52 protein-coding genes, 1 tRNA gene and 2 pseudogenes (2 of these 55 running past the window's edge) are annotated in these 56,764 nt (G+C 60.4%); 32 read left to right on the forward strand and 23 right to left on the reverse strand.

What is annotated here, in order from left to right:
• From ACOQFT_RS18835 to ACOQFT_RS18925, 19 genes are all read left to right on the forward strand, one after another.
• Nucleotides 1-25 carry the 3' end of a DUF5337 domain-containing protein gene (locus tag ACOQFT_RS18835; RefSeq protein WP_421599400.1) on the forward strand. It extends 197 nt beyond the left edge of the window, so only the last 25 of its 222 coding nucleotides appear in the window; its start codon lies off the left edge, out of view; it ends in the stop codon at nt 23-25.
• 9 nt (nt 26-34) lie between these two features.
• Nucleotides 35-1,333 carry an NADH-quinone oxidoreductase subunit NuoF gene (nuoF, locus tag ACOQFT_RS18840; RefSeq protein ID WP_421599401.1) on the forward strand — a complete coding sequence of 433 codons (1,299 nt, stop codon included), beginning with the start codon at nt 35-37 and terminating at the stop codon, nt 1,331-1,333.
• 2 nt (nt 1,334-1,335) lie between these two features.
• The gene (locus tag ACOQFT_RS18845) at nt 1,336-1,755 is read left to right on the forward strand and encodes an MAPEG family protein (RefSeq protein WP_421599402.1); all 420 of its coding nucleotides are present in this window, start codon (nt 1,336-1,338) and stop codon (nt 1,753-1,755) included.
• A gap of 23 nt (nt 1,756-1,778) precedes the next feature.
• Nucleotides 1,779-2,150, forward strand: a complete 372-nt coding sequence (locus tag ACOQFT_RS18850; RefSeq protein ID WP_421599403.1) for a hypothetical protein — start codon at nt 1,779-1,781, stop codon at nt 2,148-2,150.
• A 98-nt stretch (nt 2,151-2,248) separates the two neighbouring features.
• A complete protein-coding gene (locus ACOQFT_RS18855) occupies nt 2,249-2,653 on the forward strand; it encodes a DUF5333 domain-containing protein (RefSeq protein ID WP_421599404.1) in 405 nt (134 codons plus the stop codon).
• Nucleotides 2,654-2,656: 3 nt separating this feature from the next.
• Nucleotides 2,657-3,109 (forward strand): DUF5333 family protein, encoded by a 453-nt coding sequence (locus ACOQFT_RS18860; RefSeq protein WP_421599405.1) that lies wholly within the window; start codon nt 2,657-2,659, stop codon nt 3,107-3,109.
• A 7-nt stretch (nt 3,110-3,116) separates the two neighbouring features.
• Nucleotides 3,117-5,138, forward strand: a complete 2,022-nt coding sequence (gene nuoG / locus ACOQFT_RS18865) for an NADH-quinone oxidoreductase subunit NuoG (RefSeq protein ID WP_421599406.1) — start codon at nt 3,117-3,119, stop codon at nt 5,136-5,138.
• A 204-nt stretch (nt 5,139-5,342) separates the two neighbouring features.
• Nucleotides 5,343-6,380 carry an NADH-quinone oxidoreductase subunit NuoH gene (gene nuoH / locus ACOQFT_RS18870; RefSeq protein WP_421599407.1) on the forward strand — a complete coding sequence of 346 codons (1,038 nt, stop codon included), beginning with the start codon at nt 5,343-5,345 and terminating at the stop codon, nt 6,378-6,380.
• Between the two features lie 8 nt (nt 6,381-6,388).
• Nucleotides 6,389-7,039, forward strand: coding sequence for a hypothetical protein (locus ACOQFT_RS18875; protein ID WP_421599408.1), 651 nt, complete (start codon nt 6,389-6,391; stop codon nt 7,037-7,039).
• A gap of 3 nt (nt 7,040-7,042) precedes the next feature.
• The gene (nuoI, locus tag ACOQFT_RS18880) at nt 7,043-7,537 is read left to right on the forward strand and encodes an NADH-quinone oxidoreductase subunit NuoI (protein WP_170400323.1); all 495 of its coding nucleotides are present in this window, start codon (nt 7,043-7,045) and stop codon (nt 7,535-7,537) included.
• Nucleotides 7,534-7,944 carry a carboxymuconolactone decarboxylase family protein gene (locus tag ACOQFT_RS18885; protein ID WP_421599409.1) on the forward strand — a complete coding sequence of 137 codons (411 nt, stop codon included), beginning with the start codon at nt 7,534-7,536 and terminating at the stop codon, nt 7,942-7,944. Before nuoI ends, ACOQFT_RS18885 begins: the two co-directional genes overlap by 4 nt.
• Nucleotides 7,941-8,543: an NADH-quinone oxidoreductase subunit J gene (locus ACOQFT_RS18890; RefSeq protein WP_421599410.1), complete on the forward strand. Its 603-nt coding sequence runs from the start codon at nt 7,941-7,943 to the stop codon at nt 8,541-8,543. The genes ACOQFT_RS18885 and ACOQFT_RS18890 overlap by 4 nt, the downstream gene beginning before the upstream one ends.
• Nucleotides 8,544-9,084: 541 nt before the next feature.
• Complete coding sequence (gene nuoK / locus ACOQFT_RS18895) at nt 9,085-9,390, forward strand: NADH-quinone oxidoreductase subunit NuoK (protein WP_005984024.1); 306 nt, start codon at nt 9,085-9,087, stop codon at nt 9,388-9,390.
• A gap of 6 nt (nt 9,391-9,396) precedes the next feature.
• On the forward strand, nt 9,397-11,592 hold the full coding sequence (gene nuoL, locus ACOQFT_RS18900; protein WP_421599411.1) for an NADH-quinone oxidoreductase subunit L: 2,196 nt from the start codon (nt 9,397-9,399) through the stop codon (nt 11,590-11,592).
• Entirely contained in the window at nt 11,592-13,136 is a 1,545-nt protein-coding gene (locus ACOQFT_RS18905; protein WP_421599412.1) for an NADH-quinone oxidoreductase subunit M, read from the forward strand. Before nuoL ends, ACOQFT_RS18905 begins: the two co-directional genes overlap by 1 nt.
• Nucleotides 13,137-13,151: 15 nt before the next feature.
• Nucleotides 13,152-14,594, forward strand: coding sequence for an NADH-quinone oxidoreductase subunit NuoN (gene nuoN / locus ACOQFT_RS18910; protein WP_170441396.1), 1,443 nt, complete (start codon nt 13,152-13,154; stop codon nt 14,592-14,594).
• 54 nt (nt 14,595-14,648) lie between these two features.
• Nucleotides 14,649-15,398 carry a biotin--[acetyl-CoA-carboxylase] ligase gene (locus ACOQFT_RS18915; protein WP_421599413.1) on the forward strand — a complete coding sequence of 250 codons (750 nt, stop codon included), beginning with the start codon at nt 14,649-14,651 and terminating at the stop codon, nt 15,396-15,398.
• 11 nt (nt 15,399-15,409) lie between these two features.
• On the forward strand, nt 15,410-16,189 hold the full coding sequence (locus tag ACOQFT_RS18920; RefSeq protein WP_421599414.1) for a type III pantothenate kinase: 780 nt from the start codon (nt 15,410-15,412) through the stop codon (nt 16,187-16,189).
• Entirely contained in the window at nt 16,186-17,853 is a 1,668-nt protein-coding gene (locus ACOQFT_RS18925) for a ribonuclease J (RefSeq protein WP_421599415.1), read from the forward strand. Before ACOQFT_RS18920 ends, ACOQFT_RS18925 begins: the two co-directional genes overlap by 4 nt.
• Nucleotides 17,854-17,856: 3 nt before the next feature.
• On the opposite strand, the gene ACOQFT_RS18930 is transcribed toward ACOQFT_RS18925, so the two are convergent.
• Nucleotides 17,857-18,558, reverse strand: coding sequence for an NUDIX hydrolase (locus tag ACOQFT_RS18930; protein ID WP_421599416.1), 702 nt, complete (start codon nt 18,556-18,558; stop codon nt 17,857-17,859).
• 25 nt (nt 18,559-18,583) lie between these two features.
• On the reverse strand, nt 18,584-18,982 hold the full coding sequence (locus ACOQFT_RS18935; protein ID WP_421599417.1) for a DUF983 domain-containing protein: 399 nt from the start codon (nt 18,980-18,982) through the stop codon (nt 18,584-18,586).
• Between the two features lie 199 nt (nt 18,983-19,181).
• Between ACOQFT_RS18935 and ACOQFT_RS18940 the strand changes: the two genes are divergently transcribed.
• The 4 genes from ACOQFT_RS18940 to ACOQFT_RS18955 are packed head-to-tail and all read left to right on the forward strand — an operon-like array spanning nt 19,182 to nt 21,080.
• The gene (locus tag ACOQFT_RS18940) at nt 19,182-19,649 is read left to right on the forward strand and encodes an EF-hand domain-containing protein (RefSeq protein ID WP_421599418.1); all 468 of its coding nucleotides are present in this window, start codon (nt 19,182-19,184) and stop codon (nt 19,647-19,649) included.
• A gap of 6 nt (nt 19,650-19,655) precedes the next feature.
• Complete coding sequence (locus ACOQFT_RS18945; RefSeq protein ID WP_421599419.1) at nt 19,656-20,267, forward strand: RNA polymerase sigma factor; 612 nt, start codon at nt 19,656-19,658, stop codon at nt 20,265-20,267.
• Nucleotides 20,260-20,610, forward strand: a complete 351-nt coding sequence (locus ACOQFT_RS18950; RefSeq protein WP_421599420.1) for a hypothetical protein — start codon at nt 20,260-20,262, stop codon at nt 20,608-20,610. Before ACOQFT_RS18945 ends, ACOQFT_RS18950 begins: the two co-directional genes overlap by 8 nt.
• Entirely contained in the window at nt 20,607-21,080 is a 474-nt protein-coding gene (locus ACOQFT_RS18955) for a periplasmic heavy metal sensor (protein ID WP_421599421.1), read from the forward strand. Before ACOQFT_RS18950 ends, ACOQFT_RS18955 begins: the two co-directional genes overlap by 4 nt.
• A 5-nt stretch (nt 21,081-21,085) precedes the next feature.
• Here the strand turns inward: ACOQFT_RS18955 and ACOQFT_RS18960 are convergent, their stop codons facing one another.
• A complete protein-coding gene (locus ACOQFT_RS18960; protein ID WP_421599422.1) occupies nt 21,086-22,486 on the reverse strand; it encodes a diguanylate cyclase in 1,401 nt (466 codons plus the stop codon).
• A gap of 87 nt (nt 22,487-22,573) precedes the next feature.
• Here ACOQFT_RS18960 and ACOQFT_RS18965 point away from each other — a divergent pair, with 87 nt between their 5' ends.
• The 5 genes from ACOQFT_RS18965 to ACOQFT_RS18985 all read left to right on the forward strand — a co-directional run bounded on the left by ACOQFT_RS18965 (nt 22,574) and on the right by ACOQFT_RS18985 (nt 26,951).
• Nucleotides 22,574-22,858: a DUF3572 domain-containing protein gene (locus ACOQFT_RS18965; RefSeq protein ID WP_421599423.1), complete on the forward strand. Its 285-nt coding sequence runs from the start codon at nt 22,574-22,576 to the stop codon at nt 22,856-22,858.
• Nucleotides 22,859-22,883: 25 nt separating this feature from the next.
• Entirely contained in the window at nt 22,884-23,576 is a 693-nt protein-coding gene (locus ACOQFT_RS18970; protein ID WP_421599424.1) for an HAD family hydrolase, read from the forward strand.
• Nucleotides 23,577-23,696: 120 nt separating this feature from the next.
• Nucleotides 23,697-25,256, forward strand: a complete 1,560-nt coding sequence (locus ACOQFT_RS18975; protein ID WP_421599425.1) for a trimethylamine methyltransferase family protein — start codon at nt 23,697-23,699, stop codon at nt 25,254-25,256.
• 121 nt (nt 25,257-25,377) lie between these two features.
• A complete protein-coding gene (locus ACOQFT_RS18980; protein ID WP_421599426.1) occupies nt 25,378-25,965 on the forward strand; it encodes a heme NO-binding domain-containing protein in 588 nt (195 codons plus the stop codon).
• Nucleotides 25,962-26,951 (forward strand): diguanylate cyclase domain-containing protein, encoded by a 990-nt coding sequence (locus ACOQFT_RS18985; protein ID WP_421599427.1) that lies wholly within the window; start codon nt 25,962-25,964, stop codon nt 26,949-26,951. Before ACOQFT_RS18980 ends, ACOQFT_RS18985 begins: the two co-directional genes overlap by 4 nt.
• A gap of 55 nt (nt 26,952-27,006) precedes the next feature.
• On the opposite strand, the gene ACOQFT_RS18990 is transcribed toward ACOQFT_RS18985, so the two are convergent.
• The 8 genes from ACOQFT_RS18990 to ACOQFT_RS19025 form a co-directional block, all read right to left on the reverse strand.
• Entirely contained in the window at nt 27,007-27,705 is a 699-nt protein-coding gene (locus tag ACOQFT_RS18990; RefSeq protein WP_421599428.1) for a CbiX/SirB N-terminal domain-containing protein, read from the reverse strand.
• Nucleotides 27,706-27,775: 70 nt separating this feature from the next.
• Nucleotides 27,776-28,708 (reverse strand): AEC family transporter, encoded by a 933-nt coding sequence (locus ACOQFT_RS18995; protein WP_421599429.1) that lies wholly within the window; start codon nt 28,706-28,708, stop codon nt 27,776-27,778.
• Between the two features lie 42 nt (nt 28,709-28,750).
• Nucleotides 28,751-29,548, reverse strand: coding sequence for an MBL fold metallo-hydrolase (locus ACOQFT_RS19000; RefSeq protein ID WP_421599430.1), 798 nt, complete (start codon nt 29,546-29,548; stop codon nt 28,751-28,753).
• Nucleotides 29,545-30,351 (reverse strand): TatD family hydrolase, encoded by an 807-nt coding sequence (locus ACOQFT_RS19005; protein ID WP_421599431.1) that lies wholly within the window; start codon nt 30,349-30,351, stop codon nt 29,545-29,547. The genes ACOQFT_RS19000 and ACOQFT_RS19005 overlap by 4 nt, the downstream gene beginning before the upstream one ends.
• A complete protein-coding gene (locus ACOQFT_RS19010) occupies nt 30,348-31,466 on the reverse strand; it encodes a DNA polymerase III subunit delta' (RefSeq protein ID WP_421599432.1) in 1,119 nt (372 codons plus the stop codon). Before ACOQFT_RS19010 ends, ACOQFT_RS19005 begins: the two co-directional genes overlap by 4 nt.
• 10 nt (nt 31,467-31,476) lie before the next feature.
• Complete coding sequence (tmk, locus tag ACOQFT_RS19015; RefSeq protein WP_421599433.1) at nt 31,477-32,100, reverse strand: dTMP kinase; 624 nt, start codon at nt 32,098-32,100, stop codon at nt 31,477-31,479.
• The gene (locus ACOQFT_RS19020; RefSeq protein WP_421599434.1) at nt 32,097-33,263 is read right to left on the reverse strand and encodes a D-alanyl-D-alanine carboxypeptidase family protein; all 1,167 of its coding nucleotides are present in this window, start codon (nt 33,261-33,263) and stop codon (nt 32,097-32,099) included. The genes tmk and ACOQFT_RS19020 overlap by 4 nt, the downstream gene beginning before the upstream one ends.
• Nucleotides 33,264-33,279: 16 nt before the next feature.
• Nucleotides 33,280-34,455 (reverse strand): SPOR domain-containing protein, encoded by a 1,176-nt coding sequence (locus ACOQFT_RS19025; protein ID WP_421599435.1) that lies wholly within the window; start codon nt 34,453-34,455, stop codon nt 33,280-33,282.
• A gap of 201 nt (nt 34,456-34,656) precedes the next feature.
• On the opposite strand from ACOQFT_RS19025, the gene ACOQFT_RS19030 reads away from it, so the two are divergent.
• The 4 genes and pseudogenes from ACOQFT_RS19030 to ACOQFT_RS19045 all read left to right on the forward strand — a co-directional run.
• Nucleotides 34,657-34,746 (forward strand) — tRNA-Ser (locus tag ACOQFT_RS19030).
• A gap of 344 nt (nt 34,747-35,090) precedes the next feature.
• Nucleotides 35,091-36,296, forward strand: a complete 1,206-nt coding sequence (terL, locus tag ACOQFT_RS19035) for a phage terminase large subunit (protein WP_421599436.1) — start codon at nt 35,091-35,093, stop codon at nt 36,294-36,296.
• A gap of 165 nt (nt 36,297-36,461) precedes the next feature.
• A pseudogene (locus ACOQFT_RS19040) lies at nt 36,462-36,947 on the forward strand (IS6 family transposase); the annotation flags it as partial.
• A pseudogene (locus tag ACOQFT_RS19045) lies at nt 36,948-37,080 on the forward strand (IS6 family transposase); the annotation flags it as partial.
• Nucleotides 37,081-37,214: 134 nt separating this feature from the next.
• Here ACOQFT_RS19045 and ACOQFT_RS19050 read toward each other — a convergent pair.
• The 12 genes in view from ACOQFT_RS19050 to ACOQFT_RS19105 are tightly spaced (at most 22 nt apart) and all read right to left on the reverse strand, a layout consistent with a single transcriptional unit that may run on beyond the window.
• Nucleotides 37,215-38,267, reverse strand: coding sequence for a tetratricopeptide repeat protein (locus ACOQFT_RS19050; RefSeq protein ID WP_421599437.1), 1,053 nt, complete (start codon nt 38,265-38,267; stop codon nt 37,215-37,217).
• Nucleotides 38,264-42,901: a DUF4157 domain-containing protein gene (locus tag ACOQFT_RS19055; RefSeq protein ID WP_421599438.1), complete on the reverse strand. Its 4,638-nt coding sequence runs from the start codon at nt 42,899-42,901 to the stop codon at nt 38,264-38,266. Before ACOQFT_RS19055 ends, ACOQFT_RS19050 begins: the two co-directional genes overlap by 4 nt.
• A gap of 16 nt (nt 42,902-42,917) precedes the next feature.
• Nucleotides 42,918-43,769 carry a hypothetical protein gene (locus ACOQFT_RS19060; RefSeq protein ID WP_421599439.1) on the reverse strand — a complete coding sequence of 284 codons (852 nt, stop codon included), beginning with the start codon at nt 43,767-43,769 and terminating at the stop codon, nt 42,918-42,920.
• Entirely contained in the window at nt 43,766-45,088 is a 1,323-nt protein-coding gene (locus ACOQFT_RS19065) for a hypothetical protein (RefSeq protein WP_421599440.1), read from the reverse strand. The genes ACOQFT_RS19060 and ACOQFT_RS19065 overlap by 4 nt, the downstream gene beginning before the upstream one ends.
• Nucleotides 45,089-45,110: 22 nt before the next feature.
• Complete coding sequence (locus ACOQFT_RS19070; protein WP_421599441.1) at nt 45,111-47,180, reverse strand: phage tail protein; 2,070 nt, start codon at nt 47,178-47,180, stop codon at nt 45,111-45,113.
• Nucleotides 47,167-49,086, reverse strand: a complete 1,920-nt coding sequence (locus ACOQFT_RS19075) for a putative baseplate assembly protein (RefSeq protein ID WP_421599442.1) — start codon at nt 49,084-49,086, stop codon at nt 47,167-47,169. The genes ACOQFT_RS19070 and ACOQFT_RS19075 overlap by 14 nt, the downstream gene beginning before the upstream one ends.
• Nucleotides 49,083-53,957: a putative baseplate assembly protein gene (locus tag ACOQFT_RS19080; protein WP_421599443.1), complete on the reverse strand. Its 4,875-nt coding sequence runs from the start codon at nt 53,955-53,957 to the stop codon at nt 49,083-49,085. Before ACOQFT_RS19080 ends, ACOQFT_RS19075 begins: the two co-directional genes overlap by 4 nt.
• Nucleotides 53,958-53,961: 4 nt before the next feature.
• Nucleotides 53,962-54,366, reverse strand: coding sequence for a GPW/gp25 family protein (locus tag ACOQFT_RS19085; RefSeq protein WP_421599444.1), 405 nt, complete (start codon nt 54,364-54,366; stop codon nt 53,962-53,964).
• 4 nt (nt 54,367-54,370) lie between these two features.
• Nucleotides 54,371-54,673: a PAAR domain-containing protein gene (locus tag ACOQFT_RS19090; RefSeq protein WP_421599445.1), complete on the reverse strand. Its 303-nt coding sequence runs from the start codon at nt 54,671-54,673 to the stop codon at nt 54,371-54,373.
• A gap of 1 nt (nt 54,674) precedes the next feature.
• Nucleotides 54,675-55,322, reverse strand: coding sequence for a phage baseplate assembly protein V (locus tag ACOQFT_RS19095; protein ID WP_421599446.1), 648 nt, complete (start codon nt 55,320-55,322; stop codon nt 54,675-54,677).
• The gene (locus tag ACOQFT_RS19100; protein ID WP_421599447.1) at nt 55,319-56,425 is read right to left on the reverse strand and encodes a phage late control D family protein; all 1,107 of its coding nucleotides are present in this window, start codon (nt 56,423-56,425) and stop codon (nt 55,319-55,321) included. The genes ACOQFT_RS19095 and ACOQFT_RS19100 overlap by 4 nt, the downstream gene beginning before the upstream one ends.
• Nucleotides 56,403-56,764 carry the 3' portion of a LysM peptidoglycan-binding domain-containing protein gene (locus ACOQFT_RS19105; protein ID WP_421599448.1) on the reverse strand. It continues 304 nt past the right edge of the window, so only the last 362 of its 666 coding nucleotides appear in the window; the start codon falls outside the window, past its right edge; it ends in the stop codon at nt 56,403-56,405. The genes ACOQFT_RS19100 and ACOQFT_RS19105 overlap by 23 nt, the downstream gene beginning before the upstream one ends.

Here is a 56,764-nt window from a genome sequence, read left to right on the forward strand (position 1 = left end):
CTGGCGTATGCGTCAGGAGAGCTGAGGGTAAGCGATGCTGAAGGATCAGGACCGGATCTTTACCAACATCTACGGGATGCATGAACGCAGCTTGCGGGGGGCGCAGGCTCGCGGGCATTGGGACGGCACTGCTGGCCTGATCGGCAACGGGCGCGACTGGATCATTCAGACGATGAAGGACTCGGGGCTGCGTGGTCGTGGTGGTGCCGGATTCCCGACCGGTCTGAAATGGTCGTTCATGCCCAAGGAAAGCGACGGCCGCCCGGCTTATCTGGTGGTGAACGCGGACGAATCCGAGCCTGGCACCTGCAAGGACCGCGAAATCATGCGCCACGATCCGCATACGCTGATCGAAGGCTGCCTGATCGCGTCTTTCGCGATGAACGCTCACACCTGCTATATCTACCTGCGTGGCGAATATATCCGCGAGCGTGAGGCGTTGCAGGCCGCGATTGATGAGGCGTATGACGCCGGTCTGCTGGGCAAGAACGCTGCCGGTTCGGGTTGGGATTTCGACCTGTTCCTGCATCATGGCGCGGGTGCCTATATCTGCGGTGAGGAAACCGCTCTGATCGAAAGCCTTGAGGGCAAGAAGGGTATGCCGCGGATGAAACCGCCGTTCCCGGCGGGTGCGGGGCTTTACGGTTGCCCGACCACTGTGAACAATGTGGAATCCATCGCAGTTGTGCCGACCATCCTGCGCCGGGGCGCGGATTGGTTCGCGGGCTTTGGCCGTCAGAACAACGCGGGCACCAAGCTGTTTGCGATCTCGGGCCACGTCAACAACCCCTGCGTCGTCGAAGAGGCGATGTCGATTTCCTTTGAAGAGCTGATCGAAACCCATTGCGGCGGCATTCGCGGCGGTTGGGACAATCTGCTGGCGGTGATCCCAGGTGGCTCGTCTGTTCCTTGTGTGCGCGGCGAGAACATGCGCGACGCGATCATGGATTTCGATTACCTGCGCAACGATCTGGGCTCGGGTCTGGGGACGGCGGCGGTGATCGTGATGGATAAATCGACCGATATTATCAAGGCGATCTGGCGGCTGTCGAAGTTCTACAAACACGAAAGCTGCGGCCAGTGTACGCCTTGCCGTGAAGGCACCGGCTGGATGATGCGTGTGATGGACCGTCTGGTGCGCGGCGAGGCCGAACCGGAAGAGATCGACATGCTATTCGATGTGACCAAACAGGTCGAAGGCCACACAATCTGCGCCCTTGGCGACGCGGCGGCCTGGCCGATCCAGGGCCTGATCCGCAATTTCCGCGAGGAAATCGAAGATCGCATCAAGGCGCAGAAGTCGGGCCGCATGGGCGCGATGGCGGCGGAGTGACGATGATGGACATTTTTGCAGAATACGGCCACGCGCTTGCGTCGCTGGTGATTTTCACCCTCGTCGTGCTGTTTTTGGCCCCGTTCTCGGCGCTGGCCAAACAGGGCAAGGGGCTGGCGCCGGGGGCGATCCCCGCGCAGGACTATGCCGACAAGGCGTATCGCCTGAACCGCGCGTACCTGAACGGGACCGAGACGCTGCCTGCCTATCTGACGGTTACAGTTGCAGCGATCCTGATGGGGGTTAGCCCGGTTTGGGTGAACCTGCTTGCCTCGGTCGCACTGTTGGCGCGTCTGGCGATGCTGGTCGTGCATATGCGCGGAATCGGCAAACCTCACAGCGGCTTGCGATCGGTTCTTTATGTCGTCGGTTGGGCCTGCATGTTTGTCATGGGCCTCATGGCGTTGGTGGCAGCGTTCTGATGGTGGGGCTGGGGAAAAATCGGATGTTCGGGCTAAGGCATCTCAAGAACAACGGTTTCATGCTGGGTATGGTTGCCGCGCTGACGTTTGTTTCAGCTTGCGGAATAGTCACGCCTTCTGAAAATCAGGTCCGGTTCGACGGTCACGCGTTCCGGGCCAAAGTAAAACCCGTCAACAAGAAAGCTTCACCGGCTGACTTTACGGTTGTGGTCAACGGCGTCTCGGCCTCGCTTGACGGTGCGCGCGAGGCCGGTCGCTTTGAAGGGACCAAGTTCTGTATCAAGAATTTCGGCTCTTCCAAAATCGCGTGGAAGGTAGGCCCGGATACCGAGCCGCAGAACCTGCGCATCAGCGATGACAAACTGACCTTTGCAGGAACCTGCCAGCGACCATGACGCGTGTTTTTGCATATCAGGCCATGATGCGGCGGGTGTTATTGCATAGCGCCCCGACCGCCTTTCGTCTTGGGTTTCCCAAGTCGAAAGGAATTGTCATGTCTGGTACCAAAACGCTTGCATTGATCTCGGTGCTGACCCTGCCGACCCTTGCCGAAGCAAAACCGCCCTTGCGCGAAGTCAAAGAGATCGACAACGAACTCTACTATATCGCCATTGCAAACGAGATTTCAGAGTATTGCCCGTCGATCAGCGGGCGCCGTCTGAAGGCGATTGGTGTGATGTGGGATCTGCGGTCTAAGGCAAACAAGCTGGGTTACTCGGACAAGGAAATCCGAGCCTATGTGGATTCCGACGCTGAAAAGGACAGGATGCGCGCCAAGGGCGAGGCGTATCTCGCACAGAACGGTGTCACGTATGAAAATCCTAACTCTTTCTGCACGTTGGGGCGGAAGGAAATCGAAAGAAACAGCGCCATTGGCGTGTATTTGAGGTCGAATTGACGGATGGGCGCTGAAACTCTGAAAATTGGCGCAATTGGTGTGGCACTGCTGTTGGCAGGTTGTCAGTCTCCTGTGGAGACTGACACAGCAAATAGAAACTCCGGTTCTCTGGCATTTCAGCAGAATAATATACCGGATTCGGTCTACGAATTTGTGTTGAGCGTAGAGACAGCTCGCGGGCTAGCTCAATACTGCGATGAGGTTCGCATTTTGAATACCAACATAAACCAATACTGGCGAGGTCGTGTTCTAAGCCTCTCGAATAGTGGTTACTACGCGAAGGAAATTCGTGAGATGCCAAGAAGGGTTCGCAGTGAGAAGTTCATTAGCGACTATCAAGAGTATTTCCGCTCGGCTGGGCTTGTACCCGGTGACAATGAGAAATTCTGCGCCGTAGCCCACAGCGAAATGGAAGCCCGGTCTGACATTGGCAGATTTCTGGGCCTAAAAGGATGAACAACTGATGTCTGACCTCCGCAAAGTGAATATCGACGGGCAGGAAATCGAAGTCGATGGTGCGATGACCCTGATCCAGGCCTGCGAAGAGGCCGGGGTCGAAGTGCCGCGTTTTTGCTATCACGAACGTCTGTCGATCGCCGGGAACTGCCGGATGTGTCTGGTTGAGGTCGTGGGCGGCCCGCCGAAACCCGCAGCCTCCTGCGCGATGCAGGTGCGTGACTTGCGCCCGGGGCCGGAAGGTCAACCGCCGGTGGTCAAGACGAACTCGCCCATGGTCAAGAAGGCCCGCGAAGGGGTGATGGAGTTTCTGCTGATCAACCACCCGCTGGATTGCCCGATCTGCGATCAGGGCGGCGAGTGCGACCTGCAGGATCAGGCGATGGCTTACGGTCTGTCTGGCTCGCGCTTCAAGGAGGCCAAGCGGGCGGTGGACGATCTGGATCTGGGGCCGCTGGTCGGCACCGCGATGACCCGCTGCATCAGCTGTACCCGCTGTGTCCGGTTCACCACCGAGGTCGCTGGGATCTCCCAGATGGGTCAGACCGGGCGGGGCGAGGATGCCGAAATCACCTCGTATCTGAACCAGACGCTAGATTCGAACATGCAGGGCAACATCATCGACCTGTGCCCGGTTGGGGCACTGACGTCGAAGCCCTACGCCTTTACCGCGCGACCGTGGGAACTGACCAAGACCGAGAGCATCGACGTGATGGACGCTCTGGGTTCGAACATTCGGGTGGATACCAAGGGCCGTGAAGTGATGCGCTTTTTGCCGCGCAACCATGACGGCGTGAACGAGGAATGGATCAGCGACAAGACCCGCTTTGTCTGGGACGGGCTGCGCCGTCAGCGACTGGACAAACCTTACGTGCGCGAAAACGGCAAACTGCGCCCGGCCTCGTGGCCCGAGGCGCTGACGAAAGCCGCCGAGGCGCTGAAAGGCGCCGAGAAGCCGGCGGGGATCGTCGGTGATCTGGCTCCGGTTGAGGCCGCATTTGCGCTGAAGCAGATGATCGAAGGGCAGGGTGGTGTTGTCGAATGCCGTACCGATGGCGCCAAGCTGCCTGCGGGCAATCGGGGTGCCTATGCCGGGACCGCAGCCATTGAGGACATCGACAGCGCCGAGCGCATTCTGCTGATCGGAACCAACCCGCGTGACGAGGCTCCGGTACTGAACGCCCGTATCCGCAAGGCTTGGGCGCATGGGGCCGAGGTGGCTCTGGTCGGTCCGGCGGTGGACCTGACTTATGAGTATCACCACATGGGTGACGACCGCGCGGCGCTGCAGATAGTCGTCGACATGGGCGGCGATGATGCAATCAAGGGCAAACGCTCTCTGGTCGTCGTCGGGCAGGGCGCATTGCAAGAGGCGGACGGCGCTGCCGTTCTGGCCGCTGCTCAGGCCATCGCGACCAATACAGAAAGTGGTCTGATCGTGCTGCACACCGCCGCATCGCGCGTCGGCGCGATGGATGTGGATGCCACCAACGAAGGCGGCATGGATGCGGTTAGCGCAGCCGATGTGATTTTCAACCTCGGCGCGGATGAGGTCGAAATCAGCGACGGTGCCTTTGTCATCTATCAGGGCAGCCATGGTGACCGGGGCGCACACCGTGCCGACGTGATCCTGCCGGGCGCGGCCTATACTGAGGAAAACGGCCTGTTCGTGAATACCGAAGGCCGCCCTCAGCTGGCGATGCGCGCCGGGTTTGCGCCGGGTGAGGCCAAGGAAAACTGGGCCATTCTGCGTGCCCTGTCAGCCGAGCTGGGCGCAACGCTGCCTTTCGACTCGCTGGCGCAACTGCGCACCGCGCTGATCGAAGCGGTTCCGCAGCTGGCCCGTATCGACGAAGTGGCCGAGAACGAGGTTCAGGCGCTGGATGCAGGCCCTCTGGGCAAGGCGACCTTCCGTTTGGCGGTCAAGGATTTCTACCTGACCAACCCGATCGCACGCGCTTCGCAGCTGATGGCCGAACTTTCGGCGCAGGCACAGGCCCGCAAATCCGGGAAGATCGCAGCGGAATGAACCAAAGCTGTTTCATATCACATGCAAGCGCGACTGCCGGGTGGCAGTACGCCGCGCCTGATTTGTGTGTGAAACCCAAGATTAAGGGTGGCGCAATGGCAGCAGATGCTGTTTACACCAACGCGCCGACCCAGCCGCAGTTTGCGCAGGCACATGGCCTTTGCATCGCTCGCGGAAAACGGAATACCCACGGTGTGAGGACCAATGGCTGATTTCTTTAACACCCCAGGCGGAATAGCCATCATCATTTTGGCGCAAGTGCTTGCTGTTGTTGCGTTCGTGATGATCTCGCTGTTGTTCCTTGTCTATGGCGACCGCAAGATCTGGGCGGCTGTCCAGATGCGTCGCGGACCCAACGTGGTTGGCGTCTATGGCATTTTGCAATCGGTGGCCGACGCGCTGAAATACGTCGTGAAAGAGGTCGTGATCCCCGCCGGGGCCGATCGCGCCGTGTTCATTCTGGCCCCGATGACCAGCTTTGTTCTGTCGCTGATCGCCTGGGCTGTGATCCCGTTCAACGACGGCTGGGTTCTGTCAGACCTGAATGTGGCGATTCTGTATGTTTTTGCCGTGTCCTCGCTTGAGGTTTATGGCGTGATTATGGGCGGTTGGGCGTCGAACTCAAAGTACCCGTTCCTTGGGTCTCTGCGGTCCGCGGCGCAGATGATCTCATACGAAGTGTCAATTGGTTTGATCATCATCGGTGTAATCATCTCGACTGGATCAATGAATTTTGGCTCGATCGTGGGCGCGCAGGATACCGGCTATGGCTTCTTTGGCTGGTACTGGCTGCCGCATTTCCCGATGGTCTTCCTGTTCTTCATCTCGGCGCTGGCCGAAACCAACCGCCCGCCCTTCGACCTGCCCGAGGCGGAATCGGAACTGGTGGCCGGGTATCAGGTGGAATACTCCGCCACGATGTTCCTGCTGTTCATGGCCGGTGAATACATCGCGATCTTCCTGATGTGCGCCCTGATTTCGCTGCTGTTCTTCGGCGGCTGGCTGTCCCCGATTCCCGGTCTGCCGGATGGGGTACTGTGGATGGTCGCCAAGATGGCGTTCTTCTTCTTCATCTTCTCGATGGTCAAGGCGATCACGCCCCGCTACCGCTATGACCAGCTGATGCGGCTGGGTTGGAAAGTGTTCCTGCCGTTCTCGCTGGCCTGGGTGGTGTTCGTGGCCTTTGCAGCGAAATTCGAATGGTTCTGGGGCATCTTCGCCCGGTGGAGTGTTGGGGGATGAAGGCGCGCATGAGATACTCTCTGGCAGCCTGCGGAATTCTTGTGATGAGTGTTTCCGCCCTTCACGCCGCCGAAACGGAATCAACGTGGGAGCCAAACTACTTGGAAACAGCTCGCTCGTATTGCGCTCCGCAGATTGAAATGCTGTTGGAGGCCGAAGAGCAAGGCCCTAAACTGTTAGCTGATGCAAAAATTGAATGGGACCCAGCGCTTCCAGAAAATCAGCATCGGGCTTTTAATAAATTTGGTGCTTGGGCGATAGTTGGTTCCGTTCAGGTGGCCCAACTAACAACATACATGGTGGCCATAAACGAGAGTAAACCAGTTTCGGAACAGTTGGTAAACGCGAACTGGGCTCTTCTGGAGCTTTCTGATTGTCTTTGGTTGTCCCAAGAAGAACGCGATCTGATAGAAGAATTAATGCTTTCCACGCCTATGGATGAAGCCGGTGAAGGCCCTTCATATTCTTCCGAAGATGTAGATGTCGTCTTGGGACCACTTGACCAAGCAGAGTGTTTTCGTTGGCGAGAAGCCAGTGGTCGCATATTGGAAATATCGCCGGAATCCGAAGGTGCAAAAACGCGAATGCATGAGATTTTGGTGGATACCGTCGGGCAGTGCGAGGAGAAATTCGAGATGCCGTTCGAGAGGAATTTCTAGGATATGACCCAAATCGACTATACCCGCGCCGCCAAGTACTTTCTTCTGCAGGACTTCTGGGTCGGCTTTAAACTGGGGATGAAGTACTTTTTCGCCCCCAAAGCCACCATCAACTATCCGCATGAGAAGGGCCCGCTGTCGCCGCGTTTCCGGGGCGAACACGCCCTGCGCCGTTATCCGAACGGTGAGGAACGCTGCATCGCCTGCAAACTGTGCGAGGCGGTCTGCCCTGCGCAGGCCATCACCATCGACGCCGAACCGCGCGAAGACGGGAGCCGCCGCACCACGCGTTATGACATCGACATGACCAAGTGCATCTATTGCGGTTTCTGCCAAGAGGCCTGCCCGGTCGATGCCATCGTCGAAGGCCCGAACTTCGAATTCGCCACGGAAACCCGTGAAGAGCTGTTCTACGACAAGCAGAAGCTGCTCGACAACGGCGAACGCTGGGAAGCTGAGATCGCCCGCAATCTGGAAATGGACGCGCCGTACCGATGAGTGACAGTCCGACAAATCCGTTCGAGCTGATGATGAAGCAGGCTCAGGACATGGCCAAGGCGATGAACCCGGCGATGGAAAGCTTCTCGCCCAAAGGGTTCGAGGCGCTGTGGCCGACCATGCCCAAAGAGGTCATGGAGATGATGTTCGGCAACACCGTCAACAAGGATGGGCTGGATGCCAAGACGCGCCTGTTGCTAACGCTGGCCGGGCTGACCTGTCAGGGTGCTCAGGCGGATGCAGCGGTGCGCCAGACCGTGCGTCATGCGCTGGAAGCTGGCGCCAAGAAACAAGAGATCGTGGAAACGATCGGTCAGATGTCGGTCTTTGCCGGCATCCCGGCCATGACCCGTGCGCTGGATCTGGCGCAAGAGGTCATGGGCGACAACGAGGATGAGGATCAATGACCGTCTTTGCCTTCTATCTGTTTGCCATCAGCGCCATCACCGGCGGGCTGTTCACGGTGATCAGCCGCCAGCCGGTGCACTCGGTCCTGTGGCTGATCCTGTCCTTCCTGTCCGCGGCGGGGCTGTTCGTGCTGCTGGGGGCCGAGTTCGTGGCGATGCTGCTGATCATCGTTTACGTGGGCGCGGTCGCGGTTCTATTCCTGTTCGTGGTGATGATGCTGGATGTGGACTTTGCCGAGCTCAAGGCTGAGATGGCGCGCTATATGCCGCTGGCCCTGCTGATCGGTCTGGTCATCCTGATGCAGTTTGTCATGGCCTTCGGCGCATGGGACAGCGCGCAGGGTGCGGCAGCCAATCTGGCGCAGCCGGTCCCGGCGGACCGCCACAACACCGAGGCGCTCGGCGTCATTCTTTATGATCAATACTTCCTTCTGTTCCAACTGGCGGGCCTGATCCTGCTGGTGGCCATGATCGGCGCCATCGTGCTGACCCTGCGCCATCGCAAGGACATCAAGCGTCAGGACATCGTCGGCCAGATGATGCGCGACCCGGCCAAGGCGATGGAGCTTAAGGATGTGAAACCGGGGCAGGGGTTGTGAGATACAGGCTTCCAAATCTAGCGGCTTTGCTCTCTTGTCTCACATTGACTCCGTTTGCAGCAACGGCGTGCGAAGACAGGATTCAAAATGAAGGCCTAAAGCTGAAACGCGTGTTTTCAGACTGTAGTTTCAACAACGGAGCCCGAGGTCGATGGGACACGTTCAACGGCGAAGCTGTTGTCGACATAGGTAACGGTCGCATCGGACAAAGAATAAATAGCGGTAGCGGTTGTAGCCCCAAAGAGAGCTTGTTTTTCCAGAATTGCTCTACCGGAAAAGGCATTGTTATCGAAGGGGAATACAGCCAATCCAACATTGCTGGTTACCTTCCAAGTTCTATCGATCTGATACAGAAACCAGAAGGCCCGATAGGGCTGGCTTCAGATACTACTGTAGCTGACCTAGAACGGATTTCAGCCGTGCATCGATACTCGTTCACCAAAGAGCTTCGAGAGTTCTTCGGCAGAACCAAAGACCACAAGCGCATCGACTACACCTGTGGCTGCAAACTCTACTACCCCGACTCGCCAGGAGCGAAGCTATGATCGGACTTGAACACTATCTTACGGTCGCGGCGACGCTGTTCGTCATCGGCATCTTCGGTCTCTTCCTGAACCGCAAGAACGTCATCATCCTGCTGATGAGCATTGAATTGATGCTGCTGGCGGTGAATATCAACCTCGTGGCGTTTTCCAGCTTCCTCGGCGATCTGGTCGGGCAGGTATTTACGCTGTTTGTCCTGACCGTTGCGGCGGCCGAGGCGGCGATTGGTCTGGCCATTCTGGTCTGCTTCTTCCGCAACCGCGGCACCATCGCGGTTGAAGACGTCAACATGATGAAGGGGTAAGGGAATATGGAAACCACCATCCTCTTTGCCCCGCTTGTGGGCGCACTGATCTGCGGTTTTGGCTGGCGCTTCATTGGCGAGAAAGCCGCCATGTGGACGGCCACGGGCCTGTTGTTTCTGGCCTGTCTGCTGTCGTGGCTGGTATTCTTCAGCTTTGATCCCTCTGCCTATCCCGGGGGATCCTATTCGGTGCCGGTACTTCGGTTCATTGAAAGCGGTTCGCTATCGACCGAATGGGGCATCCGTCTGGACCGGCTGACGGCGATCATGCTGATCGTCGTGACGACCGTCTCGTCGCTCGTGCATCTCTATTCCTTCGGCTACATGGATCACGACCCGCAATGGCGTGAGGGCGAAAGCTATAAACCGCGCTTCTTTGCCTATCTGTCCTTCTTCACCTTCGCCATGCTGATGCTGGTGACGGCGGATAACCTAGTGCAGATGTTCTTTGGCTGGGAAGGTGTGGGTGTCGCGTCCTACTTGCTGATCGGGTTCTACTATCGCAAACCCTCTGCCAACGCCGCTGCGATCAAGGCCTTCGTGGTGAACCGGGTTGGCGACTTTGGTTTTGCGCTGGGGATTTTCGCGCTGTTCTTCCTGACTGATAGCATCAACTTCTCGGACATCTTCGCCTCGGCACCGGAACTGGCGGAAACACAACTGCACTTCCTGTGGGGTGAGTGGACCGCCATTGAGGTGATCTGTGTGCTGCTGTTCATCGGTGCGATGGGTAAATCGGCGCAGCTGATCCTGCACACGTGGTTGCCGGACGCGATGGAAGGCCCGACGCCTGTGTCGGCACTGATCCACGCCGCGACCATGGTGACTGCCGGTGTGTTCCTGGTCTGCCGCATGTCGCCGCTGATGGAATTCGCACCGGGTGCAACCGGATTTATCACCGTGCTGGGTGCGTCGACTGCGTTCTTTGCCGCGACCGTGGGTCTGGTGCAGACCGACATCAAGCGCGTCATCGCCTATTCGACCTGTTCGCAGCTGGGCTACATGTTCGTGGCGGCAGGTGTTGGCATGTATTCGGCCGCGATGTTCCACCTGTTCACGCACGCGTTCTTCAAGGCCCTGCTGTTCCTTGGCGCCGGTTCGGTGATCCACGCCATGCATCACGAGCAGGAGATGACCGAGTACGGCGGTCTGCGTAAGAAAATTCCCTATACCTTCTGGGCGATGATGATCGGGACACTGGCCATCACCGGTGTGGGTATTCCGCTGACAACCATCGGGTTCGCCGGGTTCCTGTCCAAGGACGCTATCATCGAGAGCGCCTATGCAGGCGGGTCGGCCTATGGCTTCTGGCTGCTGGTGGTCGCGGCTGCATTCACTTCGTTCTACAGCTGGCGTCTGATTTTCCTGACCTTCTACGGCAAGCCGCGTGGTGATCAGCATACACATGATCACGCGCATGAAAGCCCGATGTCCATGCTGGTGCCTTTGGGCGTGTTGTCTCTGGGAGCGGTCTTTGCCGGCATGATCTGGTACGGCAACTTCTTTGGTCACGCGGACAAGGTTGGCAAGTTCTATGGTATTCCGATGGCCGAAGCGTCCGAGCACGTAGAGGCGGGCGATCACGGCCAGACGGATGCGCATGCTGATACGGCCCATGCGGAGGATGACCACGCGTCGGACACGCAGGCGGATGACGGTCATGGTGACGAGGCTGAACATGCTGACACAGGTCACGGTGACGAGGCGGCCCATGGTGGGGATCACCACTATGTCTTCGCGGGCAAGCCGGGCGAGGGTGCCCTGTATATCGCGCCGGAGAACCACATTCTGGACGACGCGCACGCAGCTCCGAAATGGGCCAAGATTTCGCCCTTCGTTGCGATGGTGCTGGGTTTTGTCATGGCCTACTGGTTCTATATCGTGAACCCGTCGCTGCCGGGGCGTCTGGCTCAGAACCAGCGGCCGCTGTACCTGTTCCTGCTGAACAAATGGTACTTTGACGAAATCTACGACGCGATCTTCGTCAAACCCACCGTGGCGCTTGGCCGGTTCCTGTGGAAACGCGGCGATGGTAACACCATCGACGGCTTCCTGAACGGTGTCGCCATGGGCGTTGTCCCCTTCTTCACCCGCCTCGCAGGCAAGGCGCAGACGGGCTACATCTTTACTTACGCCTTCTGGATGGTTCTGGGCATTGCCGCCTTGGTCACCTGGATGTCGATCGGCGGAGGCGCACACTAATGGATAATATCCTCTCCATCGTCACCTTCATCCCCGCAGTGGCAGCCGGCATTCTGGCCCTGTTCCTGCACGGCGATGACGTGGCCGCGCAGCGCAACGCAAAATGGGTGGCTCTGGTTGCGACCACGGTGACCTTCTTGGTCTCGATCGGCATCTATACGGGCTTTGACCCGTCCAACACCGGCTTTCAGATGGTGGAAGAGGGTGAGTGGTTGCTGGGCCTGAAATACAAGATGGGTGTGGACGGCATCAGCGTTCTGTTCGTGCTGCTGACCACCTTCATCATGCCGCTGACGATTTTGGCCAGCTGGCAGGTCACCGATCGCGTCAAGGAATACATGATCGCCTTCCTGCTCTTGGAAACGCTGATGCTGGGCGTGTTCATGGCGCTGGATCTGGTTCTGTTCTATCTGTTCTTCGAGGCAGGCCTGATCCCGATGTTCCTGATCATCGGGATCTGGGGCGGTAAGGACCGCATCTATGCCAGCTTCAAGTTCTTCCTCTATACCTTCCTCGGCTCGGTGCTGATGCTGGTGGCGATGGTGGCGATGTATGCGGATGCGGGCACCACCGACATCGAAGCATTGATGAGCCATCATTTCTCGTCGGAGAGCTTTAGCGTGCTGGGCATCTATGTAGTCGGCGGGATGCAGACGCTGATGTTCCTGGCCTTCTTCGCCTCGTTTGCGGTCAAAATGCCGATGTGGCCGGTGCATACCTGGTTGCCGGACGCGCACGTGCAGGCGCCGACAGCTGGCTCGGTCGTGCTGGCGGCGATCCTGCTGAAGATGGGCGGCTATGGCTTCCTGCGGTTCAGCTTGCCGATGTTCCCTGTGGGCTCGGCGGTGATGACCGATCTGGTGCTGTGGATGTCTGCCATCGCCGTGGTCTACACCTCGCTGGTGGCGCTGGTGCAGGAGGACATGAAAAAGCTGATCGCCTATTCCTCGGTCGCGCATATGGGTTTTGTGACCATGGGAATATTCGCGGCGAACCAGCAGGGCATTGACGGAGCCATCTTTCAGATGCTCAGCCACGGGTTCATCTCGGCCGCGCTGTTCCTGTGTGTCGGCGTGATCTATGACAGGATGCACACCCGCGACATCGATGCGTACGGTGGTCTGGTGATCCGGATGCCCGCCTATGCGCTGGTCTTCATGCTGTTCACCATGGCCAATGTCGGCCTGCCGGGCACTTCTGGCTTTATCGGAGAGTTCCTGACCCTGATGGGCGCGTTCCAGGTCAACACTTGGGTAACCGCAGTGGCCGCGACCGGTGTGATCTTCTCGGCGGCTTACGCGCTGTGGCTGTATCGCCGCGTGGTCTTTGGCGACCTGATCAAGGAAAGCCTAAAGGCAATGACTGACATGAGCTCGCGCGAGCGGCTGATTTTTGCGCCGCTGATCGTGATGACGATCCTGCTGGGCGTCTACCCGTCGCTGGTGACCGATGTGATCGGCAACTCGACCGCTGCACTGATTTCGAACTATGACACGGCGCTGGCCGCGGCTGAGGCCGTGACCCAGGCGGCCGCTTCGCATTAAGGAGGCTTTGGAGACATGATCCAGGCTGATCTGACAATAATCCTGCCAGAGATCGTTCTGGCCGTATATGCGATGGCCGCTCTGATAGGGGCTGTCTACACTGCGAAAGACGCGCTGGCGCCAGTTCTGGTTTGGTCAACGGCCGGTCTGATGGCGCTGCTGGCCATTTGGATTGCCACCAATGGCGATGGCGTCAACGTGGCCTTCAACGGCATGTTCATCGACGACGGGTTCTCGCGTTTTGCCAAGGTTGCGGTCCTTCTGTCCGCCGCCGCTGTTCTGGTGATGAGTCAAGATTACATGTCGCGCCGCGGGTTGCTGCGGTTCGAATACCCGCTGCTGGTGGCCTTGGCCGCCGTGGGCATGATGATGATGGTCAGCGCCGGCGACCTGATGTCCCTGTATATGGGGCTGGAGCTGCAGTCGCTGTCCCTTTACGTCGTGGCCGCCCTGCGCCGCGACAGCGCGAAGTCGACCGAAGCGGGTCTGAAGTATTTCGTGCTTGGCGCGCTCAGCTCGGGCCTGCTGCTGTATGGCGCGTCGCTGGTCTATGGCTTTACTGGAACCACCCTGTTCTCGGGCATCATCCAGACCGTTCATCACGGAGACATCTCGGTCGGCCTGCTGTTCGGCCTGATCTTCCTGATCTCGGGTCTGGCGTTCAAGGTCTCGGCCGTGCCGTTCCACATGTGGACACCGGACGTCTACGAGGGCTCGCCCACGCCGATCACCGCCTTCTTTGCCACCGCGCCGAAAGTGGCGGCGATGGCGCTGTTTGCCCGTCTGATGCATGACGCCTTTGGTGGAGTGGTCAAGGATTGGCAGCAGGTGATCGTTCTGCTGTCCGTGCTGTCGATGCTGCTGGGTGCGGTTGCTGCGATTGGGCAGCGTAACATCAAGCGGCTGATGGCGTTCTCGTCGATTGCCCATATGGGCTATGCGCTGATCGGTCTGGCGGCAGGTACGGAAATGGGCATCAAGGCGATGCTGATGTATCTGGCGATCTACGTGACCATGAATATCGGCACCTTTGCCTTCATCCTGATGATGGAGCGTGATGGCAAACCCGTCACCGATATTGACGCGCTGCGTCAGTATTCCAAGCGCGATCCCGGCAAGGCTCTGGCCGTGCTGATCCTGATGTTCAGCCTTGCGGGCGTGCCGCCGATGCTGGGCTTTTTCGCCAAGTTCGGCGTCTGGCAGGCGGGCATCAGTGCAGGGCTGACCGGGCTGGTCATCGTCTCGGCCATCGCGTCCGTGATCGGTGCGTTCTATTACCTGCGGATCGTTTTCTACATGTATTTCGGGGAAGAGAACGAAGATCCGATCGAAACACGGTCCACGCCGGTACTGTGGGTCGCTCTGATGGGCTCGGCTGCGCTGATGCTGGTTGGCGTGTTTTATCAGTTCGGCATCGAAGGCGCGGCGGCAGCCGCGGCGGCAACGCTTGTCAACTGACGTGTCAGACATCCAATTGCAGGAGGCTCGGTCAACGGACTGGGCCTTTTTGCCATGACCGATTGGCCACAAGGATACGGCCTGCACATCGTGCAGGAGGTCGACAGCACGCTGAACGAGGCCGCCCGGCTTGCCCCAACCGCACCGGGTCCGGTCTGGATCATGGCGCACCACCAGACAGCAGCGCGCGGACGACGGGGCCGCACCTGGGCCAATCCCAAGGGCAATCTGGCGGCGACCCTGTTGATGCGCCCGCAGGGTAATCCGGAACAGGCGGCGCTGCGCAGTTTTGTGGCGGCGCTGGCTTTGTTCGACGCTTGTGTTGCGGTGACTGGCCGGGCGGCGGGACTGTCCTTGAAATGGCCCAATGATGTGCTGCTGAACGGCGGCAAGCTGGCCGGTATCCTGTTGGAAAGCACCGGGCAGGGGCGTGAACTGTCTCATTTGGCCATCGGCATCGGAGTAAACCTCGCTGAGGCGCCCCCGGCCTATGCCGTCGAACAAAGCGCCGTTCGTCCCGTCTCGTTGCTGTCAGAGACCGGTGCTGCTGTTATCCCCGAGGATTTTCTGACCGAACTGGCCTCGGCCTATGCGCGGTATGAAACTCAGTTCACGACCTACGGGTTCGAACCGATCCGCACCGCCTGGCTGTCGCGCGCTGCCAAGTTGGGCGAGGTGATCACCGCACGCACCTCGACCTCGGAAACGGTGGGAACCTTTGAAACCGTGGACACGAACGGCAACCTTGTCCTAAAGACTGCCAAGGGCCGCGTCAGCATTCCGGCTGCGGATGTGTTTTTCTGAAGGAGACGCAGATGCTTCTGGCAATTGACTGCGGCAACACCAACACCGTTTTCTCGATTTGGGATGGCGAGAAATTTCTGTGCACGCTGCGCACTTCGACCCACCATTCCCGCACGGCGGACGCCTATTTCACCTGGTATTCGACGCTGGTGAAACACTATGGGATCGACGCGGACATCACCGATGTGGTGATCGCCTCGACCGTGCCGCGCGTGGTGTTCAACCTGCGCATCTTTGCCGACCGCTTCTTTGGCTGCCGCCCGCTTGTTGTGGGCAAGCCGGAATGCCTGCTGCCGGTGGCACCGCGTATCGACGAAGGGACCGTTCCCGGACCCGACCGGCTAGCCAACGCGGTCGGCGCGTTTGACCGTCACGGCGGTGACGTGGTGGTGGTCGATTTCGGGACGGCTACGAATTTCGACGTGGTCGCATCTGACGGCGCCTATGTCGGCGGCATCATTGCGCCCGGCGTGAACCTCAGCCTTGAGGCGCTGCACCAAGGGGCGGCGGCCTTGCCCCATATCGACATCACCCGGCCTGAAAAGGTGATTGGTACAAATACGGTTGGCTGCATTCAGTCTGGCGTGTATTGGGGCTATTCCGGCTTGATCGAGGGGCTGATTGCCCGGATCAAAGAGGAATACGGAATGCCGATGAAAGTGGTCGGCACCGGCGGGCTTGCGCCTTTGTTCGATCAGGCGGATGTCGGGTTTGACGCGATCGAAGATGATCTGACGATGCACGGGCTGACCGTGATCCATCGCTATAACAAGGAAAATGGCTCATCATGAGCAGTGAACGATTGATCTATCTGCCGCTGGGCGGTGCCGGCGAAATTGGCATGAACGCCTATGTCTATGGCTATGGCAAACCGGGGAAAGAGCGTCTGATCCTCGTCGATCTGGGGGTGACATTCCCGGACATGGACACGACTCCGGGGGTTGATCTGATCCACGCCGATATCTCGTGGCTGCAGGAACGCGCCGACCGGCTGGATGCCGTGTTCGTCACCCATGCGCACGAGGATCACGTGGGCGCGGTTGCGCATTGCTATGAAGCATTGGGGGCTCCGGTTTATGCGCGCGCTTTCACCGCCAACATCGCCCGCCGCAAGATGGAAGAGCACGGCCACCCCGAGGATGCGGTACAGACAGCCTCGGCCTGGCCCGAGCAGATTTCGGTTGGTCCGTTCAAGGTCGGGTTCCTGCCAGTTTCGCATTCGATCCCCGAAAGCGCCGCACTGGTGATCGACACGCCCGAGGGCCGGATCGTACATTCCGGGGATTTCAAACTGGATACGCAGCCTGTGGTGGGCGAACCGTTTGACCCCGACCTGTGGGCCGAGATTGCCAAACCCGGCGTCAAGGCGTTGGTCTGTGACAGCACCAATGTGTTCTCGTCCCATGCGGGCCGCTCGGAATCCGAAGTTGGCCCCGAGATCACCAAGCTGGTGGAAAGCGCCGAGGGCATGGTGGTCGCAACCACTTTTGCCTCGAACGTGGCGCGGGTGAAGACGCTGGCCGAAGCGGGCGCACGGGCCGGACGCTCGGTCGTGTTGCTGGGCCGTGCGATGCGTCGGATGATCGAAGCGGCGACGGAAACCGGCATCCTGTCGGATTTCCCCAAGGTCGTCAGCGCCGAAGAGGCCGTGGACCTGCCGCGCCAGAACCTGATGCTGATCGTGACTGGTAGCCAGGGTGAGCGCCGCGCTGCCAGCGCGCAACTGGCGCGTGGCAAGTATCGTGGGATCGAGTTGAAAGAGGGCGACCTGTTCCTGTTCTCGTCCAAGACCATCCCCGGCAACGAACGTGGCGTGATCTTCATCATCAACCAGCTCAGTGAAAAGGGCGTCGATGTGGTGGATGACAGCTCGGGTCTTTACCACGTGTCCGGCCACGCCAACCGCCCCGATCTTGAAAGGGTGCACGCACTGATCGACCCGCAGATGGTGATCCCGATGCATGGCGAACACCGCCATCTGCGCGAACATGCAAAACTGGCCGAATCTGGTGGGCGCACTGGCATTCTGGCCGTGAACGGCACGATGCTGGACCTGACCGGCAATGAACCCAAGGTGGCCGACTATATCGAAACCGGCCGCACGTATCTGGATGGCACCGTCAAGGTTGGCGCGCTGGACGGGGTCGTGCGCGATCGTATCCGTATGGCTCTGAACGGGCATGTGACGGTGACGGTCATTCTGGATGAAGAGGACGAACCCCTGGGTGAGCCGTGGTGCGACACGATGGGCTTGCCCGAGATCGGAATCTCTAGGGCCGCCCTGGTCGAGGTGCTGGAAGAAGATCTGAACCAATTCCTGATGCGCGCCGATGCCAAAACCCTGCGCGACGATGACAAGCTGGAAGAAGCCATGCGCCGCATCGTGCGTCAGACGGCCAAAGCCGAGATTGGCAAAAAGCCCGAAGTGACCGCGGTGATCAGCCGGATGAAGTGACGCCTAATCCGCGTCAGGCATCGGATAGCCTTTGAGTTGCAGGAACAGGCTCTGTTCCTCGGTATGCAGGTAGAGGGGCACGGTCGCAGGCGGCTCGGGGTTTGAAACCCGGGCCGCGATTTCGGCCAGAACCACCTCGGTGATGAACGGCAAATCCAAATCGCGCGCGCGGTCGAGCGGAACCCATTGCAGGTGGGACAGCTCATCCGAGGCGCGGCTGAAGTCGTCCAGATCGCCCTGAATCGCGTTGGCATCGACCAGAAAGAAGCGCGCGTCGAAACGGCGGGGGCGGCCCGGCGGTGTCACCGCCCGGAACACGAATTGCAGGGCGTCAGCCGAGGGACGAAACCCCATGGAAGCAAAGCCCTGCCAGTCCTCGGGCACCGCGCCGCTCCAAGTGCCGGGTTCACCGAGAATAAGCCCGGTTTCTTCCCATAATTCGCGGATCGCCGCCGCGGCCAGCGCAGTCTGCAGCCCCGGTTCGGACTTTTCGTTCAACCGTTCGCGGCAAAGCTCGGGCATGGGGGCCGCCAGCGGAATTTCTTCATCCGCCGCATCAACCGCACCACCGGGAAACACGAACTTGTTGGGCATGAAGACGGCTTTTGCCCCGCGCTGCCCCATCAGGATCGATGGTTCGGTCAAACGGTCCCGCAGGACGATGACCGTCGCCGCGTTCCGTATCGCTGACTTGTCTTCTGTCATCCGCTGATCGACCTGTCTGCGCGGGTCATTGCGCTTTTTCAAAACCGTGCATCCGGCGCGCCCATTGATAGGCAACCACAGCGCCTTTCAGCCGGGGGAGCAGGAACAGCGACAGCGCAGTGCATCCGATGGCAAAGATCAGGAACATGGTCATGGGTTCGGGGCGGAACTCGACATAGGTCACGTGCAGCGCCGGAGCCAGCAGGTGACCGACCAGCAGAATGGTCAGATAGGCCGGGCCGTCATCCGCCCGGTGGTGGAACAGCTCTTGCCCGCAATTGCTGCAGCTATCGTTGACCTTCAGGTAGCCCCGCAGCAGCTTGCCTTCGCCACATTTCGGGCAACGGCCGCGAAAGCCTTTGATCAATGCGGGCCGTGTGGGGCGGTCATTCTCGGTTGTGGTGTCGATCGTCTGATCTGTCATTTTGAAACTCGCGCGTTCGAATGCGCAGGATAATGCGCTTGTTTTGTCCCGCAGAAAAGGGGGGTGCGGCGCTTTGTGACTTAGGTCGGCTGCAACTGGCTGTCAAAAAAATCTGATTTTTGCGACGGAACCCGCGCGCCGACCCGTTTGAACCTATGTGAGCAGCGGCGATGGGGCCGCAAAACAAAGGAAAAACGATATGAAAAGCGCGAAATTCATTCCGGCCATCCTGATCTCGGCCGTTGCAGTCACAGGCACCTCGGTTCTGGCGGCCGGGCCGAAGGATCGCGAACCCGCGAGCTTTCAGGAACTGGACGCCAATGGTGATGGCCAACTGACCCAGGAAGAGATGCAGGCCTTCCGAACGCAACGATTCACCGAGGCCGACACGAATGGCGATGGTCAGTTGAGCGTCGAGGAGATGCAGGCTGCGGCGCAAAAGAAAGCCAATGACCGTGTGACCAAGATGTTCGAAAGGCAGGATGCCAACAAAGACGGTTTTCTGAGCGAGGACGAGTTGCCCAAACCGCGCCGCGCTGGCAAGATGTTTGACCGTATCGACGCGGATAACAGCGGAACGATCTCGGAACAGGAATATGCCGATGCAAAAGAGCGGATGGGCCGGAAGCACAAAAAGCACGGCAAAGCGGGCTCTGACGACAATTGATGAAGGATGGAGGATCTGACCTCCCCCTTGCACGAAGTCCGTGGCGCGCCGTGCGCCGCGGACATGTCGGACGATGCGTTGCTGCGGCAGTTTGCCAAGGGCGATGCAGCGGCCGCGCGCGCGTTGACAGGTCGGCTGGCACCGCGGTGTTTGTCGGTGGCTATGCGAATGCTGGGCAATCGGACCGAGGCCGAAGACGTCACGCAGGATGCGATGATGCGGCTGTGGCAGATGGCACCGAACTGGGTGTCCGGGCAGGCCAAGGTGTCAACCTGGCTGTACCGTGTAACGCTGAACCTGTGTGTGGATATACAGCGCAAGAAACGGCCGGACCGTCTGGACGAAGTTCCGGAACCCGAGGATGGCGACCTCAGTGCAGCGGATCGGATGCAGGACGCGGCGCGCAAGGACGCCTTGCAGGCGGCGTTATCGCAATTGCCGGACCGCCAGAGGCAGGCGGTGATCTTGCGGCATATCGAGGAGTTACCCAACCCGGAAATCGCCGGGATCATGGGTGTTTCGACGGAAGCGGTGGAAAGTCTGACCGCGCGCGGAAAACGCGCCTTGGCCGCGATACTGGCCGGGCGGCAAGATGAACTGGGGTACGAAGATGGCTGAGAACGACACGGAACTTGACCAGTTGTTTGCCCAGGCACGGCAAACCCGACCCGAATTGACCGATGATCTGGCGGTCCGTATCCTGACGGATGCCGAAACAGTGCGTCTGGACCGCCTGAAACCCGCAGCACAGCCGCGCCCGGTCTGGTCGCGGATCCTGGACGGGATCGGTGGTTGGCAGAGCATGAGCGGTCTGGTTGCGGCCAGCGCGGCGGGTGTTTGGATCGGCTTGTCGGCACCGGGCTTTCTGCCCGACCCCGCGACGATTATCTACCCACAAGAGACCAGCTTTGTGGTCGCTGATCTTGGTCTGGACACAACCTTTCTGGAGGACGCCGAATGAGCGATAATGCCAAGCCCAAAAGACGGTGGGTAACGGTTCTGCTGACCGTGTCGCTGGCGCTGAACCTGTTGATCGTCGGGGTTGCCCTGGGCACGGTTTATCGGGTCAAGGGTGGGGATCACGGCAAGGCACCTCCGGGATTTGGACCTGCGATTTACCGGGCGTTGCCCAAAGAGGATCGGAAAGCCCTGCGCGGGGAACTGTCCGGGCGGCATGCGACGGGGGCGAAACTCCGGTCTCAGGATTTTGCTGCGCTTGAGGCCGCCTTGCGGGCAGCGCCATTTGACCCATCGGTCGTACAGGCGTTGCTGCAGCAACAGGCGCAGGCCATGGCCGAATTGCAAGGCGCATTGCAGGATGAATGGCTGGACCGGATCACCGCGATGACGGATGCCGAGCGTCAGGTTTATGCGGACCGGCTGCAAGAGGTTGTGCAGCGCAAACGTCACGGGCGTAAGCACAAGGACTGACCGCGTCAGGCAGCGCTTTGCCGAACCCGAACCTGATTGCGCCCGGCTGTTTTGGCGGCGTATAGCGCGATGTCGGCCGATTTGATCAATCCTTCCAGCCCCGCAGGCTGAAGCGTGGGTGAGGTCACATTGGCATGGGTTGCAATCAGCCCGATGCTGATCGTCACCGGGATGGGGGCAGGGGTGTCCGGTAGGTCGAATGGTTCCCGGCGGATGCAGTCACACAGGCTGCGGGCCAGTTTTAGAGCCTGGGCTTGCGTGGTCTGCGACAGGCCGATCATGAACTCTTCCCCGCCGATCCGGGCAATGAAACCGGCCGAACCGACGGCCTGCTTCAACCGTTTGGCTGCCTCGGTCAGAACCAGATCCCCTCCGGTGTGGCCGAATTTGTCGTTGATGGCCTTGAAATAGTCTAGATCGGCCAGCATCACCGCAAAGCCTTTTCCGGCGCGCGTGGACTGATGGGCGATCTGATCCATCGCGCGCATCGCATAGCGGCGGTTGTGCAGCCCGGTCAGAGGATCCACCCAGGAGTCGACCAGCCCACGCCGTAATGAGGCGCGCATCTGATCCAGCCGCGTCTTGCGCTTGATCTGGCTGTCCAGACGCAACAGCGCCTCTTCCGCGCAGAACCCGTCCATGCAGATCGCGTCGGCGCCCCGGTCCAGCGCCTCCGAGGCCAGCGCGGCATTCTCTTCCCCGAGAACCCCGATAAGAACCGTGTGCCGGGTGGTGCTTCGGGATTTCAGATCTGCCAGCAGGTTCAGACTCGATGGGTTTGTGCTGATTTCAAAGATGATGGCATCAGGCACCGGCCCTGACAAAACGCCGTGCAGGTTTGTTGATGTATGCGCGGACAAGCTGTGCCGCGTGCGTTTCGACAGGGCGTTCTGCCACAACGTCCCGGTCCGTGCAGATTGCGTCAGAATGGCCACACGGGCCGCTTTGGGGGGCATGAAGGGTGCGGTGCCGGGCTCTGCAAAGCCCATGGGGTGTGAACCGGATTCGACGTGCAGATCCTGTGTTTCGGCCCGTGCTCGCAACAGGCTGCGCACTCTTGCCAGCAGGAAAGTGTCTTTGAACGGGTGCACCAGAACATCGTCCAACCCATCCGCCAGGGCCTTCAACCGGGCGGCCTTGTCGTTTTGCGGCGCGATCGCCACCACCGGCACCCCGATCAGGTCCGGATCAGCCTGAACCAGCCTTTTGACATCCGCCGCAGTCCCATCCGGCAAGGTCTGAGACGTCAGCACCAGATCGGGCTTGGCGCGCCGTAACAGCCCGGCGAGGCCCTGAAGCCTTTCGCCCTGTACGACGTGGTACCATGCTGCCGTCAGTTGGACCTTCAGCATGATGCGATTGGTTGAGGTCCCGTCGAGGACAAGGATGGTTCCCTGCACGGCCATATCAGTCACCATTGATTGCATGCGTTGCCAAAGTGTTTATGAGTCTGGTTAACAAACCCTTTCCGCGACCTGATCCGGGGCAATTTTATGTCAATCTCCGCCCAATCTGCAGAAACGCTGGCGCTCAATGTCTTGGGCTGGCTGGTCGGTAACGACGAATTGCTGCCGATTTTTCTGGGGTCTACCGGTGCATCGGCGCAGGATCTGCGTGACCGGGCGGGCGAACCGGAGTTCCTGGGATCGGTTCTGGAGTTTCTTATGCTTGACGATTCGTGGGTGATCGCTTTCTGTGACGCCAACTCCGTGCCTTATGATCATCCCGGTCAGGCGCGCGCGGTGTTGTCTGGTGGCGCCGACGTCCACTGGACCTGATCCAACAACCTTGCAGGAGCATTCAATGCCCATCGACGCGATCCTGTTCGACAAGGACGGAACCCTGTTTGATTTTGGCAATACCTGGGGCGCGTTTGGACGCAACATGGTGCTGCGTCTGGCCGGTGGCGATCATACGCGCGCCGCCGAACTGGGTAGGATCATCGGATTTGATCTCGAGACGGCCACATATTCAGAAGACAGCATCGTTATAGCTGCTACAGTCGAAGAGATAGCCGATCTTCTCGCCCAGCATATTCAGGACACTTCCAAAGAGGAACTGATCGATGTGTTGAATGCCGAAGCCGCCGCAGCGCCGCAGGCTCAGGCCATTCCGTTGGTGCCTTTTCTGGAAGGGTTGCGGCAGGCCGGGTTCAAATTGGGAGTGGCGACCAATGACAGCGAAGCACCGGCACTGCAGCACTTGGCCTCGGTTGGAATTCACGAGCATTTCGATTTTGTCGCTGGGTATGACAGTGGCCACGGTTTCAAGCCGGGGCCAGGGCAGTTGCTGGCCTTTGCGGCTCATGTCGGTGTGGCCCCGGAGCAAGTAGCCATGGTTGGGGACAGCCTGCATGACCTGCAAGCCGGGCGCGCTGCCGGGATGACCACGATTGGTGTTCTCACGGGACTGGCTCCGGCCGAAGCGCTGGCGCCGATGGCGGATGTCGTGTTGCCTGATATCGGGCATATACCCGACTGGCTGTCCAAAATCTGATCGCGCCGCGGCCAATTTCGGCGTTTCGGGACAAGAAACCGACATAGACTGTCGCAGACAGAGCGGCCAGACACCTGCCTTCGGGGCTTGCATGGGAGTACGCAAGTTCCGGAGGATCAAATGGCTGACACGAAAAGGCGCAAACGTCGCAGTGGGGGACGGGCCGGTGCCGCCGAACGCAGGGGCAGCGCGGTCATCGACCAGATGCCGTGGAACCCTCCGGTCAATATCGACCATCCGACCGAACCGTTGGATCAGGCGGGGATCGAGGCGATCCACGAAGGGGCCATGCGTATCCTCGAAGAGATCGGGATCGAGTTCTACAACGAAGAGGCCATCGGCATTCTTCGCGAGGCCGGATGTACCATCGATGGCGACAACGTCCGCATGGGCCGGGAATTTGTGATGGAGATGGTGGCCAAGGCGCCATCGCGCTTTACCATTACGCCGCGCAACCCCGACCGGGCGATTGAAATCGGCGGCCGGACCATGGTGTTCGGCAACGTGTCGTCTCCGCCGAACTACTGGGACATGGAGATCGGCACCAAGGTTCCCGGCAATCGCGAGATGTGCCGAAACCTGTTGAAACTGACGCAGTATTTCAACTGTATCCACTTCGCTGGGGGCTATCCGGTCGAGCCGGTCGATATCCACGCCAGCATCCGGCATCTGGATGTCCTTTATGACAAGCTGACCCTGACGGACAAAGCAATGCACGCCTATTCACTGGGCAAGGAACGCGTCGAAGACGTGATGGAGATGGTCAGAATCGCGGGCGGCCTGAGCCATGAAGAGTTCGAAGCATCGCCGCGGATGTACACCAACATCAACTCGACCTCGCCGCTGAAGCACGATCACCCGATGATTGATGGCTGTCTGCGCCTTGCACGACGTGGGCAGGCGATCGTGGTGACTCCGTTCACCCTTGCAGGGGCAATGGCGCCGGTGACGATGGCCGGGGCCGTGGCGCAATCGCTGGCCGAGGCGTTGTGTGCGATTGCCTTGTTCCAATACGTCCGCCCGGGGATACCCTGCGTAATCGGGACGTTCACGTCGAATGTGGACATGAAGTCGGGGGCTCCGGCCTTTGGCACGCCGGAATATATGCGCTCGACCCAAATGACCGGGCAGATGGCGCGGTACTACGGCTTGCCGATGCGGTCGTCAGGGGTTTGTGCGGCCAACGTGCCTGACGGGCAATCGGTGTGGGAGACGTCGAATTCCCTGTGGGCCGCCGTCCAGTCGGGCACCAACATGGTCTATCACGCGGCGGGATGGCTTGAGGGCGGGCTGATCGCCAGCCCTGAGAAATTCATCATGGACTGCGAAATCCTGCAGCAGATCCAACGCTATATGCAGCCCGAGGTTACCGCGACCGGGCCTGACGAGATTGCCCTTGAGGCGATCCGTGCGGTTGGCAATGACGGCCATTTCTTTGGCGTTCAGCACACGCAGGATCGTTATACCACGGCGTTTTACCAGCCCTTTCTCAGTGACTGGAGGAACTACGAAGGCTGGAACGTCGCGGGCGGTATCTGGACGGCGGATCGGGCACATCACATGTTCAAGGAAATCATCACCAGCTTTGAATCTCCGCCGATGGATGAAGGTATCCGCGAAGAACTGGCCGAATTTGTCACCCGCCGGAAGGCCGAAGGCGGGGCGCCGACGGATTTCTAGTTTTTAGTCAATGGTTTCGATCATTAGACTTGATCAGATTGTTGGTATCTCGCCAGTCATCTTGGGGTTTTGTTAAGGATTGTCAGGCCAGATTGGTGCAGAAACCAATCTGGGGCATCTCATGCATGGTCTGATCAATCGGGCGGTACAGTCTTTTGTATGCGCGACTTACGGACAATCGTGCTGGCTGCGCGTGACCGAGGCAGCCGAACTGGGCTTTGTCGAGTTCGAGGCCATGCTGGTCTATGACGTTGACATGACCATTCGGGTTCTGGATGCGCTATGTGTCGACCTGAACCGCCCGCGCGCCGAAATCCTTGAGGATCTGGGAACCTATCTGGTTTCTCATCCCAAAATGGAGGACCTGCGGCGGCTGCTGCGCTTTGGCGGTGTCAGTTATGTCGAATTCCTGCATTCGCTGGATGATCTGTCCGACCGGGTACGGCTGGCCGTTTCCGACCTCAACCTACCCGCGCTGGAACTGAGAGAGATGGCGCCAACGGAATATCAGCTGTTCTGCCATCCGGGTTTGCCAGGCTATTCCAGCGTGATGGTCGGGGTTCTGCGCGCCATGGCCGATGACTACGGTGCATTGGCGATACTGTCCCATGATGGGCAGGAGGGCGAGGCAGAAGTAATTTCAATTGTTCTTGTTGAAAGCGCATTTGCTGAAGGGCGGCACTTCGATTTGGGGGCGCGGAAATCATGATGGACACCCGTGATCTGGCGGCGCTTTTGGAAACGCTGTGCCCGATGTTTGTTCTTGTGGACCAAGACGGGCAGATCCTTCGTGTGGGGCCGACATTGCAAAAACTGCGTCCCGATCAACCGATGGCCGGGAAAGATTTTCTGGACGTCTTCGAACTGGTGCGGCCGCGTGCTGTGACAACGCTGTCTGCACTGATGTCCCTGGCAGGGGCCAAGCTGCACCTCAAGCTTCATGATGCGCCGCGCACGACCCTTAAAGGGTTGATCGCCCCTTTGCCGCAGGGAAAAGGCGCGGTCATCAACCTGTCCTTTGGTATTTCGGTTCTGGATGCGGTGCGCGATTATGCCCTGACCAGTGCGGATTTCTCGGGCACCGACCTTGCCATCGAACTGCTGTATCTGGTCGAAGCCAAGTCGGCCGCGATGGAGGCCTCGCGATCGCTGAACCTGCGGCTACAAGGGGCGATGCTGGCGGCTGAGGAGCAAGCCTTTACCGACATGCTGACCGGGCTAAAGAACCGGCGGGCGATGGATGTGTTGCTGGGTCATTTGATTTCCGGGAATTCACCGTTCGCCCTGATGCATCTGGATCTGGATTTCTTCAAGTCGGTCAACGATCAATACGGGCACGCTGCGGGGGACTATGTGCTGCAGCAGGCCGCCCGGATCATGGTGGAAGAAACCCGCAATGACGACACGGTCGCGCGAATAGGTGGGGACGAGTTCGTCATTATTTTCAAGAGCCTGTCCGACGAAGCTATTCTTTCGGCAATTGCAGCGCGCCTGATCGATCGGTTGCAAACGCCGATGGCGTTCGAGAAGAACATCTGCCGGATTTCCGCCAGCATCGGAACCGCGTTGTCCACTCAGTTCAAGCCCCCCAAAGCCGCCGAAATCCTGAATGCGGCGGACTTGGCCCTGTATGAAGCTAAAAGGAAAGGCAGGTCCCGCCATTGCCTTTATTCTGCGCTTGTAGGGCAGCGGTAGGAAGTATCGCCTCGGGTCGACCCAGTTTGTGTCAAACCCGCGGGTGTTCGGTCGGTCAGGTTCTGTGGAGCAGGTGGGACAGAGTGGCTGCAATATGGTGCTTGATCCGGGGCAGTTCACCAACCACGGGCGTCACCAGACCCTTGAAGGCTGCCGCGTTCAAGTCTTGCGGGACATCGTCAAGCACATGGCCGCCGTTGCAGGCGAAATACGGCAAGCACAACGCCCGAGCGGACAGGCCAGCTGCAGCCTCGGCGATTGAGGGCGGCTCTTCAACGAACCCCAGATGCATTGACTTGAACGGCAGGTGCTGCGCCAGATCGTTGGCAAAGGTGCGTGCCACGGCAGAAGGATTGCGGCTGCGGCCGGAGCCGTGGGCGGCCAGCACCAGATCGGTTTCTTCTGCGGTCCATCGGTTTTCGTGCAGCGTGTCACGCAGTGCCGCCGCAACCAGGCTCGGCAGGTCGGGGTCCACCCCCAACGGATCAAGAATGCGCAGGTTTCGCCCGGCCAGACGCTTGGGCAGGGCGCTGGTGACAAACCAGCCCTTGGCCATGAAAAGCGGATAGATCACGGCGTCATCGGTCAGCTCTGCCATGCGCTGTTCGAAAATGCCCGGTGCGGCCAGAGTGGCAGAATGCACAGTCACGCCATCACACAAGGCATCCACCTCGGCGGCATAGGCGGCCAACGCCTGTTCTGCCGGGATCGGGTCAGACGGCTGGCCATGGGCGACGATAAGGGCGTGGGGCATTACGTGTTCCTGTCTGCTTTCCCGATAGGTGTTCCCTGCCGCATCAAAGTCAATCCACGCCGTTCCGATGTCAGCCCAAAACTGTCAGCCAAAACCAGACTGACAGGATGGAAACCGCAGTCCCGACCAGTACGGACGAGGCCGCGACCCGTTTGGCCCGGCCATACATATTGGCGAAGATATAGGCGTTAAACCCCGGAGCCATTGCCGCGTTCAGCACGCCCGAGCGGAACAGGTCCTGCGGCAGGTCAGCCGACGTTCCGAACAGCCACATGAGGCTGGGGTGCAGCATCAGTGAAATGGCGCAGACATAGGCAATCGTGCGCAGGTCGCCTTCGGGCCTGTATTTGACCAGTACACCACCCAATGCAAACAGCGCACCGGGCAGGGCGGCGCGGGTTATGAGGCCAAGCGCTTCGTCCACCACAGAGGGCACGCCCACCCCGGACAGGTTGACGACAAATCCCAGCGCGATGCCAAGGATCAGGGCGTTGCGGAACATCGCTGTCAGGACCGACCGCACCATAAGCGTGCCGCCGTTGCCGCGATTGCGGACTACCTCCATCACGGTGATGCCGACGGCATAGCAAAATGGGGCGTGGAAGGCGATGATCGCATAGTTGCCGGACAGGTTTCCGGGTCCATAGGCGCGTTCGGTAATCGGCAGACCCAGCAGCACTGAATTTGAGAACAGGCAACAGAACCCAATGGCGACGCAGTCCTCCCACTCGCGGCGAAAGATCAGGCGGGCGCCGAACAGGCCCGCGGTGAAACACAGCGCCGCCGCCGTGTAAAAGCTGGCCAACAATCGGGGGTCGAAGCTTGCGCTCAGGTCCAGATGCGCGATGGCCAGAAACAGCAGGCAGGGAATGGCGAAGCCCTGGGTGAACTTCATCAGCCCGTCGACATGGACCTCTTTGAAGTAACCCAGCAACGTTGCGGCATATCCCGCTCCGATCACCAGAAACACCGGCAGAATGACGTCGATCAGGTTTTGCAGCATCTTGCCACCCCGAGGGATATTGCAGGCCGCAACAGCAGCGCTTTACAGGGCCTGACGGATCACCATGCCGTCATAGGCCGGGGTGATGTGATCGGCGGTCTCAGATTCGACCGTGGCATAGTCGAGGTCGATATGCATGTTGGTCAGCACCGCGCGTTTGGGTTTCAACTGGTCGATCCAATCCAGCGTCTTTTCCAGATGCGCGTGAGTGGGGTGCGGTGACCGGCGCAAGGCGTCGATGACCAGACAGTCCAAATCCTCCAGCAAGGGCCAGGAGTCGTCGTAGAATTCTGCCACGTCCGGAAGGTAGACCAGCTTGCCCATCTTGAACCCCAGCGAGTCGATCGAGCCGTGGTTGACCTTGAACGGATGAAGCGGGATCGGGCCACCGGGACCGTCGATTTCGAACGGGCCGTCGATGGTCTTCAGGTCCAAAATCGGTGGGTACGGCGAGGTTTCGGGTTGAATGAACGCATATCCGAACCGCCCCAACAGGTCGTTTTGGGTGTCCCCATCCGCCCAGACGGGAACGCGCGTTTTCATGTTGAAGACGATCATGCGCAGGTCGTCGATGCCATGAACATGGTCCGCGTGGCTGTGCGTGTAGACTACTCCGTCCAGCCGCCCGGTGCCGGTGCTCAGCAACTGGCTGCGCATATCTGGCGTGGTGTCGATCAGGACAGATGTGGTGCCCTCGGGGCCGTCGCGCTCCACCAGCATCGAACAGCGGCGGCGGATGTTTCTGGGGTTGTCGGGGTCACACTCACCCCAATGCCCGCCCAGCCGGGGCACGCCACCGGAAGAGCCGCAACCGAGGATGGTGCAGCGCAGCTCGGTCATGCAGCTGCCTTGTAGGTCGCGGCTTTGATGAACAACCGGTCGAAATTGGCCTGCGTTTGGGCCGCGAAATCGGCGTAGTCCATGCCGAACACTTCGGCTCCTTTGCGGGCGGTGTGCGCGGTATAGGCCGGTTCGTTGCGTTTGCCGCGGTATGGCGGTGGGGCCAGATAGGGTGCGTCGGTTTCCACCAGCACGCGGTCGACCGGAGCGGCGGCGAAGATATCGCGTAGTTCCTGGCTTTTGGGGAAGGCGGCGATGCCGGACATCGACAGGTAGAAGCCCAGATTCAGTGCGGCCCTGGCCAGTTCTGCTGAGGACGAAAAACAGTGCATGACGCAGGAATAGGGCGCGTTGCGGTGTTCCTCAGCCAGAATGCGCGCCATGTCATCGTCGGCGGCGCGGGCGTGAATGATCAGCGGCAGGCCGGTGCGCTGAGCGGCCTCGATATGTACGCGCAGCGATTGTTTCTGCACATCGGCGCTGTCGGCGGTGTAGTGGTAATCAAGCCCGGTTTCACCTATGCCCACGAATTTGGGATGCTGAGACAGCGCAACCAGTTCGTCCACGGTTGCCATCGGCTCATCCGCCGCGCTCATGGGGTGCGTGCCGGCGGCATAGAAGACGGGCGCGTGGGCCTCGGCAATGGCACGGACGGCGGGTTCGTTGCGCAGGCGCGTGCAGATCGTGACCATGCGGGTCACGCCAGCCTCGGCGGCGTTGGCAATGATCTGGTCCAGTTGCCCCTCGAAGTCGGGGAAGTCCAGATGGCAATGGCTGTCGGTGATCTGGGGGGTGTCGCTCATCTGCTCTGACCGGCGGTTTCCTGTATCTTGAACACCGTATCTAGGACCAGAGCGGCAGGGTCAAGGTTCACCGCCTGACCATGGCGTGCGCGGGCCGTGATTGTCGCGGCAACCTCGGCCCACTGGCGCGCTTGTTGCGGGGACGAGGACAGGCGGGCCAGCGTTTCCGCCTCATGCGGCGCGGCCTCGGGTGCAGGCGGGGTGCCGGTTGCGCCGGTCAGGGCCAGACGCGACAGGGCCACGTCGATCAGGGTCAGCAGCAGCTCGAACCGGTCTGCCGCGCCGCGCTGGGCGGCGGCCTCGGCCAAGGCCAACGCGCGCTGGCGATCCATGCGGGGCAGGGTACCCAGAATGGCAATCAGCTCGGCGTAAATCTCCAGCCCGCCCAGATTGATCAGCCGAACCGCGTCCCCCACGGACCCGGCTGCCAGTGCGGCCAAGTGGTCGGTTTGTCCGGGAAGTTCCGCGCCCGTTTGTGTCAGAGCGGCCTGCATATCCTCGGGGCCGAGCGGAGACAGCCGTAAGGTGCGGCAGCGAGACCGGATCGTTGGCAACAGGCGTGACGGTTGGTGCGAGATCAGCAGCAGTGTCGTGCGCGCGGGCGGTTCTTCGAGCATTTTCAGCAAGGCATTGGCCGCGCTGACATTCATCTCATCCGCCGAATCCACGATCACGATCCGGCGCCCACCATCCGCCGAGGACAGACCGAAAAATTTCCCCAGCTTGCGGATGTCGTCGACCACGATTTCGTTGCGCAGCCGCCCCTGATCGTTCAGCGAACGCGTAATGGCAGCCAGCCCTGGCTCGGCGCCAGCCAGAATGCGGTGTGCGACGGGGTGTTCGGGGTCAATCGTCAGCGACTCGGGGGGCGGTGGGGCGCCGAATAACCCATCCTCAGCCGGGGGCGTCGCCAACAGAAACCGGGCGATCCGCCAGGCCAGCGTTGCTTTGCCCACCCCACGCGGGCCGGTCAGAAGCCAGCCGTGGTGCAGACGGTCCGAGGTGTAGGCGCTCAGAAACGCCTGCTCGGCCTCGTTCTGGCCAAACAGCTGTTGGGTTTCACGCGGGTGCGGGGCACCGGGGGCCTGATCCGGGGTAGGGGGGTCGTCGCTCATCTATCGTCTGTCACAGTGTTTGCAGGACGATTTCTGTCACATCCTGGGCAACGCTGTCCATGTCCCGGTTGCCGTCGATCACCCGGAAACGGTTCTGGAACTCCTCCGCCAGCGCCAGAAAGCCTGCGCGCATCTTTTCTTGCAGGTCGATGCCGAAATCTTCGAACCGTTCCTCGGTGCCCTGACGCCCTTTGGCGCGGGTCAGGCCGATTTGCGGGTCCATGTCGATCAGCAGGGTCAGGTCCGGTTCGCGCCCGATCATCAGGCTGTGCAACTGGTCAACCACCGCGCGCAGGTTCCCGCGCGACAGGCCCTGATACATGCGGGTGCTGTCTGCGAAACGGTCACAGATCACCACTATACCTGCGGCAAGTGCCGGTTCGATGGTGCGTTCCAAATGATCCCGGCGGGCAGCAGTGAACAGCAGCAGTTCCGTTTCGGCCGACCAGCGGTCGGGGTCGCCCTCCAGAACCAGCCGACGGATTTCCTCGGCCCCGGGGGATCCGCCGGGTTCGCGCGTCAGCACGACCTCATGGCCCAGACCCCGCAAGCGATCCGCAAGCATCCGCGCCTGCGAGGATTTGCCTGATCCGTCAATGCCTTCGAAGGTCAGAAACAACCCGGATCTCGTCACAACGCGTCCAGAGGGTTGCCGATCACATCGGTCAGAACGATACCGCCCACGGTCATCATGCGCACCACAAACCCACCGGTCGCGACGCTTTCCGCCGCCACCAGCGGACGCCGGATTTCCGGCAGACCTTCGGGCTTGATCACCAGCTCGGCCAGTTGCTGACCCTTTTCTACCGGAGCGTTTACGGGGCCGTCATAGACCACTTCGGCTTCGATATTCTTGTCGCCCAGCACCGGGAACAACAGCGACAGGTCCTCTTCGGGAACCAGATCCACGGTCTTTTTCGCCCCCATCCAGATCTTGGCCTGGGCTATCGGCGTGTCCGCGTTGGCAACTGTCCTCTCGACAAAATTTCGAAACGACCAGTTAACCACGGCCTCAGCCTCCTCTGCCCGCTTGCCGGTGCTGTCGAGGCCGGTGAGAACGAAGATCACCCGGCGATCCCCCTGCTTGGCCGAGCCGACAAGGCCATACCCGGCCTCTTGCGTGTGGCCGGTTTTCAGGCCGTCGGCACCGATCCCCAGTTTCAGCAGCGGGTTGCGGTTGCGCTTGTTCGACGGCGCACGGCCATCGAATTCAAACACTTCCTCGGCGAACAGAGGGTAGTATTCCGGGAAGTCCGAGATCAGCCGGTCCGCCAGTACTGCAAGGTCATGCACCGACATCATGTGACCCGCTGCGGGCCAGCCGTTGGAGTTGGAGAAGTTCGAGTTGTCCATGCCCATCTGCTTGGCGCGCTGGGTCATGTAGCGGGCAAACCCGGCTTCGGTTCCATCGGGGCTGAGCGCTTCGGCGATCACCACGCAGGCGTCGTTGCCCGACAGCACGATGATGCCGCGCAACAAATCCTCGACCCGAACGCGGTCCTGCGTGTTCAGGAACATGGTCGAGCCGCCATAGCTCATCGCGTGTTCGGAAACCGGCAGGGTTTCGTCCAGCGTCAGGCGGCCATCGCGCAGCGCCTCGAACGCGACATAGAGCGTCATCAGTTTGGACATCGACGCCGGCGGAAGCGGCTGATCCGCCTCTTTGGACAGAAGCACGGTGCCCGTTGTCTGGTCCATCACATAGGCCGCGCGGGCCTGTGTGTCGAAAGCATGGGCGGGCAGCGCAAGCAGCGCCAACCCGAGGGTCAAAACAGATGATCGCAGTGAGGACAGCACAGGGGCCTCCTTTGTTTCAGTTTTTGACGTTAAACGCGTCGGTAAAGCCAAGATCCTTGACGTCGCGCTGGATCGCGTTGCGTTCCGCGCGGGTATTCGCCGGGCCAACCAGCACGCGCCAGACCGTTTTGTCGCCGGTCTTCAACTCGCGAATATCCGCGGACATGCCATTGCGCTCAATCTTCGAGACCGCACTTTTGGCGTTGGCCTCGACATTGAAGGTTCCGACCTGAACATACGGTTTGGGCAGCGAGCGTGGGGTCTTTTGCTGAGCCGTTGCTACTGCGGCGGTTGTGCTGGCCGGGGTCGGCTCTGCGGCCTCAATAGCAGCGGCAGCGCCTGCGATGGGGTCCAGCGGCGATTCGGTGATCGTGTCGGTTTTTTTCTTCTGCCACCACTTCCGTTTGGCGGGCTTTTCTTCGGGGGCAGTAACCTCGGGGTCCGACAGGGTGGGGGTCGGGGTCGCCTCGGCGGCCGTTTCAACCACTTGTTCCGCTGCCTCGTCTGCGGTGTCGGCTGCCGCTGCGGCGGCTGCTCCGGTTGCGCCAGCCGCGGCAACCGTTTCCTTCTTTTGCCACCACTTGCGCTTGGCGGGCTTTTCAGTTTCGGCCGCTGCGGTGTCGACTGCTTCGTCCTGGGGCTTGGCGTCTTCGGCAGCAGGCGTGTTTTCAGCCGCTTCGATTTCAGGGGCCTCTTCCGCTGCCGGCTCTTTTTCCTCGACCGGTTTGCGCCGCAGAGCGACGACCTCGACCTTGGTCGGCGCCCCGGCAAGGATGCCCAGCTTTTCAGCCGCCGCCGAGGATAATTGCAACGTCGGTCCGGGCTGGCTTCTTTCCCGCCGGAACAAGGCGCCGGTGATGGATTTGTTGTTGGTCGTGTTCTTGATCACCACGCGTTCAGGCTGGTTGACGTCGGGGTGGGCCACCCAGATACCGCCCAGAGACGGGCGGCCATCCCAAAGACCGGCCTCAACCACGTTAAACACATCCGGTGCCTCAACGGTTTCACCAGTGGTTTTCGAGTAGTCCGGGAACAGTTCGACCTTTTTTTCGGTCTGCGCGTCATCCGCAGGAGCATCCGTCGAGGCCCCCTCCGGAGACAAGCCTTCTTCACACCCGGCCAGAACTGCCAATGCCACACCAAATGCCGCCAGCGATCGCGGTTTTGCGCGTGTCTCACTCGCTCGTTTCATTTTGTCATCCCTTGCCTGAAGGGGCCTCGTTTCCTGAGCCCCGCCGCCGATCGCCGGTTCTGTTTTGCCGGACTACTACGGTCTTTCCCGCAAAGCATAACGTGGGCAAAGTGTCATGGAAAGACCACTGCACGCGCTTCGGCGAGATTTCCCTATTTGCTCTTGCCACCGTTTCAACTTGGCCTTAGACCCGGCCCACGCGGGGAGGTGGCAGAGTGGTCGAATGCGGCGGTCTTGAAAACCGTTGGGCGTGAGAGCGTCCCCAGGGTTCGAATCCCTGTCTCCCCGCCACTCATACCTGCCTCACTTCAGTGGTGTTTTCTGACCCGGAATTGTACCGCAATTCCCGCGCGTTGACGTGTGCGTTTTCAATCAGAGACGAAGCAGACCGTACACTCGGAGCACGATTCAAGCCCCAGTCTCAGTGCCGCACTTTGTCGGGGTCGCTTTGGGCGAGATTTCCCTGAAAAGCGGCAATATACAGGGAATTTCGCGAAACGGACCTGGCATCCCGCTTTTCGCATGTCAAAACTGTATGTTTTCCAGTGGCTTATGTGCAAATTTCCTAAACATTGGAACAGGGTATTTTCTCGCGCGAACAGGGAATTGTTCTGCCGGATCAGGGAGAGCGAACCGTGTTTCTTCTCGGTCATAACCCCAGCGCCAAGATTGTTGTTGCCAGTTATGGGTTGGATCTGGCGCGCAAGCATTCCGAAGATTGTCGACGGGTCATGTCCGCGCGCTGGTATCGGGAAATCTTTCCCGAAACAGTCCTGGCCGGCAAAGGCAACACGTCCGAAGAAATCCGCACCACAAAGGGAGGCAGCCGTAAGGCCGTCTCCATCGGCAGTTCTGTCACCGGTCATGGCGCTGATTACATCATCATCGATGATCTGCTGAAGGCAGGTGATGCGGGTTCCGAAGCGGAACTGGTCAAGGCACAGGAGTTCATTGAGGGCACTCTGCTGTCGCGCTTTGACAACACGGCCGAGGGGCGCGTGGTTATGGTCGCGCAACGGCTGCACGAGATGGATCCGCCGGGTTACCTGCTCGAACGCGGCACCTATCGGCACCTGAACCTGCCCGCCATCGCCGAAGCACATGAGGCGGTTCCTCGTGGACGGGGAAAGGTCAAGCGCCGAAAGCCGGGTGATCTCCTGTGTCCGTCCCGTTTGGATCAGGACACGCTGGACACCAAGCGTCGTGAAATGGGCGCGGCCGTATTCAATTGCCAGTATCAGCAGAACCCGATCGCACCAGACGGATCGCCTTTGCGCTGGGAGTGGTTTGGCACCTACCAGACCATCGAAGATCGCCGCTGGTTCCAACTGGTCGTTCAAAGCTGGGATACGGGCATGTCTGCGGATCCCCGGTCCGACTTCTCGGCCTGTACAACCTGGGGGTTCCGCGAAAATGTGTGGTACCTTCTCGACGTCTGGCGTGGGCAGGTGGGCTACCCAGACCTGAAAGCCAAGGCGCTGCAGCTTGTCGGCCGTTGGGACCCGGATCGTGTTCTGATCGAGGATGCTGCCTCCGGCAAACCTCTTTTTGATGAGTTGTTTCGTGATGATCGTCGGCGGTACGAACGCGTCAGACCTGACAAGGATAAGGAAACTCGTTTCCAGTCAGCATGCGGTCCTGTCGAAGAGGGCAAGGTGCACCTGCCTGCAGAGGCACCCTGGCTGCCGGTATTCAAACGAGAGCTTCAGTCCTTTCCACGCGGGCGCAACGACGATCAGGTCGACAGCTTTGCCCATTTTCTGAACTGGTCCAAGGGACTGGGATTCTACCGGGCATTGGGTCGCGACCACCGGATCAACATCCGAACGTCGGGAGCGTAATCGAGAGAGGGTCAGGCGACGGTAGAACCTCAGAGTCAAGCTTGAAAACTCGTTGAATAGTGCAGGGAGGGCCGATGTCGGACCAATCCTGAGAGCGGCGCCAATGACGGTCTTGTCAGATTAACTTTACTTGAGTGGGACAGGGTGGTTGCTTAGCGTTTGGGAATGACCAAACTTGCTCCCTTCAAATACTTCAAAACCAGTCCAGAGGTCATTCGTTTGGCAGTGATGCTTTATGTTTGATTTCCGCTTTCGCTTCGAAACGTGGAAGACCTATTGCACGAACGGGGAATTGAGGTGAGCCATGAGACCGTCCGATATTGGTGGAACAAGTTCGGTCCGATGTTTGCCTCTGAGATCAGACAAAAGCGAGTTCAGCGACTGCGCGCGTTCTCCAAATGGAAGTGGCACGTTGACGAGGTTTTCGTGAAGGTAAATGGCAAGCGGCATTATATTTGGCGGGCCGTTGATCACGAAGGCAAGGTGCTGGAAGCAGTCGTCACCAAACGTCAAAACAAGCAGGCAGCATTGAAATTCCTCAGGAAATTGCTGAAGCGCCATGGCTGTGCGGAAGAGATTGTAACGGATCGCTTCGCGTCATACAGGGCCGCGCTCAGAGAGCTTGGTGCAACCGAAAAACAGCAGACGGGGATGCTATATGTTTGGTTCCTGCTATCGCTTCGCAATGTAGAAGACCTTTTGCACAAGAGTGGCATCTAAGTGAGCCACGAGACAGTGCGCTACTGGTGGAACCGTTTCGGCCCGACGTTCGCATCGGAAGGGCTTGTCAGACGAACACTGCGTCAGACGCGTAGTATGGCGCGTTCACGTATGGTCATGTCCGAACTATCACCTTTTCACTAATTCAGAGGTCGCAAGGGGCGCTATCATATTCGATCATGGGTGGCGATGACGCGGTTAGCCACGCCAAATGTGCGTGGTGCCCGTTGACGTTCCGACAGTCATGGGCCGTCCGTCAGGCGTGTGTGAGAGCGCGTTGTGATAGGTAAGCTCCACCCGGTAGGTGCCGGGCAGATGCAGACTCTGATAATTGCCAAGTTTCCAGGATTGAGAGATCGCCGCTCCGGGGGCGAGTGCCATAAAAAACTCTCGTGGCGTCCGTCCCGCCCTGACGCGAAACCCCGTCTGGTTGCGGTATCCATCGGGGCCGCGCACATTTAGCCAGACCTCGCCAGCCCCACCAGGGTTGTTCAGCAGCATTCGGCTGTTCACGATCACCGTTTCAGACGCAGCGTTGATGAGGTTTGCGGTCAGAGTTGTCGGCACAGCCACGGGCCCCTCCGCAGGGTATGCCTGCACGCGCAATACTAAGGGAAGAGGTGGCAGTTTGGGGGTAGGGGATGCGGCCTCTGGTGTGGCGACCGAAGACGGAATGGTCGGCCTCTCCATCTCTGACACGGCGGGCTGATCCTCGGATGGCACCAGCGGCGGTTGCGCGCCCGGGCGCAGGTTTTGCAAATAGTCCCGTTCCAGCATCGCGCGGGTTCCGTGATCAAGAATATCGCGGGCATCTTCTGCGTCGATGGGGACACCCTCCACCTGTTCGGCAGCATAGGCGGCCAAACCGAACATTTCGCGAGCCCGCGCCGCATCGGCCACAGTACGCCAGTCAACCGTCCCGGCTGCGTTAAGCCGGTCGCGGTCAAGCACTTCGGGCGGCAGTTCCGGGAACCGTCGGTCTGGCGGGCCGGAGCGGAGTGTGTCGCGCCATCGGTCAAGTTCGCGTTGTCCACGCGCGTTCAAGCCCGCCCGGAGCGTGTGGGCTTTTTCCAACAACGCTGCAGCTTCGTCGAAGCGATCCATAGACCAGAGAGCGCGCGCGGTCTGCAAAGCAACGACCGGGTCGTCCGGAGCGACGCGTAGCGCCACTTCATAGGCCGCAAGCGCCCGGGCCGTGCAACCCTCGTCAAACCACAGTCTGTTGGCCTTTTCAAATGGATCTCTGCTCATCGCTCCCTCTTGCAATCATCCTTGTCAGGGCAGACCGGTTCTACCACGTCGCGGATGATCGGAGAGACTGTTGCCTCTACCCCCGAATCGATCAATTCGCGAACGGCAGTGAGCTCTCGGTCGAAATCCCGACCCAGAGCATTATCTTGCCGCACATGGCCCCGAGCATTGCGCGCCCGCAGGAAAGTTGCCAGAGTTTCGAGGTCTCGCGCAATAGCGTCCGGGTTCGATCCGCCGCCAGAGCCATTAAGAGTGCGCACCGCTGCTGCGACGCGCCGCACCTGATCGCGCGCTTCATCCACGGTTAGGATACGTGTCTGAGGGTTGCGGATCCCGCTGCGATCGCGCGGCGAGGTCATATCCCGCGTAATTAGCGTATGCACGATCCCTTCGATCACGGTCGCATATTGCTCCACTCGGGCCTCGTTGGATTCAAATACCGGCTCAAGCGCAGCCATGTGAGCGGTGTCTCCGATAGTGGAGAAATAGTTGTAGGCACGCTTGGCGGCCTTCAGCCACTTTTGGCCCCTGGCGCGCCGCACCGCGTCGCAGCACATCGCCCATGCGAAAGCGCCAATCGAGGTGCTGGGGATATCACCCGGATCCTCAAGATAGGCCAGGTTGAGATCCGCGTTGCCGCTCTGACCGATCAGTTCCGTACCATCGGGCCGATTGGCGGTGACGAAGATCACCCGGGTGACGTCGGTAAACCGTCCATCGGCCAGCATTCCGCGCCAGAAAGTGTTGATGTTGCCACCGCCAAGCCGACTGATGGCCCGCGCGAGCCGCCCGTAGGCCGAGCCGCGCAGCACCTCTCCTAGCGTCAGGCGCAAGCCGCGCCCCCGCGAGGGGAAGGTTATCAGAAAGCGGAATTCCAGATCGTCGCGCCCCGGCACCGGGCCGCCGCTGATCCGGCGGATCTGGTTGATGATCCTCCTCGCGGCCTTCCGGCCCGCTTCTTCCACGGTCGCCGAGACCACATGGATGTCTTCGTCAAAGTCGATATCGGGCGGGAAGGGATGCACGCGGCCTTGCACCGCGGTGCCCGCCACCGCCATGTTGCCACCCGCACTAAGCGCGCCACCCAGCGTGTAGGCCGAGCTTGAGGCCGGGGCCATGTGCCAAGCCACCTGAATTCCCCCATGCAGATAACGCACTCGCCCGTCTGCATCGACCGTGGGGACGCGGTATGTGCCCGGCTCGCCTCGGCGCACGACCTGGATCGCGGGGTTATCGGTCAGGGCCACCTCGATCAGCGCCTCCGAGCGACGACGGCGGATTGCTTCGATTTTTGCGTCGATTCCGGCCGGGTCGGTCGGACGGCGGCGCAGAAGCTCTTGGATCTCGCGGCTGGAGTCTCGCAGGATACGTCGGGCCTCGTCGATCGACATTTGCGGGCGCCCTGCCAGAACGTCTCGCACCCGTTGCTGAGCGGCGTCATAACGGTCTTTGAACTGTGCTTGAAGCGCTGGCGTCATGGTGTTGTATTCATCCTCCAGCCGCTCGCCCACATCGCGCATCTGCGCAGGGTTGTTGATCAGGCCGGATCCTGTCGCGTGTTCGATCTCCCACAAATAAGATTGCACCTCGTCACGCGCGATGAATTCGGGTCTCTGGTTGCCTAAAGCGTCGAATTCACCGGCTGCATAGCCCGCGATTGCCTGCTGAACATGGAGGTATTCGTGCATGATCGTGCTGAAAAGCAGCCCCACATCCGCGAAAGCGGGGGTGTAAATCTCGACTTTTGCGGGCGGCCGGGCCCGCTGCGCGCCCGTCGGATCGGCGATAAGTGTAAAGGTGGTGAGCCCTTCACCTTGATCCACCCGCGCCACGTGTGACCAATCGGCCAGGCTACTGTCAATGATCCGGCGGGCGATAAGCTTGTCCAGCACCAGCCGCAGCGCCTGTGCGTGATCGCCTGTCTGGATCGCCTGATCGGTCAGAAACCAGGTGGCGGCATCAAGCGAAGGTACCTTGGCTGACGCTGCGCCATTGAGGATGCGCTGTGCCACGGGCCAGAGCGATGCACCGATGGCCTCCTGCAGCAACGACATGGCCATCGGATCGGCGGCCAGAAAACTCCGTTCCTCCTGCGGTGCCTCGGCTAGCACCGTGACAATCAGGATTGGCTCACCCAGATCGAGATATTGCTGCACCCGCTCCAGAGCCCTGGTGTCTGCGCTACTGATTTGTTCGGCGGTGTCGGCAAACAGCATCTGGCTGTCATAGGGCGGCAGCCCCGCGATCCAGGCGACACAGTTGCCCGCCAGGTTTTCGCAGGCGCATTCGATATTGGCGGCCATGTGCCAGGGCATAACCATTGCACCTTTGCCGACCTCGCCCTTGACGTCGGCCGCCCAATCAAACGCCGCATCATGCTGGCGGCAGCCCTCGTTTGAATTGCACTCCTGGAAGTTGTTGTATTGCCAGACGATCCCGGTCACCGGGTCCGTGTAGATGTAGGTCGGGTGCTCGGTGCAGGTCTTGCAATCTGGTCCACAGGCACCACGACACAGGGCCTTGCTAGGGATCGAGGGATCTCTCTGAAAGACCTCAAGCGGGCCGTCAAGTTGCGGGCCTGGCCCATAGGGACCCGACCAATTCCAAACTCCGCCGTTTTGAGAGGGTAGCAGCTTATGGGATTTCAGAAATGCGCAGAGGGCATCAATGATCACGCAATCATCAGAGAAGCCTGTACGCTTGATTGCCAAAGGAATATCTTCGAAAGGGGATTGATCGAAAGTCGGATCATCAATCGTGGCGGTGATGCTGGGCCAGGCTCCGGGAACGACGGAAAGCTGCGCACCCATGCCGATCGTGCCGGCGATGTCGCCATGCCATTCATAGGGTTGCCAGTAGATCCGGCAGAGATTTTTACCCATCAGATCAATCTGCCCGTACGCGCCCGCAAAGAGATCCGCCGCCAGTCCAAGCTGTAACGTGCCCGAGGTCCGCAAAGAAATCGCGCCGCCCCGACCCGACAGGGTGCCGCTCATGGTCAGGTGGGCGGCCCCAATCCCACGGGCTAGCCCGGCCAGCCCCCCTTCAAGACCCACCAGCGGAACTGACACCGGCACCACTACGCCACCTATCGGGATCAGCGCCTCAAGGGACAGCGCCCCGCGCAGACCTCCGCGCGCTTCGGCCTGCAGGGCGGCAGCGGCGGTGGCATCAATGGTGCCGCTGATGCGGAAGCTGCCGCTGAGCGGGTTGATGACGATGCGTACGCCCGAGAAGCAGAGCGGTCCGAGCTGAATCTTTAGCCCCGGTGACAGACTTGCCACGAGACCCACATCACCTGACAGGAAGATCCCAGTGGCAATGGGCAGTTTGAAGACCGGGACCATTGCCTCTTTCTTGAGTTTGGGCAGGGGGATAGCAAACGACAGCGCATCGACAGGGCAGCCGTTGGGTAGGGTAACCTCAAGACCCGCAGGTGTAATCCGCACGGTTCCACCCACGGCCGAGGCAATGCTCTGAGCCAGCCGTCCGAACTCTGTGGCCAGCAGATCAACGGCGTCGGACGCAACCCCCGAAGCCGCATCAACCGCCTCCGCCCCTGCCTCATAGATTGCGCTGCCGGTTTCTGACACGGCGTCGGAAATGTCAGACGTTGTCTCCGAGACGGTGTCACCGATATCGGACGCGGTCTCTATCACTGCGCCGCCTATGTCAGTCGCGGTCTCGGACACTGTATCACTGACATCCGAAGCGGTTTGTTCTGCTTCGTTCCAGATGTCCTCCAGATCCGGTACGCGCTGCACATCCGGAGCGTCAGCGCCCGCACCGGCCCCGTTTCGTGACGCAGCCCCCTGATGAATTGTATGGGTCAGTTCATGGGCCATCAGCCTTACGTCAGATGGGCTTTCTCCACGGGCTAGGTAGACGTCTGCTCCTTTGGTGAACGCTCGGGCGCGTAGAGCCTGGGCGGCCTCGTCCGAAGCTGACCCGGTATGCACCCGCACGGCGGAAAAATCAGCGTCGAAGCCCTTTTCCATTTGCCGCTGCATCGAAGGCCCAAGCGGGCTACCGCCGCCTGTGCGTGCCATCGCGGCCTCCGCGCGGCCGCGCTCAAGCCCTGCCTCATGCTGTGACGCGGGTTCGTGATCCAACCGTTGCGCCCGATCTCCTGACTGCTGGGCGACGCAGTCGCTACAGAGGCGCTGTACCGGCGCTTGGTTGTTTGACTTGCTGTCCTTTTGCTCGGCCTCCTTGCGGCATTTTTCGCACATGCGCTGAACCGGCAATGCGCCGATTTCTTCTGAGTCGTTTGATTGGCGTTGCAAGAGCCGCTGCCACAGTGACTGCAGCGCCCCGGCCGGTGGCGCACCCGAGACCCGACCGACCGGCTGGCCCGCCGAAATCCGGCTGGCTGCAGCATCGGCCTCGCGTTCGTACACATCGTCCGGTGCGCCGACGGAAAGTTTGGGCTGCACCATCAGCGACGCATCTGATGTTGCCTCCTCAGGCCCGCGCCGGTCGGTCAGGGTTTGCAAAAGCGCGCCTGCTCCGGCATTGCCGAGCTTGCGCTGAAGCTCTGCCGGTTTTCCTGTGGGCCGCGCCAGAGCCGCCTTGGTCCGGTTAGGCCGGGCCCGGCTTGGCGGTTTTCGGCGTATCTTGCTTGTACTGGGCAAGGGCGGCCCCGTTTCTTTATTTGGCGCTTTCCTGGGCAGCGGTATCCTTGGTTGCTGCTTTTGGTTCAGCGTACTTCTCACGTTCAGGTTTCGGTGGGCACAAGCAACGGATCGGTTTGATATAGCGCCGCCCGGACTTGTCGATTTCCTCGATGACCCGGCGCCCCTTGTCGGATGGGCCGCATTCGGAGTCTTTACGATCCCTGAGGTCCACACAGGCCAGCAACACCCAGAGCTCTCCACACGGGTCGCAGCACTCGCATTCCATCAGGCACGCGCAATGGGGGAACGGATGTTCTTCCTTTTCATCCTTCTTATCGCACTCGTCGTCCTTTTTCTCGCACTCGTCGTCTTTACCGCGCTCGCGCTCGCGCTCGGGAGGGGACCAGCAGACGTCGCGCCAATCCAGTTCGTTTGCATCCACAACCCGGATCTCGACCTCTTCGCGCACTCGTTGAGGCGGCTCTCCCGAAGTGTTGTCACAGCCGCAACCGCGTTCTGACGGTGCAGGAGAGGGATGGCGACGGATCACGATGCAGACACGCGAGGCCGGTTTGCACGGGTCTGTGTCCAGATCGAGCTTGACCGGTCGGCAGAGCTCGAACGGGTCGCCAGCGCAGTCAAATGCGGTCCCGGGTCGAATGCAGACACAAGATGTAATGAGCTCGTCCTTCGGGGTCTTGTGAACTTCCAGCCCGCAGGCGATCCCGCAACCAAAGATCGCGCGGTTTACCATCCGGCTGCGCCCGATGTGATAGGCGCGTTCGGCCTCCAGATCGTCCGCGGTTAGAATCATACCGTCCCGGAATGCGGGATATTCCAGAGACATCGGCCTTAAAACTTGAGTAAGCGAGGAGGATTTGGTCATGTCTGATCTCCAGTCTTGGACGCGCCGCCCTTCGGTCCGACGCGGAACGCGATCACAAGGTCATCGCCATTTCGAACATGTTCGGGCCCCTTGGCCGCACCGGGCGGACGGGCATCGAGCATGGTGTTGCATCGGTCACGCAGCATGGCACCGCGCAAGGTGAGCTCGGCGAGAAATCCGTCGAAAAGGGTCGATCGCGTGCCATCAACCTCGGCGTCGAGCCATTCGGCTTCGACAAGCAGACGTACCTCGCCAGCATAGTCAGCGCCGTCATGCTCTTTATGGCGGTCGGTGATGAGCTTACGAAGTGGAATGCGCCGTGCTTCGTGATAATCCGTCCGGCGTTCCATCGTGACCGCCGAGAGGAAGATGCTTGCCTCATGTATCCCTTCTACGCGCATGGTGTGGGAAAAATTCAGGGCAAAGCCGCCGCTCTTGTCCTGACACTGGGCGGCAAAAGCATCCCAGGGAAGATGTGGCAGGCCCACACCATTCCAGTCCGGCAACCATTCAGGCCGCAGCAGCCGCGGGCGGGTTACATGGCACTGCTGGATCAGCTCAAAGAGTTGCCGATTGCGATAGATGTGCCGGCGAACGGTGCACGGATCGATATCTGCCAAACATAACTTGTAGCCCTCTTCGCAGCCTTTGGGGTCTCGGATCTCAACCAAGTCCACGCAGGCAAGCGGTACGCCTCCGCCCGGATCCCAAACCCAGCCATCACAGTGTTCTTCCAGCAGCGGCAGACAGGCCATGGCCTGATCCAGCTCTGGATCCATTGCAACGCCGGGGCCGGACCCTTGTCGCCCGCAGACATAACCGCAGGCATCGTTACAACATGCGATTTCTGGGCACGCGCAAGGATCGCATGCCTCACAGCCGGTGCAGAGCGAAACTCGCACGCCAGAGCAAATCCAGCTGGCCTCGGGGTCGTGTGGTCCGCAGCCAGGATTGGCTTGGGGCGGCCATGTCCGCTCGCCAAAATGAAGCCTAAGCGTATAGCGACCCGGGGTTGGCATGCCGGGTCCGCAGCAAAAGGTGTCCTCAAGATCGACCTCCATACCCTCTTCGCCGACCTCCAGCATGCGTCCACGCGGATCAATGGCCAGTCCGGGGCCGATAAACAGGCCCTCTTTCCGATCCTTGATCCAAAGCCCGTGGACCACTCCTGATCCATAGACTGATCGGTTATGCTGCCAAAGCAACTCGCGCGGATGGTCCTGCGCGCCGTTGAACAGATCCGCCGTCAGGAGTTGGTCCCGGAAAAAGCGCGGACGTTTGGAGCAGCATTTCTCGGTCGTGTGCGTTGATGTTTCCATGGCAAGACCTCCAATCGTGCGGTTAGGTGATACGGGCCGAGCGCCCGAGCCGGAGTCCAGACCGGCGTGATGTGGCAAGTGCTGTGCGTCTCAGGATCAGGCTATGACCCAAAGTGCCGTCTGCGCTGTCAGCGGTTCGACTGTCGGAATTCAGGCGTCCACTCAGTCGATGACGTGGCGCGGGAACCGGGATCAGCGCTACCCGGCAGGCGGCGGGCAGGAAATGGTCCAGCACCGCCTGGACTGCAGCCCTTGTGGCCTCGTTGTCCAGCGCGCGCCCGGCAATCCCGATCTCCAGTGTGCCCGTGCGCTGTGCGACAAGCTCGGCCGTGTTGGGTATGACTTTGCCAAGAGCGATCTGCCCAAGTTGCGCTTTTTTACCCACAACAAGGCCCCTGCGGTGCTGGCGGACCAACAGACTTGTGCAGCCCAGCCGCGCTGTACCTTCGCCCAGAATCTGAGGGAGCGGCCCGGCGGCGTGATCCTGCACCCGAACCGGCAGCCCCGTGACAATCTCCAGCGCGCGGTCGAGCGCCCACACAGTGCCGCGCCGATCAAGCAGCAGGGGCATCTCTTGCAGGAGTGCCCGTTTGCGTACGCTGGGTAAATCCGCGGGCATCGGGACGCCGAGCCATGTCAGCAGGAAGGAAAGCCATTGATCGTTGGCATGTGTCGGATCAAGCCGATCCGGCAACTCGGCGATGCTGACGCCCAGATCGTCAAAGACTGACGCAAGCGCGCTCAGAAAACGCCGAAGCTCGGCAGCACTGCGTATATCGCGTTGGTATATGGCCGGTAGATCGTCTATCCATGATTGCGCGGGATAGCCAATGATTAGCCCGCGGAGCAGGGGCGTGCGGCTGGTTGGCGGAACCTGCAGGCGCAGCAGCACCCATAGATAGGTTGCTTCGATTCCATCAAGGGGTAGATCGTAACTGCCCTCACCCAGAGGATCATCCGCCGTGGTCAGATCGCCGCCATGGGCGTCGTCCCAGGGCAAAAGCCCCTCGACAGCCCCCAGACGTTCGGTCGGTGGAAGATCAGGCCGGTTGAAGAGGGCCGAGATACGCTCGGCCAGAGCGTCATCATCGGAATACGCGACCCGCACGCTGAGCGCAGTGCCCGGCGGCAAATCAGCCAGTATGCGCGCCCGCTGCCAGCCCCGACCAGTGCCGGGCGGAGATGTCAGCGTCGGCGTCAGCAGCGCCGCGTCTCGCTGGGCCGACAGGCTGTTGCCGAGCGCCTCTGCATCCGACAGCCTGAAAACACCTGCAGACCCGGCGAAGGCGAACACAGCACCTGCTGCGATGCGGCCCGATCCGATCCCGGGCGGTGTCTTACGCTCTGCAATTCGGGCACCTCCTGCAAAACTCCAGAGCGTTCCTTTGGCCGGGTCGTAAAGATGGATAACGCCTTCGCAGTCAACGTCCATGACGCACGGGTCAAAGTGACAACAGAGGCACGCAAGATCGATCTCAGTGCGCCAGCAGTACTTGCAGGGGTCATAGATAAGCACACGCCGTTTCGAGAGGATCAACAGCTGTTCTGAGCACGGCGCGACTGCCCCATCCAGTGGGTCCAGATCGTTCGAAACCTCCACCGCGGGCCGGTCTTCTCGTCCGGTGTCATCGAAATGCCTCCAGATCGCACCGCCGTCACCCGCGCTCGTCAGGCACCGCGCCCCTGAGCTATCAATCGCCAGAGCCAGAACCGGTTCGCAGGGGATTTCCGCCAGCAATTGCAAATAGCGCCGATGATAGAGCCTAAGGGTTCCCGCGTAAGCGACCCAGATGTGCTCGGGTCCGCACGCAAGATGCACGGCGGTGCCCTCAACCGGACCGAGGAACCCAAGTTCTCTGACGGTTTCGCCCTGGGCCTCCATCAGAACACCGGAGCGGCGCAGCCACGCCACCCCGCTGCCCGCCGACAAGGCCAGCGGTGCGCGGTCTTCTGCGGCAACGTCAAGGGGCTGCCAGCCCTCGCCGCCGCTAACGATCAGCCCATGGCCATGGGGGCGGAGCCCATCCCGAGCGCAAACCGCCCAATGAGCCGACCGTTCGAAACGATAATATCTGGGCTCAGTGCGGGTCATGGTCACCTCCGGAAACGCGGCGCAGGACGATCTCATGAGTTCCGCTGCGCGGCAGTTGTGCGAGGCCGAGTTGGAGATCGGTTGCAGCAAGGGGGTGGTCCCCCAATGCCAGCTTTACCTCCCGAACCGCCTCAACCTGCGCCAGGCCCGCCAATTGCCCCGCAAGCTGGCCCCGGCCAATGGAAGCGCCGATCGGCAGGGGCGGGGGCCTATTCGCGGGCGGAAGAGGCGACAGCCAGTGATCAAGCAATAACTCTGCTGCCTGTTCGACCTCGTCCGGCGAAGCAAGTTGATCGATCAAAAGCTCTGCCCGGACGGAAACGCGAACAATCTGTGCGAGGACGACATTAAGCCGTTCGCCTGCCAGTCGGTTGCGATCCAGAAGGGTGCGAACTTCGGATACAAAACGCTGGGCCTCCTGCTCTGAGAAATCCCCGGTGCGGAAAAGTTCTGGAACTATCGCTATTGTCCGGTGCCCTGGCATTTCCTGGTCAGGCAAAGCGGGATGGCGATGTGGCAAAATCTCGACGCGAGAGATCGCGAAGCCCGGAAGGTTCAAAAGCCGTTGCCGCAGCGTTTCATCGTTAAGATCAAGCGCTGGGCGGCGCAGGCGGCGGCGCGCTTCCAGTTCGGTTTGACGAACGCTCCAGGCGTCGGTCCCGCCCGATATCGCGGCGCTGTTCGCCCAGACGCCGTCTCCCTGAGAGGGCAGGCGCCAGGTCAAACCTGCGCGCATATTGCCTTGTGTCCCCAAGGTAGTCGCATATGGCCCATGTCGGATGGCGGCCCCCAGCGGCGGAATGGCCGCGTTGATCCCGTTGCCGAAACAAAGTTCATCTTTATCCAGGTTCAGGTTCGCCACGCGATCCGACGGCCCCAGCCTGCCCAAGGACTCCACTGCGGGCCAGACAGCCCAACCGTCGACACCCGCCACCTCTATGGTGGGCAAGGCTTCGCCGCCGTTTCGGGCAACGCAGCCACGCAGAGCCAGCGCGCGCGTCTGATCCGGTAATCCGGTGCTGAGGGGCAGAGCAGCCTGCGGATGGAGTGTCAGTTGCACCACCGGCAAGGCATTCAGCGACATCCGCGAGATTCGGGGCGGTGCAGGAAACATCCCCCGGTCAAGCCGCAGTCGCAAAGTAGTCTCGACAGAATCCGAGATTGCGGGCACCTCCAGTGCGACCACGCCGCTGCGCAGCAGGCCATGGGTGCTGTCGCGCCGCACCCGCAACCGGCGCCAGGGGCCATCGGCCGCTCGATATTCAAAAACCAACGGCGCCCAGAGCGGGACCTGTTCCCCCGTCGCGTCCACTGCCAATGCCGGCTGCTCGATCTCAATCCCCAAAGACACAATTGCCGATGTTCCTCCGCTAGCGCCGTGCCGGAAAATAGGCCTGTCAAACCGGATGGTGACAGCTTCTATGCCCCCATCCTCGGATGGGGCTGCCGGGAAAGATGCACGCGTGCGCGGGCCGATTTCCAATAGCTGAACCGAACCGCCCGCGACCTCGCCTTGCAGATCAATGGGTTCAGCTGCGCTTAGCCGGCAGGGCAGATCGATGATGCAGGAAACGTCGGCGTTCTCCTGGGTTGCGGCACGGGTATCTGAGGGCAGATCCTGTTCACCCATGGGCGAGACTGGCCACAGCAGCCCCCGAGCAGGTCGTGCTGGTTGAGGTGTAACTCCAAGCAGCCGCGCAAATGCGAGTCTGTGTGCATCACCAACAAATCCCAGCTGGTAAATCTGCTGATCGGCGACCCATGCTACCAGATCAATCAGGGTGATCCCCGGATCGTGCAGATTGTGGTCGGTCCAGTCCGGAGCGTAGCGCGGAATGCGCTCGCGGGCCTCGGCCACCAGAGCCACGAAATCTATCGTGTCGAGTTGGGGAACCTCAATGCTCATGGGGGTCCTCCGGTCGGGTTAACAGTGATCCCCTGCGACGCGACAGTGATGATACCGGTTTGCGGGATTGACGAGGTCGGGCCGCTGCCATCACGGCGCGTTATGGAAAGTTCGGTGATACGCGCCGCGCCCAGAAGGTCGGCCAGAGCGCGGTGAATGTCCGAAGGCCAAAGGCCTCGGCCAAAGGGCCAGCCTGCGCCGCCCCGTCCGCCAGACACCGGATCGAGAAACGCGCGCAACCGCGCCCCGATATCGGCCACGAGGGAGACCGGGGATGTGTCTGCGGGGGCAAGCTCCAGCTGCACATCAACAATGATGTAGTCAGGTCCAACGATCTTAAGGTCTTGCTCGGACCAGCTGGACGCGCCGAGGTTTAGAAGGCGACGTTTCAATCCGTCCTGTAGGGCCAGCGAAGGCTGCGGCATGGTCTCGGGTCCTGTTGTGGCGATCGCCACAGTCAGGGGCCTGCCTAAGCCTTCGGGGCGGAAGCAGCGTGCGGCACGGATTTCGGGTGCAAATTCAAGGGCAAGGGCCTCTATGTCCCGAACAGTAAGCGCCCGGCCAAGATGACGCGTCCCTGCCTTGGCTTGGATCGTGGCTGCCACGTCGGTACGACCGTCGCTGCCACCCCGCGCTGCGAGCGGATTCGTGACGGCCTCAACACCGCTGATCGCCGATTTGAGGCTGGTCGCCGCGTAGGCTGCCACATTGCCAGACGCTCCACCGCCGGTGCGGTAGACGAATGCACGCAGATTGTCGGAGCCGCCCGGTGGAATCCGACCCTGACGGTCGTCACCGAACCGCACAAGTCCCGTGCGCGGGTCAAGCATATAGACCCGCCCATCAGGCGTCGCGTCAGCGAAGCTTTGCACTTGACGCCAAAGTACCCAATCCCCTGGCAGATCAGGAACATTAGAGCGAACATCCAACCCCTCGGCCGTGCGCGCTTCTTCACCCAGCCGCTCGCGCACGCGCAGTTCAAGAGACCCCGGGATCACGGGTTGCCGAGACAGCTGGAACCGCGCGTTCGGTTCTCCGATGGTGGAGCCGAGCAGTTCCTGCCGGACGGTCTCTACTGCGGTAGCCAGAGCAGCATTGGGGTAAATTGACCCAAGGTCGGGTCGCCAAAGACCGATGTTCTTACCACTTAGCCTCAGCCAGAACGCGCTTAGATCAAACAATGTACTGCGAGTGGGGCGGGCAACCACGCTCAGAGAAAGCAGACCCGTCCGGTGCATGCCATTGGTGTCGTCGCCCAGCACTGCTACGGACTGCCAGCGCCCATCGGCCAGAACTTCTGCACTCAAATCCACTTGAATTTCTTGTTCGGCTGCTTCGATCAGAAAACGCAGGGCATCGGCGGCAAAGGGCCTGCTGAAGGCCAGGTAAAGCGCTCCTTGTGAGCATTTGGGGTCAATCGCTGCCGCTGGTGCAAGCAGGTCGAACTGGGCGCCTGGTGTCTCAGCCGCAGCGGTTTGGTTGAACGAGGTGAGGTTATTTTCCACCAGCGTCAGTGATGGGGCTACGGGAAGGTCAAGCTTGAAGGACACCTTGATCTGACGGATTTTTGGCGGGCGTATGTCGGAACGGTCGATGGTCACCTTTTGGGTGAAATCGGGTCCGCCGTTGATGAATTCCAAATCGCTGTCATAGCTGGGTTGACCATAATCACCGCCGATCAGGTGGGCGCGGATCCAGTAGTCTTCCTGACCGCCTATCTTGGTGGCAGACAAAGCGTCCGGCACGTTAAACTCCACTATGCCCGAGGTCGCAAGGTTTCCCGTCAGATCGATGAAGTTCTGGTCAAGCCTGCGCCAGCCACGCCCGTCGTGATACTCCCACGAAAGTTCCGGATTGCTGGTGGCGTCGGCCAATACCACAACCTGCCAGGCGTTCTGATCGGGTAGCAGATTAAGTGAAATGTTCTGCAGACCGCCTGATCCGCTGGCAGTATCCAGCAACGCCCAGGCACCGTCCGTCGCAACGGCCTGCACGGGACTTTCCGTTCCGCCAACAGAGATGGTGGACAGGCGAGGTGCGGCTGCGCGGTGGTCGTCTTCGTGCAGCATGACGGCCCTGCCGATATCCAACTGGATATGCGCAGGGCTGACATTTGAGATCGAGCGATACGGTACCTGTCCTGGCGGGTCGCCGATACTTTCCGCAAGGGTCGCAACCCGACTTGGCGAAACTGCGGTGACGTGGAATTTGCGGGTTCCGAATGTAATCATGCGGGCGGGTGCCGTAACTGTGTCAGCCCCGTCCAGACGGAAGCTGTGATCATCTATAATGTCGCCCGTGAAGTCCCGGTTCGGCGCACGGTCGCGCCAGAGGATCACCGTGTTTTCGGTCGGATTCTCCGGTGCACCTGCATCGGACAGCGCGATAACCGAGCCGCTTTCGCTGATACCTGTGGCCGACACTGGCCAGAGCGCGGGCGCAGTAGTGCTGTGATTGAACTCGGCCAGAAAGGTGTCGGTATCGTTGGGTATCGGGACCACATGCAGCATCCGCGTCGAGGGAGAGTCGACGGGGATTTCGCTGGTTGGATTGATCAGGCGCAGACGCTGATTGTCATCGGCAATGACGATCCTGGAATTGTCGTCGCTGTCCCGGATCGCAAGGGGGCCGGCGACCGGGCTGCCCAGACCTGGGTGTTTGCCAAGATCAAGAACCCGTTCGCTCGGTAAACGCCATGCGCTCAGGCGCGTCTTGCCGCCGAGCGTCTGTAGAAACAGGAGATGACTCCCATCAACGCCGTTGAGTTCCTCGACGATTGCCAAACCGGTGCCGGTCGACAGTCCGCTCGAAACCGGGAGCGTATTGCTTTGACCAGATGGGGATTGCGGGGTCAGATCCAGCCTCAATGTCGCGGTGCCGTCGCTTTGCCACACACGCAGCTCAGTCCTGCCACTGTTGGCGAAGGAAACCAAATCCACCCCATTCTGATGGACCGCATCGATTTTGATTTCCTCATCGGCCTGATCAATCATCTGCGACTGCCAATCTGCGACCGACAGATGCACCAAATCGCCGCCTTCAAGGCGCAGCACCACGTGTTCGGCGGCGTCTCCGGACCGGCGAACGGGTAGAATGTCGTCGATGGGCGCGCCCGCATCGAAGCCTGTGTCTTCCCAGTCGTCATATGGTTGGCCGCCGGGCTGGAGTATTCGACGCCAAATTTTTCCGCCCTGAACGGCCAACAACTGGGTTTTGCCCACAAGAGCGGGCTCATCAGCAAGGGCGAAGGCCGTGAAGGGGCCATCCGGCGGGGCATCGAGTACGGTCCAAGTCACCTTGTCAATTGCGTCTGCGGCACTCGGATCGATCTGGGCCAGCCAGAACCATCCGATGTCATTGTCTTGTTGCACGACACAATTCAGACCAGTCCCACCGCTGAGGGGCATTACGGCGGGGGGGTGACTGGTAAAGCCACCGAAGCTGGGTTCGGCCTTGCCCAAACCAAACTGTTCCAGATCGGGGTTCAGTAGTTCGCGCCATTCCGGCGTGTTGTCGAAAGGATCGATCAGCAATTGGAGCGCACCGTTTGCACCGACACCAATCATCCCCGCGTCGTCGGGATTGCCGACGTTCATTGCCAGGATGCTGGCATCGGCAAGGTCGACATCAAGGGTAACCGTCGCGCCTTTCTTTGACAGAGCCTCGGGCGCTGCGAGATAGAACTGATCGAACAGGCGTGGCTCGGAGCCAAAGGGCAGCATCGTGCCGGGCGGTGGCAGGGGCAGGGGGGTAGCGTTGTGAAACGCTGCCGCGACCTCTGCATTTGCGGCATCGCCATCCGAGCTAAGCGAAAGCTCGAAACGGTCACACGTCAGCGGCGTGGCGGCTTCCATGGGTCCGCGCAGCCGTGCCCTTAGCCAGAGGCTTTTCTCACCTGAGACCTCGCGCTCTTCGGTCTTGCCAATCCAACCTTTGCGCAGGCGGACAGAAGCGCCCTCAATCTCTGCCTCAAGCGCATGCCAGTCGGGCTCATCATCGTTTTCTAGGGTGGCCCAAAGCGCCCATTCCAAATCCAGACCAGCCAGGGTTTGAGCGCGGCCTTCGGGAAGGATCTTCACCTTGATCACGGCGGCTTGCTCAATATTCAGCAGCTCTTTATGGCCCAGATAGAAAGCATGCTCCTGCACGTTGCGCATGGTGCCCGGCTGCATTCGGGTGATCCGTCTGACCGTGCTTTCCGCAGGGGCTGCGGCATCCAGGCCCGGCGTGATGCTATAAATCCCATCGGTTTCTTCAGTGATCCGGTAGCCCTCTCCGTCAATGTCGATCCAATCCCCCGGCTCAAGCCCGAGGGGGGGTGTGATCTGCACCCTTTCGGCCCTTTGCGGGGCGAAGCTGAGCAACTGATAGACGGGATCGCTGGTCAGGGGCGGCTCCAGACTGCCGAAGCCGGGCGGCGCGGTCTCGATCCGGTCGATGGCCGGGTCTACGGCGAAGGCCCCCATCAACCGGGCAGGTGTGAAGGTCGCGCTAAGCCCTTGTGGTGTTTCGAAGATCAGCGCCGCGCCGTCGGGTGTTTCAGCCCCGACCTGAATGGCTTCACGCACCAGTACAGGCGCATTGAGTTTGTCACTCAGCACAAAGACCAGCCAAGCCTCCGCCGGGGTCGGCTCTGACACCGGAAGATCAAGCCAGTTCAGAAACGCGCGGAGGTCCCGTTCGGCCGTGCGGTCCAGTCGGCTGGTTACATGGGCCCCCAGATGAGCGGCAATCTCCAAGAGCGCCCGGCCGGGATCACCGGGCTCGCTTAACCCGCGCCACGTGGGCACGAAACGCTGTGCGGTGACCTCCAGCTTACGCAGAAGTGCGTCGCGCCGCCTTTGATCCGTCGGAGGGTAAAAACCGTTCATGCGCTCACGCTCCTTCCCGGAAATAGAAGGGATAAACGAAATTGCCTGGCTGGTTGGTCGCACGAATCCGGTAGTCGATGGACACATCCAACCGACCCCGTTCCGCCTCAGCCGCATTCACCAGAACAGCTTCAAGATCAATTCGGGCCTCATAGCGGCGCAGGGCGGCGTCGACTTCAAGCTCTACCCGGCGCAGGGTCGCGGTGCTCAGCACATCGAAGACCAGATCGTGGATGCCGCAGCCAAAATCGGGGCGCATGACGCGCTCACCCTTGCTGGTCTCCAGAATGATCCTGATCGCTTGTTGGACATCTTCCTCGAAGGCGCTCAGGGCAATTTGGCCCGTGGTTTGGTCGGTGCCGATTGGAAAGGCCCAGCCCCGTCCCAGAAACTCCTTTTCTTCGGTCATGGTCCTACCCTCCGATGAGCACGGTTGGCGCACCGCGCAGGATGGCATTGGGGGCTCCGGCTTCGATCACCTGATCACCTTGGCGCGCCGCTGGAAGATTGTTGATCAGCACCGTGGTACTGCCCACCGCGACCACGCCGCCCACATGTGGCTTGGGTCCGTCCGACAACGGACAGACATGCAAATCTGATGCAGCGCGCCATGCGGGTTGCCCCCCGATCAGCACATTGACGCTGCCGGGGCCAGGTCCAAGCGGCGTACCGGCGTGGCTGGTCTGGTCTCCGAGGCGGGCGGCAGGTTTTCCCATGTCAGTTTATCCTCACCATTGCGCCCTGAATGCTGACTTCTCCCGAAGCGCTAAGCGACAGCGATGCGTCCGCCTCGATACTGATCTGAGTCGATTGCAGGGACAGGGTTCCAGTGCTTTTGATCGTGATGGCGCCGCTGTTGCTTTCGATTGTGAGCATGTTGCCCGAGGCGTCTTCCACCACCACCCCGTCGCGGTCGAGCTTCAGATGCTTGCCGTCGGCGAGTTTGAGGTCGATCTCGGGCGCAGCGGGATCATCTGTAAAGCGCAGCTCGTGCTTGTCCCGCGTGCGGATCAGCCGGGTTTTGTTCTCGCCGTCGCCATTGTTTTCGGGCGCGGGTGCGGCACCGTTCCAGAGAGCGCCGATTATGAAAGCATGTTCCTGTTCGCCGCGCTCAAAGGCCACAAGAACCTCGTCGCCAATTTCGGGCAGAAAGTACGTGCCCATGTCGTCGCCGGTCATCGGCATGGTCAGTCGCGCCCAGAAGCTGCTTTGTTCGTCAGGCTGCCAGGGAAAGCGAACGCGGATGCGGGATTGTCCGTCAGGGTCGCGGTTATCAGTGACCGTAGCGACCGCCACGCCACGGAGGAAACCGTCGGCTTCGCGTTCGGCCTCATGGCGGTCAGGGTCAGACCATAACATGCTCATAGCGTGGTCTCCTGTACCTTGAACCGGGTCTTGTATCCGTCGGCACCGATGGCATGAGTGGCCTGCTCGACATAGTAGACCCTCGAAAACAGGCGCCCGAGCCCACCCAAGCCCAGATTGGTGTCGGGCAGTACCTCGGGCAGGCCGATGCACTCGCCGCTGGCAGTGATGAACTTCTCGGCACGTTCTTCGCGGACAGCGCGAGCCCGTGTATCGGCCTCGGCCTGACTGTGCACAGGCTGGCGGATGTAAAGCGTGGTCTCTCCGAGCGCTTCCGCCACATGGTCTCCGCCACCCCGCCGCCCGCTTTCCTGACCGCTCTGATCGCCACGATCCGAGAGTCCGACGATGGGTTGGGCATTCTGCGGCGACCAGCCGACCAGTTCCACGCGTGATACCTGCTCGGCCAGATTGGCCTCGGGGTCGAAGCTTAGGAGGCCTTTGCCCCACTCCATCGTAAGAACCTGATCCAGGTCATTGTTTCGGGGTCCGAATTTCATCCGGTCGCCGCGCATGTAGAATGTGGCACTGTTTCGCTTGGCAAGCTTTTCGATGAACTTCAGATCGGTTTCCTGACCTTTTTCGATCCGCGTCTTTTCGGGATCAGTGCGCTCAGCATCTGCGCGGATGCCCTGACGGTTGGCCAGATCCGAGACGACATCGCTGTCGCGGCTGTCCTCCCAATGACGCGGTTGGTTTGACTTGCCCAGCTTGTAAAGCTTGTCGAAACCTGCGATCCGTAGCTCTGGCACCCCGTTGGAGAAGCTGCTGCCAAGCTCTGTGACCAACCCCAACATGATAAGTGGCAGACGTGCGGGCTCACCGTAGCCCATGCGGATTTCTACCTCGGCACCCAGACGGAAAAGTTCCAACAAATCGACCTCGGCGCCGTCTTCGCCCGCGACGAATTCTCGCTTTGTCAGATCAAAGGCGTTGGCCACCGAGAAAGAAAACCGTCCGGCCGCCTTCAGCTTAAGATCGACCTCGACACTGGGGATCGTCAAAAAGCGGTCGCGCACAAGATCCCTGCCGCCCATCCGCACGCTGAATGCTGGAACATAGAAATCACCATAATGGGTCTCACGGTCGAGCAGAATCAGCATCGCTGTCCTCCAATGGTGGCAGGATCAGCACCGTGCCCGAAGGCACCCGGCGAGGATCGGATATCTGGTTGTTACGGGCGATCAGACGCCAAAAGCGCGGCTCGCCATAATGACGCGCGGCCAGCGCCCAAAGGGTCTCGTCGCTGGAAAACTCGTGGCGGGTGCTTTTGTCTGCCGAGTTGCGGCGGGGATTGCGCAGCTGCTCTTGGATCGGCTGGTATTGCTTGAAAGTCACGCTAAGCGATGCGCGCACCGGGGTGCCGTCGTCCAGGAACATGGTGAAGCGCTGCGAAAGCTTCTCGGTCACAGCCTGGAAAGAGAACGAGCCCCACGCAAACA

Origin of the sequence: Ruegeria sp. MALMAid1280, assembly GCF_049195285.1 — a bacterium.
Classification (GTDB): domain Bacteria; phylum Pseudomonadota; class Alphaproteobacteria; order Rhodobacterales; family Rhodobacteraceae; genus Ruegeria.

Excerpts from the sequence above, each read along its gene's own strand:
- nuoF (WP_421599401.1), top strand. The coding sequence starts at position 35 with ATGCTGAAGGATCAGGACCGGATCTTTACCAACATCTACGGGATGCAT.
- ACOQFT_RS18845 (WP_421599402.1), top strand. The coding sequence starts at position 1,336 with ATGATGGACATTTTTGCAGAATACGGCCACGCGCTTGCGTCGCTGGTG.
- ACOQFT_RS18850 (WP_421599403.1), top strand. The coding sequence starts at position 1,779 with ATGTTCGGGCTAAGGCATCTCAAGAACAACGGTTTCATGCTGGGTATG.
- ACOQFT_RS18855 (WP_421599404.1), top strand. The coding sequence starts at position 2,249 with ATGTCTGGTACCAAAACGCTTGCATTGATCTCGGTGCTGACCCTGCCG.
- ACOQFT_RS18860 (WP_421599405.1), top strand. The coding sequence starts at position 2,657 with ATGGGCGCTGAAACTCTGAAAATTGGCGCAATTGGTGTGGCACTGCTG.
- nuoG (WP_421599406.1), top strand. The coding sequence starts at position 3,117 with ATGTCTGACCTCCGCAAAGTGAATATCGACGGGCAGGAAATCGAAGTC.
- nuoH (WP_421599407.1), top strand. The coding sequence starts at position 5,343 with ATGGCTGATTTCTTTAACACCCCAGGCGGAATAGCCATCATCATTTTG.
- ACOQFT_RS18875 (WP_421599408.1), top strand. The coding sequence starts at position 6,389 with ATGAGATACTCTCTGGCAGCCTGCGGAATTCTTGTGATGAGTGTTTCC.
- nuoI (WP_170400323.1), top strand. The coding sequence starts at position 7,043 with ATGACCCAAATCGACTATACCCGCGCCGCCAAGTACTTTCTTCTGCAG.
- ACOQFT_RS18885 (WP_421599409.1), top strand. The coding sequence starts at position 7,534 with ATGAGTGACAGTCCGACAAATCCGTTCGAGCTGATGATGAAGCAGGCT.
- ACOQFT_RS18890 (WP_421599410.1), top strand. The coding sequence starts at position 7,941 with ATGACCGTCTTTGCCTTCTATCTGTTTGCCATCAGCGCCATCACCGGC.
- nuoK (WP_005984024.1), top strand. The coding sequence starts at position 9,085 with ATGATCGGACTTGAACACTATCTTACGGTCGCGGCGACGCTGTTCGTC.
- nuoL (WP_421599411.1), top strand. The coding sequence starts at position 9,397 with ATGGAAACCACCATCCTCTTTGCCCCGCTTGTGGGCGCACTGATCTGC.
- ACOQFT_RS18905 (WP_421599412.1), top strand. The coding sequence starts at position 11,592 with ATGGATAATATCCTCTCCATCGTCACCTTCATCCCCGCAGTGGCAGCC.
- nuoN (WP_170441396.1), top strand. The coding sequence starts at position 13,152 with ATGATCCAGGCTGATCTGACAATAATCCTGCCAGAGATCGTTCTGGCC.
- ACOQFT_RS18915 (WP_421599413.1), top strand. The coding sequence starts at position 14,649 with ATGACCGATTGGCCACAAGGATACGGCCTGCACATCGTGCAGGAGGTC.
- ACOQFT_RS18920 (WP_421599414.1), top strand. The coding sequence starts at position 15,410 with ATGCTTCTGGCAATTGACTGCGGCAACACCAACACCGTTTTCTCGATT.
- ACOQFT_RS18925 (WP_421599415.1), top strand. The coding sequence starts at position 16,186 with ATGAGCAGTGAACGATTGATCTATCTGCCGCTGGGCGGTGCCGGCGAA.
- ACOQFT_RS18930 (WP_421599416.1), bottom strand. The coding sequence starts at position 18,558 with ATGACAGAAGACAAGTCAGCGATACGGAACGCGGCGACGGTCATCGTC.
- ACOQFT_RS18935 (WP_421599417.1), bottom strand. The coding sequence starts at position 18,982 with ATGACAGATCAGACGATCGACACCACAACCGAGAATGACCGCCCCACA.
- ACOQFT_RS18940 (WP_421599418.1), top strand. The coding sequence starts at position 19,182 with ATGAAAAGCGCGAAATTCATTCCGGCCATCCTGATCTCGGCCGTTGCA.
- ACOQFT_RS18945 (WP_421599419.1), top strand. The coding sequence starts at position 19,656 with ATGGAGGATCTGACCTCCCCCTTGCACGAAGTCCGTGGCGCGCCGTGC.
- ACOQFT_RS18950 (WP_421599420.1), top strand. The coding sequence starts at position 20,260 with ATGGCTGAGAACGACACGGAACTTGACCAGTTGTTTGCCCAGGCACGG.
- ACOQFT_RS18955 (WP_421599421.1), top strand. The coding sequence starts at position 20,607 with ATGAGCGATAATGCCAAGCCCAAAAGACGGTGGGTAACGGTTCTGCTG.
- ACOQFT_RS18960 (WP_421599422.1), bottom strand. The coding sequence starts at position 22,486 with ATGGCCGTGCAGGGAACCATCCTTGTCCTCGACGGGACCTCAACCAAT.
- ACOQFT_RS18965 (WP_421599423.1), top strand. The coding sequence starts at position 22,574 with ATGTCAATCTCCGCCCAATCTGCAGAAACGCTGGCGCTCAATGTCTTG.
- ACOQFT_RS18970 (WP_421599424.1), top strand. The coding sequence starts at position 22,884 with ATGCCCATCGACGCGATCCTGTTCGACAAGGACGGAACCCTGTTTGAT.
- ACOQFT_RS18975 (WP_421599425.1), top strand. The coding sequence starts at position 23,697 with ATGGCTGACACGAAAAGGCGCAAACGTCGCAGTGGGGGACGGGCCGGT.
- ACOQFT_RS18980 (WP_421599426.1), top strand. The coding sequence starts at position 25,378 with ATGCATGGTCTGATCAATCGGGCGGTACAGTCTTTTGTATGCGCGACT.
- ACOQFT_RS18985 (WP_421599427.1), top strand. The coding sequence starts at position 25,962 with ATGATGGACACCCGTGATCTGGCGGCGCTTTTGGAAACGCTGTGCCCG.
- ACOQFT_RS18990 (WP_421599428.1), bottom strand. The coding sequence starts at position 27,705 with ATGCCCCACGCCCTTATCGTCGCCCATGGCCAGCCGTCTGACCCGATC.
- ACOQFT_RS18995 (WP_421599429.1), bottom strand. The coding sequence starts at position 28,708 with ATGCTGCAAAACCTGATCGACGTCATTCTGCCGGTGTTTCTGGTGATC.
- ACOQFT_RS19000 (WP_421599430.1), bottom strand. The coding sequence starts at position 29,548 with ATGACCGAGCTGCGCTGCACCATCCTCGGTTGCGGCTCTTCCGGTGGC.
- ACOQFT_RS19005 (WP_421599431.1), bottom strand. The coding sequence starts at position 30,351 with ATGAGCGACACCCCCCAGATCACCGACAGCCATTGCCATCTGGACTTC.
- ACOQFT_RS19010 (WP_421599432.1), bottom strand. The coding sequence starts at position 31,466 with ATGAGCGACGACCCCCCTACCCCGGATCAGGCCCCCGGTGCCCCGCAC.
- ACOQFT_RS19025 (WP_421599435.1), bottom strand. The coding sequence starts at position 34,455 with ATGAAACGAGCGAGTGAGACACGCGCAAAACCGCGATCGCTGGCGGCA.
- ACOQFT_RS19050 (WP_421599437.1), bottom strand. The coding sequence starts at position 38,267 with ATGAGCAGAGATCCATTTGAAAAGGCCAACAGACTGTGGTTTGACGAG.
- ACOQFT_RS19060 (WP_421599439.1), bottom strand. The coding sequence starts at position 43,769 with ATGACCAAATCCTCCTCGCTTACTCAAGTTTTAAGGCCGATGTCTCTG.
- ACOQFT_RS19065 (WP_421599440.1), bottom strand. The coding sequence starts at position 45,088 with ATGGAAACATCAACGCACACGACCGAGAAATGCTGCTCCAAACGTCCG.
- ACOQFT_RS19070 (WP_421599441.1), bottom strand. The coding sequence starts at position 47,180 with ATGACCCGCACTGAGCCCAGATATTATCGTTTCGAACGGTCGGCTCAT.
- ACOQFT_RS19075 (WP_421599442.1), bottom strand. The coding sequence starts at position 49,086 with ATGAGCATTGAGGTTCCCCAACTCGACACGATAGATTTCGTGGCTCTG.
- ACOQFT_RS19080 (WP_421599443.1), bottom strand. The coding sequence starts at position 53,957 with ATGAACGGTTTTTACCCTCCGACGGATCAAAGGCGGCGCGACGCACTT.
- ACOQFT_RS19085 (WP_421599444.1), bottom strand. The coding sequence starts at position 54,366 with ATGACCGAAGAAAAGGAGTTTCTGGGACGGGGCTGGGCCTTTCCAATC.
- ACOQFT_RS19090 (WP_421599445.1), bottom strand. The coding sequence starts at position 54,673 with ATGGGAAAACCTGCCGCCCGCCTCGGAGACCAGACCAGCCACGCCGGT.
- ACOQFT_RS19095 (WP_421599446.1), bottom strand. The coding sequence starts at position 55,322 with ATGAGCATGTTATGGTCTGACCCTGACCGCCATGAGGCCGAACGCGAA.
- ACOQFT_RS19100 (WP_421599447.1), bottom strand. The coding sequence starts at position 56,425 with ATGCTGATTCTGCTCGACCGTGAGACCCATTATGGTGATTTCTATGTT.